Annotated in this window: 58 protein-coding genes and 1 riboswitch (1 of these 59 only partly in view); of the genes, 12 read left to right on the top strand and 46 right to left on the bottom strand. The window is 68.5% G+C overall.

The genetic code is table 11. The annotated features are described in order from the left end of the window. The 6 genes in view from AC5Y36_RS09315 to AC5Y36_RS09290 are tightly spaced (at most 43 nt apart) and all read right to left on the bottom strand, a layout consistent with a single transcriptional unit that may run on beyond the window. Positions 1-245: the 5' end (the start) of a GNAT family N-acetyltransferase gene (locus tag AC5Y36_RS09315; RefSeq protein WP_500040594.1), read on the bottom strand. 610 nt of this gene lie to the left of the window's left edge; only the first 245 of its 855 coding nucleotides appear in the window; the start codon lies at positions 243-245; the stop codon falls past the left edge of the window. A gap of 43 nt (positions 246-288) precedes the next feature. After that, entirely contained in the window at positions 289-1,452 is a 1,164-nt protein-coding gene (gene ispG / locus AC5Y36_RS09310; protein WP_500040593.1) for a flavodoxin-dependent (E)-4-hydroxy-3-methylbut-2-enyl-diphosphate synthase, read from the bottom strand. A 10-nt stretch (positions 1,453-1,462) separates the two neighbouring features. Further along, the gene (locus AC5Y36_RS09305) at positions 1,463-2,671 is read right to left on the bottom strand and encodes a M50 family metallopeptidase (protein ID WP_500040592.1); all 1,209 of its coding nucleotides are present in this window, start codon (positions 2,669-2,671) and stop codon (positions 1,463-1,465) included. Next, positions 2,671-3,828 carry a 1-deoxy-D-xylulose-5-phosphate reductoisomerase gene (dxr, locus tag AC5Y36_RS09300; protein ID WP_500040591.1) on the bottom strand — a complete coding sequence of 386 codons (1,158 nt, stop codon included), beginning with the start codon at positions 3,826-3,828 and terminating at the stop codon, positions 2,671-2,673. Before dxr ends, AC5Y36_RS09305 begins: the two co-directional genes overlap by 1 nt. A gap of 15 nt (positions 3,829-3,843) precedes the next feature. After that, positions 3,844-4,266, bottom strand: a complete 423-nt coding sequence (locus AC5Y36_RS09295; protein WP_500040590.1) for a VOC family protein — start codon at positions 4,264-4,266, stop codon at positions 3,844-3,846. Then, positions 4,202-5,062: an AraC family transcriptional regulator gene (locus tag AC5Y36_RS09290; protein ID WP_500040697.1), complete on the bottom strand. Its 861-nt coding sequence runs from the start codon at positions 5,060-5,062 to the stop codon at positions 4,202-4,204. The genes AC5Y36_RS09295 and AC5Y36_RS09290 overlap by 65 nt, the downstream gene beginning before the upstream one ends. 163 nt (positions 5,063-5,225) lie before the next feature. On the opposite strand from AC5Y36_RS09290, the gene AC5Y36_RS09285 reads away from it, so the two are divergent. After that, positions 5,226-5,480 (top strand): DUF2631 domain-containing protein, encoded by a 255-nt coding sequence (locus AC5Y36_RS09285; protein ID WP_500040589.1) that lies wholly within the window; start codon positions 5,226-5,228, stop codon positions 5,478-5,480. A gap of 98 nt (positions 5,481-5,578) precedes the next feature. On the opposite strand, the gene rlmN is transcribed toward AC5Y36_RS09285, so the two are convergent. After that, positions 5,579-6,685, bottom strand: a complete 1,107-nt coding sequence (rlmN, locus tag AC5Y36_RS09280) for a dual-specificity RNA methyltransferase RlmN (RefSeq protein WP_500040588.1) — start codon at positions 6,683-6,685, stop codon at positions 5,579-5,581. Positions 6,686-6,799: 114 nt separating this feature from the next. Here rlmN and AC5Y36_RS09275 point away from each other — a divergent pair, with 114 nt between their 5' ends. Next, a complete protein-coding gene (locus tag AC5Y36_RS09275; protein WP_500040587.1) occupies positions 6,800-8,212 on the top strand; it encodes an NAD(P)/FAD-dependent oxidoreductase in 1,413 nt (470 codons plus the stop codon). Between the two features lie 135 nt (positions 8,213-8,347). Here AC5Y36_RS09275 and AC5Y36_RS09270 read toward each other — a convergent pair whose 3' ends face one another. From AC5Y36_RS09270 to AC5Y36_RS09255, 4 genes are all read right to left on the bottom strand, one after another. Then, positions 8,348-9,241, bottom strand: coding sequence for a phosphatidate cytidylyltransferase (locus AC5Y36_RS09270; protein ID WP_500040586.1), 894 nt, complete (start codon positions 9,239-9,241; stop codon positions 8,348-8,350). Positions 9,242-9,263: 22 nt separating this feature from the next. Next, a complete protein-coding gene (frr, locus tag AC5Y36_RS09265; RefSeq protein WP_500040585.1) occupies positions 9,264-9,821 on the bottom strand; it encodes a ribosome recycling factor in 558 nt (185 codons plus the stop codon). Between the two features lie 15 nt (positions 9,822-9,836). Continuing rightward, on the bottom strand, positions 9,837-10,589 hold the full coding sequence (pyrH, locus tag AC5Y36_RS09260; RefSeq protein WP_500040584.1) for a UMP kinase: 753 nt from the start codon (positions 10,587-10,589) through the stop codon (positions 9,837-9,839). 131 nt (positions 10,590-10,720) lie between these two features. Beyond that, on the bottom strand, positions 10,721-11,407 hold the full coding sequence (locus AC5Y36_RS09255) for a class I SAM-dependent methyltransferase (RefSeq protein ID WP_500040583.1): 687 nt from the start codon (positions 11,405-11,407) through the stop codon (positions 10,721-10,723). A gap of 46 nt (positions 11,408-11,453) precedes the next feature. Here AC5Y36_RS09255 and AC5Y36_RS09250 point away from each other — a divergent pair, with 46 nt between their 5' ends. Continuing rightward, positions 11,454-11,903: a MarR family winged helix-turn-helix transcriptional regulator gene (locus AC5Y36_RS09250; RefSeq protein WP_500040582.1), complete on the top strand. Its 450-nt coding sequence runs from the start codon at positions 11,454-11,456 to the stop codon at positions 11,901-11,903. Here the strand turns inward: AC5Y36_RS09250 and AC5Y36_RS09245 are convergent. The 3 genes from AC5Y36_RS09245 to rpsB form a co-directional block, all read right to left on the bottom strand. Beyond that, the gene (locus AC5Y36_RS09245; RefSeq protein ID WP_500040581.1) at positions 11,882-13,303 is read right to left on the bottom strand and encodes an amidase; all 1,422 of its coding nucleotides are present in this window, start codon (positions 13,301-13,303) and stop codon (positions 11,882-11,884) included. The genes AC5Y36_RS09250 and AC5Y36_RS09245 overlap by 22 nt on opposite strands. Positions 13,304-13,413: 110 nt before the next feature. Then, a complete protein-coding gene (tsf, locus tag AC5Y36_RS09240) occupies positions 13,414-14,229 on the bottom strand; it encodes a translation elongation factor Ts (RefSeq protein WP_500040580.1) in 816 nt (271 codons plus the stop codon). 1 nt (position 14,230) lies between these two features. After that, positions 14,231-15,055: a 30S ribosomal protein S2 gene (rpsB, locus tag AC5Y36_RS09235; RefSeq protein WP_500040579.1), complete on the bottom strand. Its 825-nt coding sequence runs from the start codon at positions 15,053-15,055 to the stop codon at positions 14,231-14,233. 232 nt (positions 15,056-15,287) lie between these two features. Here rpsB and AC5Y36_RS09230 point away from each other — a divergent pair, with 232 nt between their 5' ends. After that, positions 15,288-15,773, top strand: a complete 486-nt coding sequence (locus AC5Y36_RS09230) for a M23 family metallopeptidase (protein ID WP_500040578.1) — start codon at positions 15,288-15,290, stop codon at positions 15,771-15,773. A gap of 80 nt (positions 15,774-15,853) precedes the next feature. On the opposite strand, the gene AC5Y36_RS09225 is transcribed toward AC5Y36_RS09230, so the two are convergent. Genes AC5Y36_RS09225 through AC5Y36_RS09215 form a run of 3 tightly spaced genes read right to left on the bottom strand, consistent with a single transcriptional unit; the run spans position 15,854 to position 18,796 of the window. Further along, the gene (locus AC5Y36_RS09225) at positions 15,854-16,756 is read right to left on the bottom strand and encodes a tyrosine recombinase XerC (protein WP_500040577.1); all 903 of its coding nucleotides are present in this window, start codon (positions 16,754-16,756) and stop codon (positions 15,854-15,856) included. A gap of 32 nt (positions 16,757-16,788) precedes the next feature. After that, positions 16,789-17,949, bottom strand: a complete 1,161-nt coding sequence (locus tag AC5Y36_RS09220; RefSeq protein ID WP_500040576.1) for an alpha-hydroxy-acid oxidizing protein — start codon at positions 17,947-17,949, stop codon at positions 16,789-16,791. Between the two features lie 4 nt (positions 17,950-17,953). Then, a complete protein-coding gene (locus tag AC5Y36_RS09215; protein ID WP_500040575.1) occupies positions 17,954-18,796 on the bottom strand; it encodes a siderophore-interacting protein in 843 nt (280 codons plus the stop codon). 71 nt (positions 18,797-18,867) lie between these two features. Here AC5Y36_RS09215 and AC5Y36_RS09210 point away from each other — a divergent pair, with 71 nt between their 5' ends. Next, positions 18,868-19,884 (top strand): DUF2804 domain-containing protein, encoded by a 1,017-nt coding sequence (locus AC5Y36_RS09210; protein ID WP_500040574.1) that lies wholly within the window; start codon positions 18,868-18,870, stop codon positions 19,882-19,884. 7 nt (positions 19,885-19,891) lie between these two features. Here the strand turns inward: AC5Y36_RS09210 and dprA are convergent, their stop codons facing one another. From dprA to AC5Y36_RS09195, 3 genes are read right to left on the bottom strand one after another with little or no spacing between them, the layout of a single operon-like run. After that, on the bottom strand, positions 19,892-21,031 hold the full coding sequence (gene dprA / locus AC5Y36_RS09205) for a DNA-processing protein DprA (RefSeq protein ID WP_500040573.1): 1,140 nt from the start codon (positions 21,029-21,031) through the stop codon (positions 19,892-19,894). Then, entirely contained in the window at positions 21,028-22,539 is a 1,512-nt protein-coding gene (locus AC5Y36_RS09200) for a YifB family Mg chelatase-like AAA ATPase (protein ID WP_500040572.1), read from the bottom strand. Before AC5Y36_RS09200 ends, dprA begins: the two co-directional genes overlap by 4 nt. Further along, a complete protein-coding gene (locus AC5Y36_RS09195) occupies positions 22,539-22,925 on the bottom strand; it encodes a YraN family protein (RefSeq protein ID WP_500040571.1) in 387 nt (128 codons plus the stop codon). The genes AC5Y36_RS09200 and AC5Y36_RS09195 overlap by 1 nt, the downstream gene beginning before the upstream one ends. A 214-nt stretch (positions 22,926-23,139) precedes the next feature. On the opposite strand from AC5Y36_RS09195, the gene AC5Y36_RS09190 reads away from it, so the two are divergent. Beyond that, complete coding sequence (locus AC5Y36_RS09190; protein WP_500040570.1) at positions 23,140-24,225, top strand: tellurite resistance/C4-dicarboxylate transporter family protein; 1,086 nt, start codon at positions 23,140-23,142, stop codon at positions 24,223-24,225. Positions 24,226-24,375: 150 nt separating this feature from the next. Here the strand turns inward: AC5Y36_RS09190 and AC5Y36_RS09185 are convergent, their stop codons facing one another. Then, a complete protein-coding gene (locus AC5Y36_RS09185) occupies positions 24,376-25,455 on the bottom strand; it encodes a DUF190 domain-containing protein (protein WP_500040569.1) in 1,080 nt (359 codons plus the stop codon). A 116-nt stretch (positions 25,456-25,571) separates the two neighbouring features. Further along, a riboswitch (Fluoride riboswitch) is annotated at positions 25,572-25,634 on the top strand. Between the two features lie 181 nt (positions 25,635-25,815). Between AC5Y36_RS09185 and AC5Y36_RS09180 the strand changes: the two genes are divergently transcribed. The 3 genes from AC5Y36_RS09180 to AC5Y36_RS09170 are packed head-to-tail and all read left to right on the top strand — an operon-like array spanning position 25,816 to position 28,292. Continuing rightward, the gene (locus tag AC5Y36_RS09180) at positions 25,816-26,115 is read left to right on the top strand and encodes a PE family protein (RefSeq protein ID WP_500040568.1); all 300 of its coding nucleotides are present in this window, start codon (positions 25,816-25,818) and stop codon (positions 26,113-26,115) included. A 13-nt stretch (positions 26,116-26,128) separates the two neighbouring features. Further along, positions 26,129-27,217 (top strand): PPE family protein, encoded by a 1,089-nt coding sequence (locus AC5Y36_RS09175; RefSeq protein WP_500040567.1) that lies wholly within the window; start codon positions 26,129-26,131, stop codon positions 27,215-27,217. A gap of 31 nt (positions 27,218-27,248) precedes the next feature. Then, a complete protein-coding gene (locus tag AC5Y36_RS09170) occupies positions 27,249-28,292 on the top strand; it encodes a PPE family protein (protein ID WP_500040566.1) in 1,044 nt (347 codons plus the stop codon). Between the two features lie 16 nt (positions 28,293-28,308). On the opposite strand, the gene AC5Y36_RS09165 is transcribed toward AC5Y36_RS09170, so the two are convergent. From AC5Y36_RS09165 to rplS, 5 genes are all read right to left on the bottom strand, one after another. Continuing rightward, positions 28,309-28,971: a GNAT family N-acetyltransferase gene (locus tag AC5Y36_RS09165; protein ID WP_500040565.1), complete on the bottom strand. Its 663-nt coding sequence runs from the start codon at positions 28,969-28,971 to the stop codon at positions 28,309-28,311. A gap of 68 nt (positions 28,972-29,039) precedes the next feature. Next, the gene (locus AC5Y36_RS09160) at positions 29,040-29,345 is read right to left on the bottom strand and encodes a DUF2469 domain-containing protein (RefSeq protein WP_012393608.1); all 306 of its coding nucleotides are present in this window, start codon (positions 29,343-29,345) and stop codon (positions 29,040-29,042) included. A 60-nt stretch (positions 29,346-29,405) separates the two neighbouring features. Continuing rightward, a complete protein-coding gene (locus AC5Y36_RS09155; RefSeq protein WP_500040564.1) occupies positions 29,406-30,074 on the bottom strand; it encodes a ribonuclease HII in 669 nt (222 codons plus the stop codon). Between the two features lie 2 nt (positions 30,075-30,076). Continuing rightward, positions 30,077-30,964, bottom strand: a complete 888-nt coding sequence (gene lepB, locus AC5Y36_RS09150) for a signal peptidase I (protein ID WP_500040563.1) — start codon at positions 30,962-30,964, stop codon at positions 30,077-30,079. Positions 30,965-31,025: 61 nt separating this feature from the next. After that, positions 31,026-31,367: a 50S ribosomal protein L19 gene (gene rplS, locus AC5Y36_RS09145; protein WP_500040562.1), complete on the bottom strand. Its 342-nt coding sequence runs from the start codon at positions 31,365-31,367 to the stop codon at positions 31,026-31,028. Between the two features lie 313 nt (positions 31,368-31,680). Between rplS and AC5Y36_RS09140 the strand changes: the two genes are divergently transcribed. Then, a complete protein-coding gene (locus AC5Y36_RS09140) occupies positions 31,681-32,595 on the top strand; it encodes a serine hydrolase (protein WP_500040561.1) in 915 nt (304 codons plus the stop codon). A 75-nt stretch (positions 32,596-32,670) separates the two neighbouring features. Here the strand turns inward: AC5Y36_RS09140 and trmD are convergent, their stop codons facing one another. The 5 genes from trmD to AC5Y36_RS09115 all read right to left on the bottom strand — a co-directional run bounded on the left by trmD (position 32,671) and on the right by AC5Y36_RS09115 (position 35,382). Then, positions 32,671-33,354, bottom strand: coding sequence for a tRNA (guanosine(37)-N1)-methyltransferase TrmD (gene trmD, locus AC5Y36_RS09135; protein ID WP_500040560.1), 684 nt, complete (start codon positions 33,352-33,354; stop codon positions 32,671-32,673). Next, positions 33,351-33,872 carry a ribosome maturation factor RimM gene (gene rimM / locus AC5Y36_RS09130; protein WP_500040559.1) on the bottom strand — a complete coding sequence of 174 codons (522 nt, stop codon included), beginning with the start codon at positions 33,870-33,872 and terminating at the stop codon, positions 33,351-33,353. Before rimM ends, trmD begins: the two co-directional genes overlap by 4 nt. A gap of 5 nt (positions 33,873-33,877) precedes the next feature. Then, a complete protein-coding gene (locus tag AC5Y36_RS09125; protein WP_500040558.1) occupies positions 33,878-34,120 on the bottom strand; it encodes an RNA-binding protein in 243 nt (80 codons plus the stop codon). 8 nt (positions 34,121-34,128) lie between these two features. Beyond that, a complete protein-coding gene (rpsP, locus tag AC5Y36_RS09120) occupies positions 34,129-34,620 on the bottom strand; it encodes a 30S ribosomal protein S16 (RefSeq protein ID WP_500040557.1) in 492 nt (163 codons plus the stop codon). A gap of 339 nt (positions 34,621-34,959) precedes the next feature. After that, positions 34,960-35,382 (bottom strand): nuclear transport factor 2 family protein, encoded by a 423-nt coding sequence (locus AC5Y36_RS09115; protein WP_500040556.1) that lies wholly within the window; start codon positions 35,380-35,382, stop codon positions 34,960-34,962. Positions 35,383-35,428: 46 nt separating this feature from the next. On the opposite strand from AC5Y36_RS09115, the gene AC5Y36_RS09110 reads away from it, so the two are divergent. Further along, positions 35,429-36,301, top strand: a complete 873-nt coding sequence (locus AC5Y36_RS09110) for a D-alanyl-D-alanine carboxypeptidase family protein (RefSeq protein ID WP_500040555.1) — start codon at positions 35,429-35,431, stop codon at positions 36,299-36,301. A gap of 10 nt (positions 36,302-36,311) precedes the next feature. Here AC5Y36_RS09110 and AC5Y36_RS09105 read toward each other — a convergent pair whose 3' ends face one another. The 15 genes from AC5Y36_RS09105 to sepIVA all read right to left on the bottom strand — a co-directional run bounded on the left by AC5Y36_RS09105 (position 36,312) and on the right by sepIVA (position 54,082). After that, complete coding sequence (locus AC5Y36_RS09105; RefSeq protein WP_500040554.1) at positions 36,312-37,829, bottom strand: serine/threonine-protein kinase; 1,518 nt, start codon at positions 37,827-37,829, stop codon at positions 36,312-36,314. A gap of 10 nt (positions 37,830-37,839) precedes the next feature. Further along, on the bottom strand, positions 37,840-38,937 hold the full coding sequence (locus AC5Y36_RS09100; protein WP_500040553.1) for an amidohydrolase family protein: 1,098 nt from the start codon (positions 38,935-38,937) through the stop codon (positions 37,840-37,842). After that, positions 38,938-40,485: a signal recognition particle protein gene (gene ffh / locus AC5Y36_RS09095; RefSeq protein WP_500040552.1), complete on the bottom strand. Its 1,548-nt coding sequence runs from the start codon at positions 40,483-40,485 to the stop codon at positions 38,938-38,940. A 188-nt stretch (positions 40,486-40,673) separates the two neighbouring features. Further along, positions 40,674-43,103, bottom strand: a complete 2,430-nt coding sequence (locus tag AC5Y36_RS09090; protein ID WP_500040551.1) for a [protein-PII] uridylyltransferase — start codon at positions 43,101-43,103, stop codon at positions 40,674-40,676. A gap of 18 nt (positions 43,104-43,121) precedes the next feature. Beyond that, positions 43,122-43,403: a P-II family nitrogen regulator gene (locus AC5Y36_RS09085; protein ID WP_500040696.1), complete on the bottom strand. Its 282-nt coding sequence runs from the start codon at positions 43,401-43,403 to the stop codon at positions 43,122-43,124. After that, the gene (locus tag AC5Y36_RS09080; protein ID WP_500040695.1) at positions 43,312-44,820 is read right to left on the bottom strand and encodes an ammonium transporter; all 1,509 of its coding nucleotides are present in this window, start codon (positions 44,818-44,820) and stop codon (positions 43,312-43,314) included. Before AC5Y36_RS09080 ends, AC5Y36_RS09085 begins: the two co-directional genes overlap by 92 nt. 180 nt (positions 44,821-45,000) lie before the next feature. Beyond that, positions 45,001-45,339, bottom strand: coding sequence for a P-II family nitrogen regulator (locus AC5Y36_RS09075; RefSeq protein WP_500040550.1), 339 nt, complete (start codon positions 45,337-45,339; stop codon positions 45,001-45,003). Positions 45,340-45,431: 92 nt separating this feature from the next. Further along, positions 45,432-46,724, bottom strand: a complete 1,293-nt coding sequence (gene ftsY / locus AC5Y36_RS09070; RefSeq protein WP_500040549.1) for a signal recognition particle-docking protein FtsY — start codon at positions 46,722-46,724, stop codon at positions 45,432-45,434. A 31-nt stretch (positions 46,725-46,755) separates the two neighbouring features. After that, positions 46,756-50,346, bottom strand: coding sequence for a chromosome segregation protein SMC (gene smc, locus AC5Y36_RS09065; RefSeq protein ID WP_500040548.1), 3,591 nt, complete (start codon positions 50,344-50,346; stop codon positions 46,756-46,758). 38 nt (positions 50,347-50,384) lie between these two features. Then, positions 50,385-50,666 (bottom strand): acylphosphatase, encoded by a 282-nt coding sequence (locus AC5Y36_RS09060; RefSeq protein WP_500040547.1) that lies wholly within the window; start codon positions 50,664-50,666, stop codon positions 50,385-50,387. After that, positions 50,653-51,069, bottom strand: coding sequence for an OsmC family protein (locus tag AC5Y36_RS09055; RefSeq protein WP_500040546.1), 417 nt, complete (start codon positions 51,067-51,069; stop codon positions 50,653-50,655). Before AC5Y36_RS09055 ends, AC5Y36_RS09060 begins: the two co-directional genes overlap by 14 nt. 105 nt (positions 51,070-51,174) lie before the next feature. Next, complete coding sequence (gene mutM, locus AC5Y36_RS09050; protein WP_500040545.1) at positions 51,175-52,029, bottom strand: bifunctional DNA-formamidopyrimidine glycosylase/DNA-(apurinic or apyrimidinic site) lyase; 855 nt, start codon at positions 52,027-52,029, stop codon at positions 51,175-51,177. Next, positions 52,029-52,724: a ribonuclease III gene (rnc, locus tag AC5Y36_RS09045; RefSeq protein ID WP_500040544.1), complete on the bottom strand. Its 696-nt coding sequence runs from the start codon at positions 52,722-52,724 to the stop codon at positions 52,029-52,031. Before rnc ends, mutM begins: the two co-directional genes overlap by 1 nt. Continuing rightward, complete coding sequence (locus AC5Y36_RS09040; RefSeq protein WP_500040543.1) at positions 52,721-53,296, bottom strand: YceD family protein; 576 nt, start codon at positions 53,294-53,296, stop codon at positions 52,721-52,723. Before AC5Y36_RS09040 ends, rnc begins: the two co-directional genes overlap by 4 nt. A 48-nt stretch (positions 53,297-53,344) precedes the next feature. Beyond that, complete coding sequence (gene sepIVA, locus AC5Y36_RS09035) at positions 53,345-54,082, bottom strand: cell division protein SepIVA (protein ID WP_500040542.1); 738 nt, start codon at positions 54,080-54,082, stop codon at positions 53,345-53,347. A gap of 333 nt (positions 54,083-54,415) precedes the next feature. On the opposite strand from sepIVA, the gene AC5Y36_RS09030 reads away from it, so the two are divergent. Then, a partial coding sequence (locus AC5Y36_RS09030) for a dodecin family protein (protein ID WP_500040541.1) occupies positions 54,416-54,636 on the top strand: 221 nt, incomplete at its 3' end.

Genomic DNA, 54,636 nt, shown 5'->3' with positions numbered 1-54,636 from the left:
TCCGCCGGCGTACCGCGCAGCGGGACGATGTTCGCGCCGGCGAAGCACAGCGACTCTTCGGCACCGCGCCGCGTCCACAATTCGCCGCCGATCGCGGCCGGGTCCACGCCGGTATCGGCGACCCGCGCTGCCACCATGCACGATCCCACCGGATCGTCGTTGAGCACCCGCCACACCGCGGCCGCATCGCGCACCACCGACACCCGTCGTTCGTCGACGAGACGGAAGATGGACGGTGCCGGCATGGTCGATCTTTCTGCGGATGACGGGTCGGGAGCCCGAATGTCCTCAGCTTACGGTGACTTCGGGCGGTCCGCTTGCAGATGGGTCGGCGCCGGTCGCTGCCATTTCCGCGGCCAGCCGCATGGCCTCCTCGATCAGCGTCTCGACGATCTGTGCCTCCGGCACCGTTTTGATCACCTCGCCGCGCACGAAGATCTGGCCCTTGCCGTTGCCCGACGCCACCCCGAGGTCGGCTTCGCGTGCCTCCCCCGGCCCGTTGACCACGCAGCCCATCACCGCGACCCGAAGCGGCACGTCGAGGCCGTCGAGACCGGCGCTGACCTCGTTGGCCAGCGTGTACACGTCGACCTGGGCGCGCCCGCACGACGGGCAGGACACGATCTCCAGCCCACGGGGTCGCAGGTTGAGCGACTCCAGGATCTGGTTGCCGACCTTGACCTCTTCGACCGGCGGCGCCGACAGCGATACCCGCAGGGTGTCGCCGATGCCCCGGGACAACAGCGCCCCGAACGCCACCGCCGACTTGATGGTGCCCTGGAATGCCGGTCCGGCCTCGGTGACACCGAGGTGCAACGGATAGTCGCACGCCGCGGCCAGTTGCTCGTAGGCGGCCACCATGATCACCGGGTCGTTGTGTTTGACACTGATCTTGATGTCGGAGAAACCGTGTTCCTCGAACAGCGACGCCTCCCACAGTGCCGACTCCACCAGCGCCTCCGGGGTGGCTTTGCCGTACTTGTCCATGAACCGCTTGTCCAGCGAGCCGGCGTTGACGCCGATGCGGATCGGGATGCCCGCGGCACCGGCGGCCTTGGCGACTTCGCCGACCCGGCCGTCGAATTCCTTGATGTTGCCCGGATTCACCCGCACCGCCGCGCAGCCGGCGTCGATGGCGGCGAAGATGTACTTGGGCTGGAAGTGGATGTCGGCGATCACCGGGATCTGGCTCTTCTTCGCGATCGCCGCCAGCGCGTCGGCGTCCTCCTGGCGCGGGCACGCCACCCGCACGATGTCGCAGCCCGCCGCGGTCAGCTCGGCGATCTGCTGCAGGGTCGCGTTGATGTCATGGGTCTTGGTGGTGCACATCGACTGCACCGAGATCGGATAGTCGCTGCCCACTCCGACGTCACGGACCATCAGCTGGCGGGTGGTGCGCCGCGGCGCCAGAGTGGGCACCGGGGCCGCCGGCATACCGAGGCCGACGCTCATCATCGATCTCCTATCGGAACAGTCTGATCGGGTTGACCACGTCCGCGGTCACCGTCAGCAACATGTAGCCGACGACCACCACCAGGACCACGTAGGTGGCCGGCATCAGCTTGAGGTAGTTCACCGGGGCGGCCGCGACCATCCCACGTGCCGTGCGGATCATGTTGCGGACCTTCTCGAACGCCGCGATGGCGATGTGCCCGCCGTCGAACGGCAGCAGCGGCAACAGGTTCAGCGCCCCCAGGATGAAGTTCAGCTGGGCCAGGAAGAACCAGAACGCCACCCACAGCCCGGCCTGCACGGTGTCCCCGCCGATGATCGACGCGCCGACCACGCTGATCGGGGTCTCGGGGTCGCGCTGCTGGTGCGGGTGACCGATCGAGTGCACCAATGCCCCCACCTTGGTCGGGATAGCGGCCAGCGACTTGCCGAGCAGCACCGACAGGTCCCCGGTGAAGGTGAACGTGGCGGGCACCGCGTCCAGCGCCGAATAGTGGGTCGGCGGGTAAGCCTTGGGAGCGACCCCGATCATGCCGATCTGCGACGGGTCGTCTTTGCCGGCGACCCACCGTTGCGTGGTGGTGACGTCGACCGGCACCGTCATCCTGGTGCCGTCGCGCTCGATGACGAACGGCACGGTGCCGTGCTGCTTACGCACCGCCGCCGACATCTCGTCCCAGGTGGCGACGTCAGTGTCACCGACCCGGACGACGACGTCGTCGGACCGGATCCCGGCGTTGCCCGCCGGACCGGCGCCGCTGCACTTCCCAATCTCGCCCTTGCTGATTTCCGGTGCGACACACGCGGTTTCACCGATCACAGCGGAGGTGGAGGGGTGCAGGTTGGGCAGCCCCCAGATCACCGCGATCGCGTAGACCAGCACCAGGCCCAGGATGAAGTTCATGCCCGGTCCGGCGGCGAGCACCGCGACCCGTTTCCAGACCTTCTGCTTGTACATGGCCCGGTCTTCTTCGTCGGGTTCGAGTTCCTCGACCGCGGTCATTCCGGCGATATCGCAGAAGCCGCCCGCCGGGATCGCCTTGACGCCGTACTCGGTCTCCCCGCGCCGGGTGGACCACAGCGTCGGTCCAAAGCCGACGAAGTAGCGGCGCACCTTCATACCGGTGGCCTGCGCCACCCACATGTGACCGCACTCGTGCAACGCGACCGAGACCAGGATGGCCAGCGCAAACAGCGCGATGCCGACACCAAACATCATCAGCTGGGTATGCCCTCCTGTGCGGTGATGCGGCGCGCCCGGTCCCGTGCCCAGCGCTGCGCGTCAAGTACGTCATCCACGGTAGCCGGTTGTGCGGCCCATTGGTCCGCGGCATGCAACACATCGGCGATCGTGCGCACAATGGTCGGGAAGCTGATCCGGCCGGCAAGAAAGGCGTCGGCGGCTTCTTCATTGGCGGCGTTGTACACCGCGGTCAGGCAACCGCCGGCCTGCCCGGCGTGGCGGGCCAGGGCGACAGCCGGGAATACTTCGTCGTCGAGTGGCTCAAACACCCAGGTCGAGGCGGTGGAGAAGTCACAGGCCGCGGCTGCGGCCGGCACCCGTGCCGGCCAGCCCAGTGCCAGCGCGATCGGCAGGCACATGTCCGGCGGGCTGGCTTGGGCGATCGTCGAGCCGTCGGTGAAGGTGACCATGGAATGCACGATCGACTGCGGGTGCACGACGACCTCGATGTGGTCGTAGGGGACCGAAAACAGCAGGTGGGTTTCGATCAGCTCAAGGCCCTTGTTGACCAGCGACGCCGAGTTCAAGGTGTTCATCGGCCCCATTGACCAGGTGGGATGCGCGCCGGCCTGTTCCGGGGTGACGTGCTCCAGGTCGCCGGCCGTCCAGCCGCGAAACGGCCCGCCGGAGGCGGTGAGCACGATCTTGGCGACCTCGTCGGGCGTACCGCTGCGCAGGCACTGCGCGATCGCGGAGTGCTCGGAATCCACCGGGACGATCTGGCCCGGTGCGGCTGCCTGCAGGACCAGGGGGCCCCCGGCGATCAGCGATTCCTTGTTGGCCAGCGCCAGCCGGGCGCCGGTCGCCAACGCGGCCAGGGTGGGCCGCAGGCCCAGCGCCCCGACCAGCGCGTTGAGCACCACATCGGCCTCGGTGTCCTGCACCAGCCGGGTGACGGCGTCGTCGCCGCGGTAGGGGACGTCGAGTGCATCGGCGACGTGGTGGTCGGCGACGGCGATGTTGGTCACACCCGACTCGGCGCGCTGGGCGGCGAGCAGCTCCGGGTTCCCGCCGCCAGCGGCCAACCCGGCCAGCTCGAAGCGGTCCGGGTTGGCGGCGATCACCCGCAACGCCTGAGTACCGATCGAGCCGGTGGAGCCCAGGATCAGCACTTTGCGGCGCTCGGTGGTCACCCGCCTATTGTGCCGCTAACCGGCGGGCGGTTTCGCGCCGGCGTAGTCGCCGAAGCTCCACAGGTTGCCTTCCGGGTCGCGGACGGTGAACTCGCGGGCCCCGTAGTCGGTGTCGGCCAGCGGTCGCACCACGTCGGCCCTGTGCTGCAGCACCCGCTGGTAGAGGCCATCGGGGTCGCTGGTGACGACGTAGCCGCCCGCTGTGCCGGGTTCGCGACACCATGGGTTGCCGGGCTTGTGGCTGCCGAGCATGACGCCGCCGGCGCCTTCGGGCCAGGCCAGTTCGGCGTGGGCGACGGTGTCGCCATCGCCGTAGCGGGCGGTGAGGACGAAGCCGAAGGTGTCGACGTAGTAGTCGATGAGTTTGGCCGCGTCATTGGCTTGCAGGGTCAACCAGACGGTCGGATTCGATGTGGTCGTTGGAGTTGAGGTGTTCATGGCACCACTCTGACCGTGCGGGATGGCCACCGTCTTGAATGTTTTGGAACTCTTCGCCCAGCCAGACCCCGGGCGGAACACCCGCGAACCGAACGAACTCGCGGGTCAGGTGGGCCTGATCGGCGTATCCGGCATCGGTGGCGATCCCGGCCAGGTCGACACGTCGCCCTGCACGCGCAGCGTCGACTATCCGGGCCGTGGCGTATTCGAACCGCATCAGCATGGCGATGGTCTTGGGTGTGCGGCCCACTTCGCGGCGAAACAGTGTGGCCAGATGCCGCGCGCTCAGCCCGACCCGCTCGGCCAGCGCCCCCACCGGCGCCCGGCCCCGGCTGCGCTCCAGCAGGTGCCAGGCATAGGCGACCTCGGATCGCACGCTGACCCGGTCCCGGCGTCGTCGGGCATCCACCAGGTAGTCCGCCACCAGCGCAAAGGTGTCCGACCACGGACGCGATTCGGCCGCGCGTTCGTGCAGCCGCGCCGACGCCCGACCCAGCACCGGGGCCGCATCGAAGTCGGTCACGCTGAGTTCACCGGCGGGCACCCCGAACAGCGCGCGGGACGCCAGCGGATGCACGCCCAGCTGGACGCCGGCCTGGCCGCGGACCTGGCGCACATAGCTGGCCTTCATGTGCAGCCCACCCAGGATGATCGGGGTGGGTCGGGCCGCAGGCAGAGCGTCGGCGGAGTCGGCGGCCGCGACGCCCTCGTCGAGACTGACGATGAAGGTCAACGTCGACGACGGCAGCCCCAGGTGGACGGTTTCGGGTACTTCCAGTCCACGGTAGCCCACCATCGACGTCACGCCGGGTGCGCTGCGCGGTGGCGCCACGGCGAAATCCCAGATCTGCGGCTGATCATCGGCCATCACCGCCAGGGTAATCCGGCAGCGCGCGACCGTCCGCGGTTGACGGTGTGCCAGAATGTCGGGAAGTTGCCGACGAGCAGGAGGATCCCAAGTGGTCAGTACCGAGGTGGAGCGCCACAGCGGGGTTGACACCGCCGACGTGCCGTCCGCGGAATGGGGCTGGAGCGCGATCAACTACCGCACCTGGTACATCGCCGGTCTTGGCGCGGCGGGATTCCTGTTGCTGATGCTGCGCGGCAACCACGTCGGCCACGTCGAGAACTGCTTCCTGATCGGGTTCGCCGTGCTGACGTTCGTGGTTGTGGTGCGCGACGCCTGGGGTCGTCGCCGCGGCTGGCTGCGCTAGCCGGCGTTCGCAGCCCTCATCGCCCTCACCGCGAAATTGCACCTACGCATATAGGTATTCGACCTTTTCGTACCTGGTTGCATTCTCGGCGATAGGCCCTAGTCTTCGGCCGCCAATTGCCCGCAGGCAGCGGCGATCTCGCGGCCGCGGGTGTCGCGGACCGTGCAGGACACACCCTGCGCACGCACCCGCCGCACGAACTCCCGCTCGACCGGTTTGGGGCTGGCGTCCCAGTCGCTGCCTGGTGTCGGGTTGAGCGGGATCAGGTTCACGTGCACCAGCGGGCCCAACGCGTTGTGCAATCGCTTGCCCAGCAGATCGGCCCGCCATGGTTGATCGTTGACCTCACGAATCAGCGCGTACTCCACCGACACCCGCCGGCCCGTCGCGTCGGCGTAGTAGCGAGCGGCGTCGAGTGCCTCGGCGACCTTCCAGCGATTGTTGACCGGCACCAGCGTGTCGCGTAGCTCATCGTCGGGGGCATGCAGCGACAACGCCAGCGTCACCCCCAGGCGTTCGTCGGCAAGTTTGCGGATCGCCGGGGCCAGCCCGACGGTCGACACCGTGACTGCTCGCGCGGAGATGCCGAACCCGTCCGGCGACGGCTCGGTGATCCGGCGCACCGCGGCCAGGACGCGGTTGTAGTTGGCCAGCGGCTCCCCCATCCCCATGAACACGATGTTGGAGAGCCGGACCCCAGACGATCCGGTGCCGCCGCGGTCTCGTAACGCTACGGCCGCTGCCCGCACCTGTTCGAGAATCTCGGCGGTTGACAGATTGCGGGTCAGCCCGCCCTGCCCGGTCGCGCAGAACGGACACGCCATCCCGCAGCCTGCCTGCGACGAGATGCACACCGTGTTGCGCCGCGGGTAGCGCATCAGCACCGACTCGAACGCGGTGCCGTCGACCGCACGCCACAGCATCTTGCGGGTCTGCCCGGCATCGCATTCGATCTCGCGGGTGGTGCTCAGCAGTGTCGGAAACAAGGCATCGGCGACCGACGTGCGCACCGCGGCCGGCAGGTCGGTCATCTGCTGGGGGTCGGCGATCAGCCGGCCGTAGTACTGGTGCGCAAGCTGTTTGGCGCGGAATGCCGGCAGACCCAGCTCGGCGACCGCGGCCGTGCGGCCGGCCGCATCCAGGTCGGCCAGATGCCGCGGCGGCATCGCGCGCCGGGGCGCTTCGAACACCAGCTGCTGTTTCATATCCCGTCCAGTATGCGGTCTGAGCGCTGCCCGCACCCCATCGGCACGGACACGAGTTTTAGGCTTTTGCCAATATTCTCTTATTTTCCTTAAATTTTGGGTATCGTCGGGCCGATGAGCGAATCACGTCGGCATGCGGTGGTGCTCGGGGCTGGTATGGCGGGGTTGCTCGCCGCGCGGGTGCTGTCGGAGTTCTACGCGACGGTGACGGTGATCGAGCGCGACCGGCTGCCGGGTAGCCCGCGGCAGCGGCGGGGGATTCCGCAGGGACGTCACCTGCATGTCCTGTCCAGTCGTGGCGCGCAGGTGCTGGGTGAACTGTTTCCGGGATTCCTCGATGAGCTGGTCGCCGGCGGCGCCGAGGCCCTCGACGACGGCGACCTGTCCCGCATCTACACGCGCTTCGGCCGATATGGGCTCAACCGGTCGGGGACGCTCAAGGATCCGGCGGCGCTGGCCGTTTACCTGGCGAGCCGGCCGTTCCTGGAGTTCCACGTCCGGCGGCGGGTGGCCGCGTTAGGCGGAGTGCGCCTGCTCGACGACCACGATGTGGTCACGGCGGTAGCCATCGCCGACCGCGTCACCGGCGTGCGGGTGGCCAGCCGCGCCACCAGCGGGCAAACCACGCTGGAGGCCGACCTGGTGGTCGACGCCATGGGTCGCGCGACCCGCACCCCGGCGCTGCTCGAGCAGCTCGGCTACCTCCGGCCCGCCGAGGACTGTGTCGCGGCGCACGGGACGTATTACTCGCAGTTCCTGCGGATTCCGGACGGTGGGATCGACGAGAAGCTGATGCTGGTGCGGCCCGGACATGGCGTGCCGATCGGCGGGTTGCTGGCCTATGAGAACCACACCTGGGTGCTGACGGTCGGGCAGCTGGCCATGGACCCCGATCCCCCCACCGACCTGGCCGGCATGCTCGCGCTGGCCGAGCAGTTCGCGCCGCCACGCGTTCTGGCGGGGCTGCGCACCGCCGAACCTCTTGGCGAGGTGGCCGTATCCCGGCTACCCGCCGGTGTCTGGCGACGCTATGACCAGCTGCCTTGGTTCCCGGCCGGCCTGCTGGTGATCGGCGACGCGCTGTGCACCTTCGACCCGATCTACGGCCAGGGCATGGCGATGGCGGCGCTGCAGGCGGTGGCGCTGCGCGACCATCTGCGCAACCGGACCACGCCAGGGCACTTCTTCCGCGCCGCCGCCGCCCACATCGGCCCGGTGTGGGCGATGAACAAAGACACCGACCGCATCCTGTCGCCGACGCGCACGCGGCCTTCGATATCGCGACGGCTGCAGCGGTGGGCCACGGATCAGGTGCTCAAGGCCGCCGAGTATGACGTCGTGCTGACCGAACGGTTCCTGCGGGTCACCCACCTGGTTGATCCGCCAGGTCGCAGGCAGGATCCCTCGCTGCTGGTCCGTGCACTGGTGGGAAACCTGCGGCGCCACTGGCCCCTCATGTGGAGACGTGAAAGTCCCGTGACACGCCGACGAAGGGGTGCTGTCACGTCGCCGTCGAAAATTCAGTGAACGATCCGTAATGAGCCGATCGATTGTGCGGTTTGGTAGGCGTTCGCCGAGAAGACGCGTACCAAACCGCACGGTCGGCAGCCATTTTCATCCTCCACCACCGGTGAGGCCCCGGATGTCTGTCCCCGGGGGTCCTCAGGGCAGTACGGTCAGCACGATCCACGTCGTGACCGCCGCGGGCAGCAGGCCGTCGAGGCGGTCCATCATGCCGCCGTGGCCCGGCAGCAAGCGGCCCATGTCCTTGATGCCGAGGTCACGCTTGATCTGTGATTCCACCAGGTCGCCCAGGAAGCCGGTGATCACCAGCAGCAACCCGAGCGGTAGCCCCACCCACCAGTCCTTGTTCGGCACCAGGTAGGTGACCGTCAACACCGCGCCGGGTATGCCCAGCAGCAACGACCCGACCAGCCCCTCCCATGACTTCTTCGGGCTGATCGCCGGAACGATCGGATGCTTGCCGAACAACACCCCCGCCGCGTACCCGCCCACATCGGAGCAGACCACCGGCACCAGCAGGCAGAACACCCGCCCGGCCGCATCGTGGTGGAACACCCCGGGCTCGCGGAAGACCAGTAGGATTCCAAAGGCCATGAACAGCGGAACCCATGCCGCCAGCAGGATCGTCGCCGATACATCGCGCAGGTAGTTGACCGGGGTGTGGTTCAAACCCTGGTCGACCAGGCGCCAGATCAGGCAGATCACCACGGTGCCGCCGAACGCGGCCAGCACACCGGTGGGACCGAATGGCCAGGCCAGCCACGCCATCGCCTGACCGCCGAAGAACAGCGGCAGGAAGGGCACGTCGTAGCCGCCTTCGCGGAGCCGGCGGACCACTTCGTGGGTGGCGATGGCGCTGGAAACCGCCAGAATCACCACCCACATCGTCGGCGCCCAAATCGCCGCGTAGACCAGCATCGCGGCCAGCACCAGGCCCACCGCGATCGCCACCGGCAGATTGCGCCCGGCACGCGACGTTCTGGCAGCGGAGCCGCTGGCGTCCCCGGATGTACCGGTTTGAGTGTCTGCCACGGGAATGGTTACTGGGCGGCCGCTAGACCTCCAGCAGCTCGCCTTCTTTGTGCTTGACCAGCTCATCGACCTGGCTGACGTACTGCTGGGTGGACTTGTCCAGATCCTTTTCGGCCCGGCCGACTTCGTCCTCGCCGGCGTCGCCGTCCTTGCGGATGCGGTGCAACTCCTCCATCGCCTTGCGGCGGATGTTGCGCACCGAAACCTTGGCGTCCTCCCCCTTTGCCTTGGCCTGCTTGACCAGCTCGCGGCGGCGTTCCTCGGTCAGCTGCGGCACCGCGACGCGGATCACCGTGCCGTCGTTTCCGGGATTGACCCCCAGATCGGAGTTGCGGATCGCGGTCTCGATCGCCTGCAGCTGGCTGGCCTCGTAGGGTTTGATCACCACCAGCCGCGCCTCGGGCACGTTGATACTGGCCAGCTGGGTGATCGGGGTCATCGACCCGTAGTAGTCGATGGCGATCCGGTTGAACATGCCCGGGTTGGCCCGGCCGGTACGGATGGTCGCCAGGTCGTCACGGGCCACCGATACGGCCTTCTCCATTTTCTCTTCGGCGTCGAAGAGAGCCTCGTCTATCATGTTGCGCCGCTCCTGTCAGGTGGTGACCAGCGTTCCGATCTTCTCACCTGCGACCGCCCGGGCGATATTGCCGTCGGTGAGCAGGTTGAACACCAGGATCGGCATGCCATTGTCCATGCACAGGCTGAACGCGGTGGCGTCGGCCACCCGCAGCCCCCGGTCGATGACTTCACGGTGGCTGATCGCGGTCAGCAGTTCGGCGTCCGGGTTCACCCGCGGATCCTCGGTGAACACCCCGTCGACGGCCTTGGCCATCAGCACCACCTCGGCGCCGATCTCCAGGGCCCGCTGGGCGGCTGTGGTGTCGGTGGAGAAGTACGGCAGGCCCATGCCGGCGCCGAAGATCACCACCCGCCCCTTTTCCAGGTGCCGTTGCGCCCGCAGCGGGATGTACGGCTCGGCGACCTGACCCATCGTGATCGCGGTCTGCACCCGGGTGTCGATACCTTCCTTTTCCAGGAAGTCTTGCAGCGCAAGGCTGTTCATCACCGTACCGAGCATGCCCATGTAGTCCGAGCGCATCCGCTCCATGCCGCGCTGCTGCAGTTGGGCGCCACGGAAGAAGTTGCCGCCGCCGATCACAACGGCCACCTGCACACCGTCGCGGACCACTTCGGCGATCTGGCGGGCCACCAGCGCCACCACATCGGGGTCCAGGCCGACCTGTCCGCCGCCGAACATTTCGCCGCCGAGTTTGAGCAACACCCGCGAATATGGGGGGCGGCCCCGGGTGGCCTGAGTGCCACCGGCGCTGTTGGGCTCGGTCATCAGGCTCCTCAGGCTCATGTCCACGCATGACAGCGCCATCGGAGGCCAATCACCCACGACGACAGGCTCTATCCTGCCGCATCACGCGGGTCGCGGCATGTTCGGGGTCGGCTCAGGCCGGCCGTCCCCGCTCAGCCCAGATGCGCCGACAACAGCCAGGCCGGTACGGACTTGCGTCCGTTGCCCTCGTCGCGCAGATCAGACACCGGGAACTCGGCGGAGGGGCCGTCGGGGAAGTTCGCGTGGATGCGCGCCGGGCGGATCTCATCGATCACCCAGTACTTGGCGACCACGTCACGCAACTCGTCCTCGGTGACCGGGTTGGGGCCGGGACTGTTTGGCATTCCGGCGCGGTCAAAGACCAGCACGAAATAGGACGCTCCGGGCGCCGCGGCACGCACGATCGACTGCTGATAGCCGTCCCGCAGCTCGACGGGCATCGAGTGAAAAAGTGTGCTGTCGATGATGGTGTTGAATCGGCCGTCATAGCCGGTGAACGACGAGATGTCGGCGACCGCGAAGGAGGCGTCGGTCAGCCCGCGCTTGGCGGCCTCGGCACGGGCCAGCTCGATGGCGGTCGGTGAAGCGTCCAGCCCGACACAGGTGTGGCCGCGTTCAGCGAGGTAGAGCGAGACCGCGGCCTCTCCGCAGCCGGCGTCCAGCACGTCACCGCGGACCTTGCCCTGCGCGATCAGCGCGGCGATCTCGGGCTGGGGCTCCCCGATGCTCCACGGCGGCCGCTGACCCACGCCGAACTGAGGGGTGTCACCGCGGTAGGCCGGTTCGAAATCGAAATCAAACTTCTGTGTTTCAGTCATGCCCTCCTGTGTATCAACCAGGTTGATATATGTCAAGATGGTTGATGTGGGCCTGACCGATAACGCGCCGCTCGGCTATTTGCTGCACCGGGTGGGGTCGGCGCTGCGACCGGAGGTGTCGGCCGCGCTGCGACCGCTGAGCCTGTCACTCACCGAATTCGTCTGCATGCGAATGCTTTCGCTGAATCCGGGGATGTCCAGCGCGGAATTGTCCCGCCAGGGCAACGTCACACCCCAGGCGATGAACACGGTGTTGCGCCAACTCGAAGACCGCGGTGCGGTAAGCCGACCGGCGACGGTGCCGTCCGGGCGGGCATTGCCGGCGACGCTGTCGCGTGAGGGTCAGGCGCTGCTCAAGCGCGCCGAGAACGCGGTGTCGATGGCCGACGCCGTGATCCTGGCCAAGCTGAGCAGCACCGAACAGCGCGAGTTCAAACGCATGCTGGAGTTACTCGGCTCCGATCATCCGGGCCCTCACTGCGACCTACCGGACTGAATCCGGGCCCACGGCCGGGCTTCTTCGAGTTCGTAGGCCAACTCCAGCAGCCGGGCCTCCGCGCCGGGTTCAGCGGCAAACATCATCCCCTGCGGCAGACCGGAAGCGCTCTGGGCCAGCGGCAGCGAGATCGCCGGATCCCCGGTGGCGTTCTGCAGCGGCGTGAAGGCGACCCAATCCATCAACCGGTCGATGATCTGCTGGTAGTCCGCGGTCGGATCCAGGTGACCGACCCGAGGTGTCTCGTGGGCCAGCGTCGGGGTCAGCAGCGCGTCGTAACCGCGGAAGAACCGTGCGCTGCGTCGCCGGGAAGCCGTCAGCCGGGCGATGGCCAACGGCAGCCGGTGCAGGTGCCGGGTGGCGTACTGGTCCAAACCCAACGTCAGGTTGTCCAGCTTGCTGCGGTCAAAGGACGGGCCGAACGTCCGCCGACCGCCGCGCACCAGTGCCGTCGCCAAAAACGCCCAGTAGAGCAGGAAGTCGTCGGCGAAGTAGGACGGAATCGGCGGGGAATCGACGTGCTCGACCCGGTGGCCGAGCTCCTCGAGCAGCGCTGCGGTCTTGAGCGTCAGCTCACGGACCTCGGGGCTGGCCTCTCGGCCGATCGAACGGGTGACGACGGCGATCTTGAGGCGTCGTTTGCCGGGTCCGGTGACATCGCCGACCGCGGGGAGCTTGGGGTGACGCCAGGTGTGCTCGGCTTCCCGGTAGAAGGCGGCGGTGTCGCGCACCGACCGGGTCACCACACCGTTGAACACGATCCGCACCGGCATCTGACGGAAGTCCTTGTCCAGCGGCAGCCGGCCCCGGGATGGTTTGAGGCCGACCAGTCCATTGACCGCCGCCGGAATACGGATGGATCCACCGCCATCGTTGGCGTGCGCGATCGGCACGACGCCGGCGGCCACGAATGCCGCCGACCCCGACGATGACGCGCCGGCGGTGTGATCGGTGTTCCACGGGTTGCGCACCGCCCCCAGCCGCGGGTGCTCGGCGGCAGCGCTGAACCCGAACTCGCTCAACCGGGTTTTGCCCAGCGCGTTGAGCCCAGTGGACAGGTAGAGCCGCGCGAAGTCGCCGTCGGCAGCGGCCGGGTGCGGATCCCAGGCGTCGGTGCCCTGCATCGTCGGCATGCCCGCGACATCGACGTTGTCCTTGACGAATGTCGGCACCCCGTCGAAGAATCCGCCGAACGGGCGGGCGGCCGCGGCCCGTTCCCGGGCCCGGTCGAACGCCGCATACGCCAGCCCGTTGAGGGCGGGGTTGACCTTCTCCAGTCGGGCGATGGCCGCCTCGGTGACCTCGGGACGCGAGACCGAGCCGGACCGGATGGCTTCGGTCAGCGCGACCGCATCGAGGTCGCCGAGCGCGTCCTCGCCGAAGGCGTGCACATGTTGCATCCCCCGACGCTAGCAGGGGTCTGCGGTGTCGCCGAGCGTGCAACCAGCGCGAAAAAGTGTGCCGAGCGTGACACCAGGTTCACGCTCGGCACACCAGGGTTTCGCGAGATCTAGTTCTGGCCGACCTCGAAGCGGGTGAAGCGGGTGACGGTCACACCGGCCTCGTCGAGCAGAGCCTTGACGGTCTTCTTCGAGTCGGACACCGACGACTGCTCCAGCAGCACGACATCCTTGAAGAAGCCGTTGACCCGGCCTTCGACGATCTTGGGCAGCGCCGCCTCCGGCTTGCCCTCTTCCTTGGCGGTCTCCTCGGCGATGCGGCGCTCGTTGGCCACCACGTCCTCGGGAACCTCGTCGCGGGTCAGGTAGCGGGCCTTGAGCGCGGCAATCTGCAACGCCACCGCATGCGCGGCATCAGTCCCGGAACCCGTGTACTCGACGAGAACACCCACGGCCGGCGGCAGGTCCGACGCCCGCTTGTGCAGGTAGGTCTCGACGGTGCCGCCGAAGTAGGCGACCCGACGCAGCACCAGCTTCTCGCCGATCTTGGCCGACAGCGCCTCGACGGCCTCGGCCACCGTGCGGTCGCCGACCTTGACCGCGTTGAGTGCCTCGAGGTCGTCGGTCTTGGCAGCCGCGGCGGCGGTGACCACCTCGTCGGCGAGTGCCTGGAACTCGGCGTTCTTGGCGACGAAGTCGGTCTCGGAGTTCAGCTCGATCAGCGCGCCGTCCTTGGCCGCAACCAGGCCCTCGGCGGTGGCGCGTTCAGCACGCTTGCCGACGTCCTTGGCGCCCTTGATCCGCAGCACCTCGACCGCTTTGTCGAAGTCGCCGTCGCTCTCAGCCAGGGCATTCTTGCAGTCCATCATGCCCGAACCGGTGAGCTCCCGAAGCCGCTTGACGTCGGCAGCGGTGAAGTTGGCCATCTCAGCCTTCCGTGATGGTGGTGGTGTCGGTGGTGGTCTCAGCAGCGGTCTCGGTGGCACCGGCCAGCAGTTCCTGCTCCCATTCGGCCAGCGGCTCGGCCGCATCAACCTCGGGCTTGCCCTCGCCGTTGCCCTGCCCGGCGCGGGCCTGCAGGCCCTCGGCGACGGCGGAGGCCATCACCTTGGTCAGCAGCGCCGCCGAGCGGATCGCGTCGTCGTTGCCCGGGATCGGGTAGTCGACCAGGTCCGGGTCGCAGTTGGTGTCCAGGATCGCGATGACCGGGATACCGAGCTTGCGGGCTTCGCCGACGGCGATGTGCTCCTTGTTGGTGTCGACGACCCAGATCGCCGAGGGCACCTTGTTCATGTCGCGGATACCGCCGAGGCTGCGCTCGAGCTTGTTCTTCTCCCGGGTCAGGCCCAGGATTTCCTTCTTGGTGCGCCCTTCGAATCCACCGGTCTGCTCCATGGCCTCGAGCTCCTTGAGCCGCTGCAGACGCTTGTGCACGGTGGAGAAGTTGGTGAGCATGCCGCCGAGCCAGCGCTGGTTCACATACGGCATGCCGACCCGGGTGGCCTCGGCGGCGATGGACTCCTGCGCCTGCTTCTTGGTGCCGACGAACAGCACGGACCCACCGTGGGCGACGGTCTCCTTGACGAACTCGTACGCCTTGTCGATGAAGGTCAGCGTCTGCTGCAGGTCGATGATGTAGATGCCGTTGCGGTCGGTGAAGATGAACCGCTTCATCTTGGGGTTCCACCGGCGGGTCTGATGCCCGAAGTGGGTGCCGCTGTCAAGCAGCTGCTTCATGGTTACAACAGCCATGATCGGCTATTTCCTTTTTCTTGTCGGTTGACGCCCGGCATCAGGTGAGGCCAGGCCCTGGTGTCTGCGGAGATGCCGAACCCGTGAGGGACCGTCGGCATCCGGTTGTGGTGCAGACACGCGAAGTCAGCCCGTTTACACGGACTGCGCAGGTGAGTTTACACGGTCCGAGCAGGTGCTTTGTCCACAGCACTGACTGGCCCGATCCGCGCGGGCGCGCTGCACTGGGCGGATGCGGTGGACGGTACTGCTTGTGGTGGCACTCGTGTGGGCGCCGCCGGCCCGTTCGGACCCGTTTCGGCTGGACTGGCCACTGCGGCCGCGACCGGCGGTGCTGCGGGTTTTCGATGCCCCGACGCCGGACTGGCAACGCGGGCACCGCGGCGTGGATCTGGCCGGTGCGGCCGGCGATCCGGTGTATGCCGCCGGGGCGGGGACGGTGGTGTACGCCGGACTGTTGGCGGGCCGGCCGGTGGTATCGGTGGCCCACCCGGGTGGCCTGCACACCAGCTACGAGCCGGTGTCGGCGGCGGTGCGGACCGGGCAACAGGTGGCGGCCGGGGCGCTGATCGGTTCGCTGGAGGCCGGACATCCTGGCTGTGCGCCGACCTGCCTGCACTGGGGTGCGATGTGGGGCCCGGCGGCGCGCGCCGACTACGTCGACCCGCTGGGGTTGCTGGCGGCCACGCCGATCCGGCTCAAGCCGGTGGGCGGTTAGCGCCTAGTGGCGCGAGAAGACACAAAAGTGCTCATTTCGGGCCGGAAATGAGCACTTTTGCGTCTTCTCGCGCCACTTCATCAGGCCCGGGGATGGGCCTGGTCGTGCACCGCACGCAGCCGGGCGACGGTGACGTGGGTATAGAGCTGCGTGGTCGCCAGCGTGGAGTGCCCGAGCAGTTCCTGCACGATGCGCAGGTCCGCGCCGCCTTCGAGCAGGTGCGTCGCCGCGCTGTGCCGCAGCCCGTGCGGCCCGATGTCGGGAGCGCCGTCGACGGCGGCGACGGTCTGGTGCACGACGGTGCGGGCCTGGCGGGGATCCAGCCGGCCGCCGCGGGCGCCCAACAGCAGTGCCGGGCCGGACGCCGCGGTGGCCAGCTGCGGACGTCCGCCGGCCAGCCATGCCTGCAGCGCTTGCGCTGCCGGCTCGCCGAACGGCACCGTGCGCTGCTTGTCGCCCTTGCCCAGTACCCGCAGCACCCGACGCTCGGTGTCGATGTCGTCGACGTCCAGGCCACAGAGCTCGCTGACCCGGATGCCGGTGGCATACAGCATCTCGACGATCAGCCTGTCCCGAATCGCTACTGGATCACCTTGTTCCGCACCGGATTTCGCGGCAGCCATGGCGTCCAGGGCTTGATCCTGGCGCAGCACCGCCGGCAACGTGCGACGGGCTTTCGGGAGCTGCAGGCGCACCGCCGGATCCGAGGACAACAGCCCGCGTCGGGTCGCCCAGGCGGTGAACATCTTGACCGCCGAGACGCGTCGGGACACCGTGGTGCGGGCCGCGCCGGCCCCGGACTGGGCAGCCAGCCAGGAGCGCAGCAGCGGCAGGTTCACCGCCGCGAGGCCGCCGCCCGGCGCCCGGTCTTCCACGAACGCGAACAGCGACCGCAGATCACCCAGGTAGGCGCGACGGGTATGCACAGAGCGGCCCCGCTGCAGGGCCAGGTACTCGTCGTACTCGTCGAGGATCGCGTCCACCCCACCACCGTCGCAGACGCGGACCGACGAGGTCAGCCGACGCGCCGCAGCGCCTGCGGGGTCAGGTCCCTCAGCGCGGGATAGCCGTCGACGGCCATGATCAGGTCGGCTTCGGCCAGCAGCGAGCGCAGCACATGGACAATCCCCGCTGAGCCGCCCAGCGCGAGCCCGTAGGCGTAGGGCCGGCCGATCCCGACGGCGGTGGCGCCCAGGGCGAGCGCCTTGACGATGTCCGCGCCGCTGCGGATCCCGGAGTCGAACAGCACCGGCAACCCGTCGGCGGCCTCCACCACGTCGGGCAGGCAATCCAGTGCCGCCAGCCCGCCGTTGGCCTGCCGTCCGCCGTGGGTCGAGCAGTAGATGCCGTCGACCCCGCCGTCCTTGGCGCGGCGCGCGTCGTCGGGATGGCAGATGCCTTTCACAATCAGCGGGAGACTGGTCAGCGACCGCAGCCACGGCAGGTCGTCCCAGGTCAGTGGGTGACCGAAGGTTTGCACCCAGGCCAGCACCGCGGCCTGCGGGTTCTCCTCGGGTGGCTGCGCCAACCCGGCACGAAACACAGGGTCGCTGGTGTAGTTGGACAGGCAGTGCCCGCGCAGTTGCGGGAAGTTCGAGGTGGACAGGTCACGCGGACGCCAACCCGGCACCCAGGTGTCCAGGGTGACGACGATCGCTTTGTAGCCGGCCGCTTCGGCACGCTGCACCAGACTGGCCGCAAGCTCCCGGTCCTTTGGCGTGTACAGCTGGAAAATCCCTGGGGTATCGCCGAATTCGGCTGCGACATCTTCCAGAGGATCAGCGGTCAGCGTGGAGACCACCATCGGGACCCCGGTGGCCGCAGCAGCCCGGGCGGTCGCAAGGTCGCCGTGACCGTCGCCTGCGCAGATGCCGATCACGCCGATGGGCGCCATGAATACCGGCGAGGGCAGCGTCATACCGAACATCTCGACCGACAGGTCGCGTTCGGCCGCACCGACGAACATCCGCGGGATCAGCCCCCAGCGCTCGAACGCGGTCACATTCGCCCGCTGGGTGTGTTCGTCGCCGGCACCGCCGGCCACATACGACCAGACCGATGGCGGCATCGCCGCGTGTGCCCGGGATTCCAACTCCGCGTACGCCATCGGCAGCGACGGGATGACCCCACCCAGACCCTGCAGATAGATCTCGAACTGGTAGTCCCCGTAGGCCATGGCGTCACCCTCCGTTGGTTGCGGCTTCTGCTTCGGCGAGTTGTCTCTTCCACTGCCGGAAGGTTTCCTCGGTGCGTCCGCGGCGCCAGTACCCGGAGATGGACGCCCATTTGGCGTCGACGCCACGAACCTTGCGGATGTAGGGCCGCAGGTTGTGCATCACCGTCTGCGCCTCGCCGTGGATGAAAACCTGCACCTGCCCGGGTAGCCACGGTGCGGCGGTGACGGCTCGGATCAGCGGGGCGTGGTCCCCGGCGTGGTCGTCGGCGACCAGATCGGCCCGCCCGCCCCGGTGGATCCAGTTCAGCTGCACACCCGGTGGCCGCGTCAACTCGATCTCGTGCCCGGGCCGGGCGATCTCGATGAACACCTGACCGATCGCGTTGACCGGCAAGGCTTCCAGTGCCACCGAGATCGCCGGGAGCGCACTCTCGTCGCCGGCCAGCAGATGCCAGTCGGCACTGGGGTCGGGTGCGTAGGCGCCGGACGGACCCATCACGTAGACGGGTTGTCCGGGCTGCGCACCGGCCGCCCACCGACCGGCCGTCCCGACGTCACCGTGCGTCACCACGTCGATGCTGACCTCCCCGGCCACCGAATCGCAGCGGCGCACCGTCAGGGTGCGAACGACGGGCTGATGCTCGGCGAAACTGTCCTGGGTCAGCGGCTGCGGCAGCGTACCGGCGTCGACATCGGGGGCGACGAACACGATCTTGACGTAGGAGTCGGTGAACCCGCTGGGGACGAAGGTGTCGAACCCGGCACCCCCGAGTACCACCCGCACCATGTGCGGGGCGAGTTGCTCGGTACGGACCACTGCGAAGGTATGTACGGGTCGACCTGCCACGAGCCGACTATACGAGTAGGTGCATAAGCTCGGGCGGTGGCGACAGTCGTCGGGACATCGTGGAGCCGGTGATGGCGCGCGAATTGACCGGCCCGGTGTCGCTGACCGGTCCGGACGGGCGCCTGAATCCCGACGCGGTCGGGTGGGCGCGGCGGCCACTCGTGGACACCAGCGGCCTCGGCCGTTCGCCCGGACGGGCGTGGGGACGCACCAAGCGCTGGGAGTACTGGAATGTCACCACCCCGACGCACATCCTCGCGCTCACCGTGGCCTCGATCGACTACGCGGCCATCCACGAGGTGTGGGTCTTCGATCGCTGCACCGCGCGGTCACACCGCGGCGCGTCGGTGGTGCTGCCCGCGTGGAAGGTGCAGCTGCCCCCGCGGATGGACGCCGCGCCGTGTCGCGTCAGGACCAGACGCCTTCAGATCGACATCGATCCGACCGAGCCCGCTACCGCGGCGAGCTCGGTGCATCTGCGAGCACGCATTCCCGGGGTGTCGTTCGACATCACCGCAACCCGCCCGCCGGGGCACGAATGCCTGGCCATGGTGGTGCCGTGGGACGCGACACGCTTCCAATACACCGTCAAGGATGTCGCGTTGCCGGCGTCGGGCACGCTCACGATCGACGGCACCAGCCATGTGCTTGCCGAAGGACAATCCTGGGCGGTGCGCGATCACGGCCGCGGCCGTTGGCCGTATCGCACGCGGTGGAACTGGGGTGCGGGCTCGGGTGTGTCGAACGGTCACACCGTCGGCGTGCAGGTCGGCGGCCGGTGGACCGACGGGACCGGGCAGACCGAGAACGGGCTGATCGTGGACGGGCGGCTGCACAAGATTCACGAAACGCTGAGCTGGGACTACATCCCGGGCAACTGGATGCGTCCGTGGCGGGTCCGCGGGGGCGGACTCGACGCATTGTTCACGCCGTTCTACGACAAGGCCGCGAACGTCAACCTCGGGGTGCTGTCCTCGCGTGCCGACCAGTGCTTCGGCCACTGGTCGGGGACGTTGGCCACCGTTGAACAGACCGTCGTGTTCGACGACATCCTCGGGTGGGCCGAGGATGTGCGGCACCGGTGGTGAGAGCCACTCAGGTCGCGCGACCACGCAGGATGCGCCAGCCACCGTCGCGACGCTCGACCAGTCCAGCCAACTCCAGCATCGCCAGCGGTCCCAGCACCTGTTCGGGTATCAGTCCGGCGGCCACCGCGATCTGTTCGACGGTGCTGGCCCGCCGCGCGGGTAGCGCCTCGTAGACACACCGCTCGGTGTCGCTGATCCCGTCCAGCGGTGAACTGGGCCGCGGCAGTTCGGGAGCCAATTCGCCTACCCGGCCGACCAATTCCACCACCTCGTCGGCCCGGGTGATCAGTTCCGCCCCGCCGCGCAGCAGCGCGTGGCAACCGGCGGACGCCCCGCTGGTCACCGGGCCCGGCACCGCACCCACCACCCGGCCCAGCATCCGCGCCCACGCCGCGGTGTTGGCGGCACCGCTGCGCACCCCGGCTTCCACCACGACCGTGGCACCGGACAGCGCGGCGACCAACCGGTTACGGGTCAAGAACCGGTGCCGGTACGGCCGCAACCCGGGCGGGTATTCGCTGACCAGCAGCCCGTGCTGACCGATACGGTGCAACAGCGACGAATGTCCTGCCGGATAGGCAATGTCGAGACCGTTGGCCAGGACCGCGATGGTCAGGCCGTCGCAGGCCAGCGTCGCGCGATGCGCCGCGCCGTCGATGCCGAAGGCACCACCTGACACGACGGCGACGTCGCGCTCGGTCAGGCCGGCAGCCAGGTCGGCGGACATCTGTTCGCCGTAGCCGGTGGCGGCCCGGGTGCCCACGATCGCGGCGGCGCGCTGTGCCACCTGGTCGAGCCGCAACGGCCCCCGCGCCCACAACACCAGCGGCGGTCGGCATTGCGGCTTGTTCCGGACGTCGGGGCCGGTGAACGCGGTGAACGCCAGCGCAGGCCACTCGTCATCATCCGGGGTCAGCAGGCGACCACCGCAGCGGGCCAGCCATGCGAGATCTTCTGCCGCCCGGTCGATCCCACGTCTGGCCTCGGTGCGCTGGGCGAGTTCGGCATCGACCTGGCCGCTTCGAATCCGCTCAGCGGCCCGCACCGCACCCACCCGGGCGACCAGCGCGGCCAGTTCGGGGCAGGGCGGCTCGGCGACCCGGGACAGATACGCCCACGCCTGCAATGCGGTCTGGTGGTCGTTCATCGGGACGCCCCGGACTGACGGAAACTCAGCGCGACCGCAACGTCGTCACGCCCGGGTGAAGCCCGGCCGGCCAGGTCGGAAATTGTCCATGCGACTCGCAGGCAGCGATCGACGCCTCTGATGGACAGCAGTCCGCGGTCCAATGCGGTTCGCAACGGTTCCATCGCCGTGGTGCTCAGCCGGAAGTCGCGTCGCAGTAGTGGGCCGCTGACCTCGGCGTTGGTCCGACAGCCATAGGGTGCCCACCGTTCAGCCGCGCCGACGCGAGCTCGAGCCACCCGGTCGCGCACCTGCGCGGTGGTCTCGGCGGCGGTGGGGGCGAGCGCGTCGGTACGCACCGGTTGCATGTCGACCCGCAGGTCGACCCGGTCCAGCAGCGGACCCGATAGCCGCCCCAGGTAGCGTCGTTTCTCCATCGGCTTGCACATGCAATCCGCGGGTTTGGCCGGTGCACAGGGGCACGGGTTGGCGGCCAACACCAGCTGGAACCGGGCCGGATAACGGGCCACGCCGTCGCGTCGGGCCAGCCGGATCTCGCCATCCTCCAACGGTGTTCGTAGTGCTTCCAAAACGCTGACCCCGATCTCGGCGCACTCGTCAAGGAACAGCACCCCGCGGTGGGCCCGACTCACCGCGCCCGGCCGGGCCATGCCGGACCCGCCGCCGACGAGCGCGGCCACCGTGGAACTGTGGTGCGGGGCGATAAACGGTGGCCGGGTGATCAGCGGCGTGGTGTCCGACAGCATGCCCGCCACCGAATGGATCGCGGTGACTTCCAGCGACTCGTCGTCGGACAGCGTTGGAAGTAAACCTGGAAGACGTTGGGCCAGCATGGTTTTCCCCACTCCGGGCGGACCGGTCAACATCAGGTGATGCGCTCCGGCCGCCGCCACCTCGACAGCGAATCGGGCGTGTGTCTGTCCGACCACATCCACCAGATCGGCCGTCGGTTCTGCCACCGTAGGTGCGGCGTCGACCCGGCCCTCCAGTTGCGCCACCCCTTCTAGCCAGGCCTGAAGTTGCCGCAGACTGCGCACCCCACAGACTTCGATGCCGTCGACCAGGCTGGCTTCGGCGAGGTTGGCTGTCGGGACCACGACGGTCGGCCACCCCTCCTCTTTGGCAGCCAATACCGCCGGCAACACCCCGCGCACCGGCCGGACTCGTCCGTCGAGCGCCAGCTCCCCCAGTAACACCGTCTTGGCCAGCCGGTGCCAGGCCCCGTTGCGACTCGCCGAAAGGACCGCCGCCGCCAGCGCGATGTCGTAGACCGACCCCATCTTGGGCAGGGTCGCCGGCGACAAGGCCAACGTCAGCCGCGACATCGGCCAGCTGTTGCCGCAGTTGGTGATCGCAGCGCGCACGCGATCGCGAGACTCCTGCAACGCGGCGTCGGGCAAACCCACCAGGTGCACGCCCGGCAGGCCGGAGGTGATGTCGGCCTCGATTTCCACGATCGCGCCGTCCAGCCCGCGCACGGCAACCGAGAACGCCCGCCCCAACGCCATCAGCCAATCCCTTCCAGGTGGCTGATCTGCGGGCAGCCCGCGGCATCCGGCACGGCGGACCATCGAATCCGCACCCGAACCACGTCGATCCGGATTGCTGTCCAATGCCGGTCCTGGCCGGCAAGCCACAGCAAGGCCAGCAGGCGCAGCCGGCGCACCTTCCGCGGTGTCACCGCCTCCTCCAGACCACCGAAGCCGTCACCGGTGCGGGTCTTGACTTCCACGAACACCAGCGTGTCGGTGACAGGCTCGACGGCGATCACATCCAGCTCACCGCGCGGGCAGCGCCAGTTGCGTGCCAGAATCTGCAGCCCGCGCCCGGTGAGGTGCTCAACGGCCAGCTGCTCCCCCAATGCGCCCAGTTCGGTGCGTGTCCACGTTGCCATGCCGTCAGGGTGCTGGAAAGCAACGACGGAGTCGGCGCGGACGAACCCGAAAACGGCACGGTGAAGCCGATTTATCCCCAGTCGGGATTTCATCCACAGCACGCAGGCACTCCGATTCGGCACGCTGCGGTCTACTGTCCTGCATCCTTAACCGGCCGAGGGCTATACCCTACGGTCCAGGCTATCCGGCCTGGACACACCTGGAAGAGGATCGATGACGGCTGCTGAGAGCGCACGGTTCGCGCAACGCTCGGACGCGATCCGCGATGCGGTGCGCACCCTGAACCCGGGTTATTTCGCTCTGGTGATGGGGACCGGCATCGTATCGATCGCGATGTATATCCAGCACGTGTACGTGCTGTCCACTGTGCTGATGGTGATCGCCTGCATCGCCTACCTGGTGCTGGTCGGCCTCAACGGGGTGCGGCTGATCGCTTTCCGCGCCGATATCGCCGGCGACTTGGCAGACGCCCGCCGCGGGTTCGGCCTCTTCACCTTCGTTGCCGCCACTGAAGTGGTCGGGGCCCGGCTCGCCGTCGACGGGCACTACGGCCTGGCCGTCACCCTGCTCGCCATCGGCGGCGCAGCATGGCTGGGGCTGGGCTACGTGGTGCCCTGGACCGCCGTACTGCACCGCGCGCGACGACCGGACTCGCCACCGCTGGAAAGTGCGAACGGCACCTGGTTCATCTGGGTCGTCGCCAGCCAATCGGTTGCGGTGCTGGCGGCCACGCTGGAGCCGGTGTTGGAGGGCGATCGCCGCGAGCTTGCCGTACTGGCGGTGTTCTCCTGGTCCGTAGGCGTGTTTCTGTATGCGGCGGCCGGCGGGTTCGTCGCCGCTCGACTGCTGCTCTACCCGCTGAGCCCCGAGGACCTCACCCCGCCGTACTGGGTGGCGATGGGGGCCACCGCGATCACCGTCGTCGCCGGTGCCCGCATCGTCGAGATGGCCGACGCACCGATGGTCGACGTCACCCGCGGTCTGATCGCGGGCACGTCGGTGGTGTTCTGGGCGTTCGGCACCTGGCTCATCCCGCCGCTGATCGCCGCCGGCATCTGGAAACACGCGATCCGGCATGTCCCACTGCGCTATGAGGCGACCCTGTGGAGTGTGGTGTTCCCGCTGGGGATGTACGGGGTGGGCGGACAGTACCTGGGGCACGCCGACCATCTGCCCATCGTCGAGCACATCGGCCGGAGCGAGTCGTGGATCGCGCTGACGGTGTGGGCCATCACCTTCGTTGCGATGCTGCGCCACCTGGCCCTCACCTTGCGGGCCGGCGCGCCCACTCAGCCCTGACCCGCTGTCGCCGCTTGACCACGGATTGACCGCAGCACAATCCACAGCAGCGGCACCGCGGCCACGCTGAACGCGACGACCGCCCCCAGCGGCACCCCGATAAGCGCCCCGATGGCGGTACTGCCGGCGAGAGTGCGCGGCGGCCGGGCATCAGTAGCGGTAGTGGGCCATGCGCGGTCCCCCGTCGCGCAGGTCGCCGTCGACTGACACCAGCGCCGGCACCATCTCGCTGGTCACCAGACCCTGATCAGCGGTGAGTTCATCGACCACGTCGAAGCAGCCGGCGATGTTTTCCGGGGTGTCGACGACGATGGTGACAACGGGGACGCCGCGCGACAGCTGGAACAGTTTGTCGCCGTGCGGCGCGTGGCCGCCGTGAAACCCCCATATCCCGCGTAACACGGTTGCGCCGTGGGAGGTTTCCCGCTGCCGCAGTCGCTGTACCAGGGCCCGATGGATCGGCAGGCCGTCGTGGCGCGCTGATTCGTCGGTGTAGACCATCAGCTTCTGCCACAGCGGAAGGCCGTGCTCGTCGGTTCCGGGCAGAGCGTGTGGACGTTCGAATCGTTCACCGTCGCGCTTGCAGACCCGGACTCGTTCCAAAGTGATCAGCGGCTGGCGCAACAGCCGCTCGAGTTCAGGCAGTAACCCGGCGATCCGGGCGCCGCTGCCGACGGCGATGATCATCAACGGTACATCGGTGTTGCTGTGGAAGAAGCGAGCGCGGCGACGCTGCCCGTGGGAAGTCCCGTCGACACCCAGAAACACCGATACCCCGGCGAGCCGGCGCTGGTGCATCAGGTCGCACAGCGCGAGATAGGCTGGTGCACCACCGATCTGCTCCTTTCGGCCGACGTAGATCGCGAGCTTGATCGCCTCGTTCAGTTCGTCGGCAAACTCGATGCGACCGATCTCGCCGCGCACCAGGCGGGCACGCTCCAAGGTCGTCAGCGCACGTTTGTCGATGGCGTAGAACGGCTCGAGCAAGGCTTCGATTGCCGACCTGGTGTCCACCGCGATGACCGCCACGGGCGGGTCCTCGGACAGGCTCAACGACTGGTCGCTGCGCAGGTGATGGCGGGGGCCGAAGCCGCCGATCCCACGCAAGACGATGCTCGACGCGATGCGCCGCGACCCGTAGAGGTCGAGCATCACGTCGGCCAGGAAGCGGCCGCCGGTGCGCTGACGCTCGTCGAAATAGACGCTGAGTTTCAAACAGTCGTCGTTCATCGATGTCCACCACCGGCCACCCCACCACCATAGGACCGTCACCGCTGCACGCGGAAGCGATCGACCTCGACGTCGAACATCAGCAAACTGTTGAACTCGCGGCGTCATCGTGTAACATCCTGGTAGGCGATGAAGCTCGCCTTTAACCGCCGCACCCGGCTAATAGCTTCTACCTGTGAGCGACTCGCGGTAGAAGGCGGTGCGAAATGGTCGGCAACAAACAGCAGTCGAACCCAGTCCTGCGCACCGACCCTCCAGATCCAGCTCGCGGACCACCTCGTTGGCAGCCCCGGCCGGCAGATGCCGGCGTAAAGCGACGTATTCACGTTCCATACCAACACCTTTCGAGGAGGTAGCACGATGTCCTTTGTCACCGCCCAGCCGGAAGCGCTGACCGCTGCAGCCGACAGCTTGGCTACGATCGGCTCAACCATCAGCACCCAGAACGCCGCGGCCGCCGCTCCCACCACCGGAATCATTCCGGCCGCGGCCGACTCGGTTTCGGCGCTGACCGCGGCACAGTTCGCGACTCACGCACAGCTCTACCAGCAGGTCGCCGCTCACGCCGAGGCGATTCACCAGCTGTTCGTGACAGCGCTGGGCGCCAGCGGCGCCAGCTACGCGACCACTGAAGCCGCCAACGCGGTGGCCGCGGGCTAAGCGACGTCGGTCGGTGGATTACGCAACGTTGCCGCCGGAGATCAACTCGGCGCGAATATATTCGGGCCCGGGCTCGGGTCCGATGCTGGCCGCCGCGACAGCATGGGCCGCCTTGGCGGCCGAACTGACCGCTGCCGCATGCGGATACGGATCCGTGCTGTCGGAGTTGACCGGGGACGGTTGGCTGGGGCCCGCGGCGTTGTCGATGGCCAACGCCGCCGCGCCCTATGTGACCTGGCTGCACAGTACCGCCGCGTCCGCTGAGCAGACCGCTGCCCAGGCCAAGGCCGCTGCCGCCGCCTACGAGGTGGCGTTGGTGATGACGGTGCCGCCACCCGTGGTCACCGCCAACCGCAGCCTGCTGCTGGCGTTGATCGCGACCAACTTCTTCGGTCAGAACGCTCCAGCGATCGCTGCGACCGAAATGCACTACAGCGAGATGTGGATCCAGGACGCCGGCGCTATGGACGGGTACGCGGCAGCCGCGGCGTCGGCCAGCCGGCTGAACCCGTTCACCGAACCGCCGCAGACCACCAACCCGAACGGGTTGGCCGCTCAATCCGGCGTCGTGGCCCACGCCGCCGCCAAGGCGGCGGGCACTCAACCGGGTGCTGCGCCGCAGCCGTTGGCCGCGCCCACCGTATCGCCGACGTGGGTGGACTACTTGGAACGCGTCCCCAACGAAGTCAACACCGTCCTCTCATTCGGCAACGCCGCGACGTCCGGGCGCGGGATCTTCATCCTCAACTCGCGGCTGGCATTTCAGGCCGCACAGGAGGCGTCGGTTCCCGCCGGCGAACTCGGTCAACGCCTGGTGTCGAGCGTTGCTGCGGCGCCGAGCGTGTCGGCAAGTATGGGCCGAGCCGCCCCGGTCGGGTTGTTGTCGGCCCCACCGGGGTGGGCCGCCCCCGAGATCGTGCCCGCGCAACCGGCATCGCCAACCGCATCCGCGGCGATCACCCCGGCCGCCGGCGCGGACACACCGCCGGTGCCCGGGAGTGTCTTCAGCCAATCGGTGTTGGGGACACTGTCGCGCGACGGATACGACGCCCCCCGCGCCAAAAGCAAACCCGTGATCGTCCGCTCCCCCGCCGCCGGCTGATCATGGCCGCCAACCGAAAAGGATGAAGCGCATGGACTTTGCAGTTCTCCCCCCGGAAATCACCTCATCCAGGCTCTACACCGGCCCCGGAACCGGGCCGATGCTGGCCGCAGCGACCGCCTGGGATCAGCTGGCGACCGAGCTGCACTCCTCGGCCGCCGCCTACGGTGCGGTCATCGCCGCGCTCGCCACCGACGGATGGCAAGGTCCGTCGTCGCGGTCGATGACCAACGCGATCACGCCCTATCTGACGTGGATGCACAACACCGCCGCACACGCCGAGGAGACCGCCGCGCAGGCCAAGACCGCCGCCGCTGCCTACCAGACCGCGTTCGCGGCGGTGGTGCCCCCTCCGCTGATCTCGGCGAATCGGGCACAGGTTGCCGCGCTGATCGCCGGCAACTTCTTCGGCCAGAACAGCCCGGCGATCGCACTCACCGAAGCCGAATACGAGCGGATGTGGGCGCAGGACGTCACCGCCATGTACGGCTACGCCGGCGCGTCGGCCAGCGCATCGACGATGATGCCGTTCCAGGACCCGCCACAAACGATCTCCGGTGGAGCCGCGGGTATTGCCGCACCGCTGACCGCGGCCGCCCCCGCGGCAGCCGATCCGGCGTCGCTGATGACCTACCTGCTGCAGATCCCGTCGATCACCAGCGCGGCGGCATCCACCACGAGTTCCTCGTTCTCCGGGGCATCGATGCAGACCACGAACCATGCGCTGGCCGTCAACGCCATCCGCGACGACGCCCAGGGCATCGGCCCGTTCCTGGCCGCCGCCCCGGCCGGCCCGTCGAGCATCCCTGCTCCGGCCGCGTCGGCAGCGGTCGGGCGGGCCAGTCTGGTCGGCACGTTGTCGGTGCCGCAATCATGGGCGGCCACGGCCACCCCGGCGGCAAGCGCCGCGCCCGCGCCCGCCGCCACTGTCGTTCCGGCGGCACTGGAAACCGTGCCCGGACAAGGAGTCGTCGGTGAGGCCCTGCTGGGGACGCTGGCCGGACGTGGCGTCAGCAACGCCGCGGCAAGGTTGCGCCGTCCCAGCGTGATACCGCGTTCGCCGGCGGCCGGGTGAGGCTAGACGTGTACTCCTAGGCCTTCGCCGCGGGTGCGCGAATGACCAGCGGGGTCCCCGGAAAGTAGACCGCCATCTCCGAGCGGGCCTTACCGAGCGCGGCGGTGCCGTAGCCCTTCCCCCGGTGTTCGGGATGAATCCAGATCCGCACCTTCACCTCGTGGTGGGCCAGTTCGCCGAACACCATGCCCACCTTCTCGCTGCCATCGACGGCGACGAACCAGGCGGCGTCCTCGTCGTTCACCCGTTCCATCGCCGCGCGGATCTCGTCGTCGAGGTCGCCGGCGGGCTCCCCGGAGCCGTCACCGCGGGCACCCACCTCGGCGGTGCGCACCTCGAAGATGTCGCGGTCGGATGCGCCGGCGAACACCCGCAGACTCAGCGTGTCACCCAGGCTGGCCGGGCGCTCCGCGCTGGTGAACGTCAGCTGGTTGTTCAGGTCCTCCAACTCGGCGGCAATCCGGGCCCGCGAGTCCTCGGTGAGTTGGTCGAACGACATGCCCATCACGGCCTCGCAACCCACCCGCGAGATGCCGAGCAGGTCTGCGATGGTCTCGATCGCAGCCGACCGGTCGTCGGCGTCCACGATCGCGTCGAGCACCTCGTGGCGGCGTTCCAATGCTTTGAGCAGGGCGATGGTGATTTCGCGGCGAACGACGGCACGGTCCTGATCGGTCATGGCGTAAGCCTAAATCAGCACCCGCCACCAGCCCACCGGTAGTGCGGAATGAGTTGCCGGTGCAGCGGTTACTCGGGCAGCCGCAGTTCGGGCTTCTCGACCTCTTCGATGTTGACGTCTTTGAAGGTGACCACCCGCACCTGCTTGACGAAGCGGGCGGGCCGGTACATATCCCACACCCAGGCATCGGCCAACCGCAGCTCGAAGTACACCTCACCGTCGGCGTTGCGGGGCACCATCTCCACGCTGTTGGCCAGGTAGAACCGCCGCTCGGTTTCCACGACGTAGCTGAACTGGCCCACGATGTCCTTGTATTCGCGGTACAGCGAGAGCTCCATCTCGGTTTCGTACTTCTCGAGATCTTCGGCACTCATCTGTTCAGCGGTCCTTCTTCTCGACACGAAGCGAGTGGCTCCATTGTGCTCGATCTTTCCTTACCCATGTCCAGTGCGCTGCCCCACCCTGCGAACGTTGACGAAGGAGAAGCGGTGTTGGCGACAGGGCCCCAGCGCGGACAGCGCCGCGGTGTGCGCCGCGGTGCTGTAGCCCTTGTGTTCGGCGAAACCGTAGCCGGGGTGGTCCGCGTCCAACGCCACCATGAACCGGTCCCGGGTGACCTTGGCCAGAACGCTGGCCGCCGCGATGCACGCCGCCGACGCGTCGCCGCCGAGCACCGGCAGCGACGGAACCGACAGACCCGGCACCCGGAACCCGTCGGACAGCACGTAGCCGGGGCGCACCGGCAGCCCGGCCACCGCCCGGCGCATCCCCTCGATATTGGCGGCGTGCACGCCGCGCCGGTCCACCTCGACGGAGTCGATGAACACCACGTGATAGGCCTCCGCATACCGGCAGATCAGCGGAAACAGTTCCTCGCGTGCCGCCGGTGTGAGCTTCTTGGAATCGTCGAGGGAGGCCAGGCTGCCCAGCTTCCCCGGGCCGAGCACACAGGCCGCGACCACCAACGGTCCCGCGCAGGCGCCGCGCCCCACCTCGTCGACTCCGGCCACCGGCCCCAGCCCGCTGCGGTACAGGGCGGATTCCAGGGTGCGCAACCCGGAGGATTTGCGGATCACCGGCCGCGGCGGCCAGGTCGCACCCATGGTCAGGAACCCTGCTGCGGGTTCACCGAGTCGACACCACCCCAGCGCGACGGCGGCCAGGCGATGAACCGGGCCTTGCCGATGACGTTGGCCACCGGCACGGTGCCCGTCACCGGGTCCCCGGTGCACAGCACCCGGTGCTGAATTCCGTCCGGCGTGTTGGCGCAGTGTGCGCGGGAGTCCGCCGAGTGGGTCCGGTTGTCGCCCATCACCCACAGCCGGTCCTTGGGCACCTTGACCGGGCCGAAGTCGCTACCCAGGCACGGGTACACCGCGGGGTCGGCCATCATGGTGGCCGAATCCAGGTACGGCTCGTAGAGCCGCTTGCCGTCGACGGTCAATCCGGTTTCGGCGCGGCATTGCACGGTCTGCCCACCGACCGCGATGACACGTTTGACCAAGTCGTTCTCGTCAGGCGGCACGAAGCCGATGACCGAGAGCGCGTTTTGGACCGTGCGCAGCACCGCATTGTGGGACCGGATCGACTGGTAGGTGACATTCCACGACGGCGGGCCCTTGAACACGATGACGTCGCCGGGCTGCGGCGCAGAGAACCGGTAGCTGACCTTGTCCACCATGATCCGGTCACCCACGCAACCCGGGCACCCGTGCAGGGTGGGTTCCATCGACTCCGACGGGATCAGGTAGGGCCGCGCGACGAACGTCAGCATCAGGTAATACAGCACTACCGCGGTGGTCAGCAGGATCGCGCCCTCGCGCAGCGCTGAGCCCTTCTTTTGGTCGGGCTCGCTGTCTTCGTCGGCCTCGTCGTCGCTCGCTACGACGTCGGCCGTCTCCGCTGCGGATTGGTCCGTCGTATCGCCACCGTCGGTTGCCGTCGGGCTCTCGTCGGAGGGCTGCTCGGACGAGGAGTCGGTGGTGTCGGTCACGCGTTCAGGGTAGTCAGCAGGACCCGAGCCGTTCGCGGCCGCACACCGGCGCGCCGCGAGGTCAGCGCTTCTCCTTGATCTTGGCCTTCTTGCCGCGCAGCTCACGCAGGTAGTACAGCTTGGCGCGGCGCACGTCACCGCGAACGGCGACGTCGATGTGGTCGATGTTTGGCGAATGCACCGGGAAGGTCCGCTCGACACCCACGCCGTAGCTCTCCTTGCGCACGGTGAAGGTCTCGCGGATGCCACCGCCCTGCCGGCGGATCACCACACCCTTGAAGACCTGGATGCGCTCCTTGGTGCCCTCGATGACCTTGACGTGCACGTTCACCGTGTCACCGGGACCGAAGGCCGGGATGTCGTCGCGCAGCGACGCATTGTCGACGAAGTCCAGCGTGTTCATATCCGGAGACACTTCCTTGCAAGTCGCGACTGCGGGCAGCGTCCCACGAGCGGGCGTGGGGCCGTCACCGAGCCGATGGATTCGGGCATCTTGCCGGACCGGGCCACTCCTGGCATCGGCCGACAACTGCTCAATTGTGCCAGATGGCACGCAGGTGATGAAATCGCAGTACACCTCCGCCTCGTTCGGCCGCGGGACCGGCGCGCATGTGGCGGATGTGACGGGGCCACTGTGCCGCCTCCGGTACTCTGATGCCCGGCGGGCGAGGTTGCAGCGAGCCCGGAAGTTGGCGTTACGCGTCTCAAGGAGGCTCATGCGCGCGCGGCCGTCGAGGGTGGTGCTGGCGACAGCGTCGGTGGCAACACTGCTGGCTGTCGGCTGTGTGGCCAAGGTTCACGGGGAACCGCCCGCCGGCGAGTCCGAGAACTGGATCACGGTGGTCACCCCGGTAGCCAACTCGTTCGACGGCGCGGGAAGTCCCGCCGAGCAGCTGGCCAGCAGCTTCGACGGACTTCCGCTGCGGATCCAGCAGGCCACCACCGATGCCGCCGCCCAGGGCGCCAAGATATCGGTTGCCGTGCTCGACCGGGCTACCGGTGAGCTGGTCACCAACGGCTCCGAGAGCCATTCCATCGCCACCGCGTCGGTGGCCAAGCTGTTCATCGCCGACGACCTGCTGATGAAGGACTCCGGCGCGCTGTCGGCGAGCGACCGTGCCGCACTGGACGTCATGCTGCGGTCCTCCGACGACAACGCCGCCGAGACATTCTGGAACCGCAACGGCGGTGACGCGATCATCAGTCGGGTTGCCAACCGGTACGGCCTGGCGGGAACCAGACCAGGCAGTGACGGACGCTGGTGGAACACCATGAGCACCGGCCCGGACCTGGTGCACTACTACGACATGCTGCTCAGCGGCGCCGGCGGGCTGCCCCCGGAGCGGGCCAACATGATCATCGCCGATCTGGCCCATTCCACCCCGATCGCGATCGACGGCTACCCGCAGCGGTTCGGTATCCCCGACGGCCTGTACGCGGAACCCGTCGCCGTCAAGCAGGGCTGGATGTGCTGTATCGGCAGCGACTGGTCGCACCTGTCCACCGGCGTGGTCGGAGCCGACCGGCGCTACGTCGTGGTGATCGAATCACTGCAGACCGCCAACGAGGCCACCGCGCGGCAGACCGTGACCCAGGCGGTCAAGACGATGTTCCCCGACGGCCACGTCTGATTTTTGCCGCCGAGTGTGAATCCTGGGCGCATATTGCGTCTTGATCTCGCCGTGTGTTCACACTCGGCGCTGGTGCTACAGCAGGTCGGGGCGGCGTTCCCGGGTGCGCTGCAACGAGGCCTGCCGTCGCCAGTCCTCGATGCGCGCGTGATCGCCGGACAGCAGCACCTCGGGAACATCGAGGCCACGCCAACTCGGCGGCCGGGTGTAGCTCGGCCCCTCGAGCAGACCGTCGGTGCCCGGCGAATGCGAATCATCATGGTGTGACGCAGGATTGCCCAACACCTGCGGCAGCAGCCGCACCACCGCCTCGACCATCACCAGTGTTGCCGACTCTCCCCCGGCCAACACATAGTCGCCAAGGGATACTTCCGCCACCCGCATGCGCCGCGCGGCGTCGTCGATGACCCGCTGGTCGATCCCCTCGTAACGCCCGCAGGCGAACACCAGATGCGTTTCGGCAGTCCATTGTTGAGCCTCGGCCTGGGTGAACAGCTTCCCGGCCGGGGTGGGCACCACCAGCAGCGTGTCGTCGGTGCAGATGTCGTCGAGCGCCGCACCCCAGATCGGTGCCTTCATCACCATTCCGGGCCCGCCGCCGTAGGGAGCATCGTCCACCGAGCGGTGCACGTCGTGCGTCCACTCACGCAGATCGTGCACGGCCAGCTCGACCCTGCCTGACTCGATCGCCTTGCCCGGCAAGGATTGTCGCAGCGGGTCGAGGTAGTCCGGAAAGATCGTGATGATGTCGATTTTCACGAGCCCAGATCCAACAGGCCCTCGGGAGGATCGATTTCGATCAGCTGCTCCTCCAACGACACCGACGTCACGATCGCGCTGACGAACGGCACCAGCAGCTCGGCGGCGTCGTCGCGGCGCACGGCGAGTAGTTCACCGGCGGCGGTGTGCAGGACCTCGGACACGACACCGATCCGCTCACCGGACCCCGTCTGCACCCGCAGACCTTCCAGCTGGTGGTCGTAGAACTCGTCGGGGTCCTCGATCGGCGGCAGGTCGCCGGAGTCGACGATGAACAGGCTGCCGCGCAGCGCATCCGCGGCCGTTCGGTCGGCCACCCCGGCCAGCCGCACCAGCAGCCGGTTGCCGTGGTTGCGGGCGGTTTCGACGACGTAGCCGCGCTCGGGGACGCCGGATCGTCGGGCGCGCAGGGTGACGCCCGGCGCAAACCGCGCTTCCGGGTCGTCGGTGCGGACATCGACGACGACCTCACCGGTGACGCCGTGCGCCTTGACCACGCGCCCGACCGTCAGCTCCATGTGGACTATCGGTCGGTGTCCACCACGTCGACGCGGATACCGCGGCCACCGATCCCGGTGACCAGCGTGCGCAACGCGGTCGCTGTGCGTCCGCCGCGGCCGATCACCTTTCCCAGGTCATCGGGGTGAACGTGCACTTCCACGGTCCGGCCGCGCCGGTTGGTCACCAAATCGACCCGGACATCGTCGGGATTGTCGACGATCCCACGGACCAGGTGCTCGACGGCGTCAACAACGACGGTGCTCATCGCTGCCGTCAGCTCTCGTCCGCAGCCTGCTCGCCGCCCTCGGCCGGAGCCTCAGCCGCGGCCTCGTCAGCCTTGGGCTCCTCGGCCTTGGCCTCGTCAGCCTTCTTGGCGGGGGCCTTCTTCTTCTTGGGCGTGGCGGCCTCGGTGGTGGGCCCACCCTCAGCCTCAGCCAGCGCGGCGTTGAACAGCTCCAGCTTGCTGGGCTTGGCCGGCTTGACCTTCAGGGTGCCCTCGGCGCCGGGCAGGCCCTTGAACTTCTGCCAGTCACCGGTGATCTTCAGCAGCTTGAGGACCGGCTCGGTCGGCTGCGCGCCTACCGACAACCAGTACTGGGCCCGCTCGGAGTTGACCTCGATCAGGCTCGGCTCTTCCTTGGGGTGGTAGCGGCCGATGACCTCGATCGCACGCCCGTCGCGGCGCGTGCGCGCGTCGGCGATGGTGATGCGGTACTGGGGGTTGCGGATCTTGCCAAGCCGAGTCAGCTTGATCTTGACTGCCATGAATTCACTCCTGTGCTGGCACGCTGCAATTCAGCGACCTGGGCGGGATGCCCGGTCCGGTTTTGCCTCGCGTGTGCGATCGCCCATTGTGCCAGAGCACAGCCGATCGGCGGAAATCACCGGTCGCACCTTGCGCGAACAGCTATCCAGGGGGGGCGTCGCCCCGTGGTGGAGGATGAAAAGTTGACCGAGTGTGCGGATTGGTACCCAACACGCCGCTCACTGCGTACCAAACCGCACGCTCGCCGGATGTTGGGCCCATTTTCGGGCGAGACGCAACGGTGCCGTATTCGCCGCGAATGAGGGCACTTGTACTGGGGGACTGCTGGCGCGGAGACGTCACACGATGCGGTCGAAGCATTTGGTCTCGACGCGCCGCGTCATCCGCCAACCGGCGGCGGTGCGGACGAACTCGTCGTCGTACCACAAGCCGCAGAACAGCACCTGCTGCTGCTGCTCGCCGCCGAGCACCATCGGGTTGAAGCACAGCGTCCGCGACGATGCGGTGTCCCCGTCGATGCGCACGTCGAAGTTGCCCAGCTGGTGGGCGTAGGCGGGGAAGTTCGGCAGCACCTGGCTCAGCCAAGCCTTGACCTGCGGATACTGGCCGTCGATGCCGCCCATGGCGCGATAGTCAATGTAGGCGTCGTCGGTGAACACCTGGTCGAGGTCATCAAAGCGGCGGCGGTCGATGGCGGTGGAGTAATCGACCAGCAGTTGCTGGATCTCCAGGCGGTCGGAGATCTCGGCCAGACTCAACATTCCTTGATTGAACACGACTCGATCCGCGCAGTTAGGCTGGGCCGCTATGCGCAAGTTCATCGCGTGTCTGACGGTTGCCGCGGCGGCCGCGTTCAGTCTGTCCTCCCCCGCCGCGGTCGCCGACGTCTCCCAGCCAGCAGGATCACTGCCGATCCCGGACGGTCCGGCGCCGAATTGGCTGGTCGCCGACCTCGACACCGGGCAGGTGCTCGCCGACAGCAACGGCTATGCCGCGACCCCGCCGGCCAGCACCATCAAAGTGTTGTTGGCGCTGGTCGCGCTCGACGAACTGAGCCTGGATTCCACCGTGGTCGCCACCCCCGCTGACACCGGGGTCGAGTGCAGCTGCGTGGGCGTCAAAGCCGGCCGCAGCTACACCGCACGCCAGCTGCTCGACGCCACGCTGCTGGTTTCCGGCAATGACGCCGCCACCACGTTGGCGGAGATGCTCGGCGGTGTCGACACCGCGGTGGCCAAGATGAACGCCAAAGCGGCCGCGGTCGGCGCGACCAACACCCACGCGGCCAGCCCATCCGGCCTGGACGGGCCCGCAGGTTCGGGGTGGACCACCCCGCACGACCTGGCGGTCATCTTCCGCGCGGCGCTGGCCAACCCGGTGTTCGCCGAGATCACTGCCACCCCGTCGGCGACGTTCCCCACCGATGCCGGGGACAAGGTGATCGTCAACGCTGACGAACTGCTGCAGCGTTACCCGGGAGCGATCGGCGGCAAAACCGGTTTCACCAACGCCGCCCGCAAGACGTTCGTCGGCGGCGCCGCCCGTGACGGCCGTCGCCTGGTGGTCGCGATGATGTACGGCCTCATCCGTGAGGGTGGCCCGTCGTACTGGGATCAGGCCGGGACACTGCTGGACTGGGGCTTCGCGCAGGGCTCGCAGGCCGGCGTCGGCAGCTTGTAGCGGCGTTCGCTCACCGATCCGGCAGCGGGACGGTCACGTCCGGCGGCACCGGACCGGTTCGTCCGGCGACCGCCGGAATCGAGAACTTGCCGCCCTGCTGACCACACTCGTCGGATTCGACGATCACCGTCATCTCGCCGCGCAGCGGGCCGCTGGCCTGCGGGCGCAGCACCAGCACCTGGGTGGTGCTCTGTTCGAGGGTCGATCCGTCTTTCCCGATGCAGGCGAACCGCACGGTCTGCGGCCGGGATTGCCAAGCTCCGGAATGGAAGTCGAGTACCAGCGACTTGATGGCCGGACCCGCACTGAGCTGCTGATGGTCCTCGTCGTCCAGCTGAACACCGCCGGCCAGGCACGCCGACGCCGTGCATCGCGAACGCAGGGCCCACCAGGTGGATACGTTGGGCGGCTGCGGGGCCGGGTTGTCGTTGTAGGTCTGCAGGGCACGGTTGACGTCGATCTGGAAGGTCCCGTCGAGCAGTTGATCCGGCACGGCGGCAGCGACGCTGGTCGTGGTGGGCGGGACCGCGACCGGGACCGGCGCAGCGGTGGTGGGGTCGGCGACCTGCGTGCTCGACGAGGTGCTGCGGCCGATCCAGACGCCGCCGCCCAGACCCGCTGCAACCAGCACCGCGGCCAACGCGACCGGCCACTTTCGCAGCAGGGCGGATCTTCCGGGCGAAGAGGCTGATCGGGGCTGTCCATCGTCGGGGTAGTCGGGATAGTCGACGACCGGGATGGTGGGCCCGTAGCCCCCGGCGCAGGCCTGGGCCCGCTCGCTGAGTGCGGCGGCGAATGCGCTGCACCGGCCGAACCGCTGATCGGGATTCTCGGCCAAGGCGGTGACCAGCACGTCATCGAGCGCGGCGAGTTCGGGGCGGCGGTCGCCCAGCCGCGGTATCGCACCCAGCCGCGCACCCGGCGCAATCCCGGAGAGCAGGAAATACGCGGTGGCGGCCAGCCCGTACTGATCGGTGCGCTCGTCGACGGCCAGGCCCTTGATCTGTTCGGGCGCGGCGTAGTCATCCACTCCATTGCGGACGATCCCGAAGTCTCCCAACAGGACTCGCTGCTTTCCCCCGTCGGGTTCAGGGAGCAGGATGTTGGTGGGTCTGACCCCACGATGCAGGATGCCGCGCCGGTGGGCGTAGTCGAGCGCCCCCGCGACGGCCGCGATGATGCCGACCGCCTGCCCCACGGGCATACCGGCTGCGTGACGCTGGGCCACCACCGTTGCCGCAGTCTCGCCGTCGACGTAATCCATCGCCGTCCACAGCCTGCCCTCGAACTCACCGCGCTGGTGGGCTTCCACGATGTGCGGGTGGTGCAGGGTCGTCGCGAGTTCTGCCTCGCCGGTGAATCTCTCACGAAACTCCGGGTCGGCACTGAGCGCCACCGAAAGCACTTTCAGGACGTCGTGGCGCACCAGACCGGCGCGCTGAACCAGGTACACCTCGCCGGTGGCGCCGAAGCCCAGCATCCGATCGATCGTGTAGCCAGCGAATTCAGCGCCGCTGGAAAGCCACATGCGTTGAATCCTAAGGGCTGCCCGTCGCGGCCGCCTGTCGTCCAAACACACGTCCACGCAGGATCACCAGGTCGGGCCTGCGCAGCGCGTCGGGGCCGGTCCGTGGATCCGCCGCAAAGCACAACACATCGGCGGGCGCCCCGGGCTCCAGTCCGGGCCGCCCCAGCCAGCGGCGCGCATCCCAACAGGCCGCGCCCAGCGCATCGGTAGCGCTCATGCCGATCCCGCCCAGCGCGGCCACTTCGTCGGCGATCCGGCCGTGAGCGACCATGCCGCCGGCGTCGGTGCCGGCATAGATCGGTATCCCGGCCGCCCGCGCCGCGCCCAACCGCGCGCGCGAACTGTCGTAGAGGGCACGCATGTGTGCGGCATAGATCGGGTATCTGGCCGCCGAGTCGGCGATGCCCGGGAAGTTGTCGATGTTGATCAGCGTCGGCACCAGCGCGGTGCCGTGAGAAAGCATCAGCGCGATGATGTCGTCGGTGATGCCGGTGCCGTGTTCGATGCAGTCGATGCCGGCGTTGATCAGCCCCGGCAGCGCATCCTCTCCGAACACGTGCGCGGTGACCCGGGCGCCGTGCCGGTGCGCGGCTTCGATCGCGGCCCGGAGTACGTCGTCGGACCACAGCGGTGCCAGATCGCCGATACTTCGGTCGATCCAGTCGCCGACCAGTTTGACCCAGCCGTCGCCGCGGCGCGCCTGCTCGGCCACCACGGTGGGCAACTGCTCCTCGTCGTCGACGTCGATCGGCAAGCCGGGAATGTAACGCTTGGTCCGCGCCAAATGCCGGCCGGCCCGGATGATTTGCGGCAGGTCCTCGCGCTCATCGAAGCCGCGGGTGTCGATGGGTGAGCCCGCGTCACGCACCAGCAAGACACCAGCGCGCCGTTCAGTTTCTGCCTGGGCGACGGCTTCCTCCGCGGTGACGGGCCCGCCAGGGCCGATGCCGATGTGGCAGTGCGCGTCAACCAGACCGGGCAGGATCCAGCCGCCGTCGAACACGGTCTCGGCGCCGGGCACGGCGTCGGTGCGCAGCCGCCCGTCGACGATCCAGTACTCAGCCGGGGCCTCGTCGGGCAGCGTGCGGCCCCGGAGGTGAAGCGCCACCTACGGCTGGCCCGGGAACTTCAGCTTGGACAGATCGAAGTCGGCCAGCCCCGGCGGCAGCTCGTCCAACCCGGCAGGCATCTGTGACAGGTCCGGGAACCCGGCCGGCATGCCGCGCATCTTCGGCGGTGTCGGCCCCCGCCTCTTGCCGCCCTTCTTGCCTTTGCCGCCCTTGGCTTTTGCCGCTTTACGGGTGGCGCTTTTGCGGCCGAACGGCATGCCCATACCGCCCATCATCGACGACATCATCTTGCGGGCTTCGAAGAACCGGTCGACCAGCTGGTTGACCTCGGCGACCGTGACCCCGGATCCGTTGGCGATGCGCAGCCGCCGGGAGGCGTTGATGATCTTCGGGTCGGCCCGCTCCTGCGGCGTCATGCCGCGGATGATGGCCTGCAGGCGGTCGAGATGGCTGTCGTCGACGGCGGCGAGCGCCTCCTTCATCTGGCCGGCACCGGGCAGCATCCCCAACAGGTTGCCGATCGGGCCCATCTTGCGGATCGCCAGCATCTGCTCGAGGAAGTCCTCCAGCGTCAGCTCACCGGAGCCGATCTTGGCGGCGGCGACCTCGGCCTGCTCGGCATCGAATACCTGCTCGGCCTGCTCGATCAGGCTCAGCACATCGCCCATGCCCAGGATGCGGCTGGCCATCCGGTCGGGGTGGAAGACATCGAGGTCTTCCAGCTTCTCGCCGGTAGAGGCGAACAGGATGGGGACACCGGTGACTTCGCGAACCGACAGCGCCGCACCACCGCGGGCGTCGCCGTCCAGCTTGGTCAGCACCACCCCGGTGAAGCCGACACCTTCGCGGAACGCGTCGGCGGTGGCCACCGCGTCCTGACCGACCATCGCGTCCAGGACGAACAGCACCTCGTCGGGGTCCACCGCCGAGCGGATGGCGGCGGCCTGCGCCATCATCTCCTCGTCGATGCCCAGCCGGCCGGCGGTGTCGACGATGACCACGTCGAAATGTTTGGCCTTGGCTTCGGCCAGACCGCCCGCCGCGACCGCTACCGGGTCGCCGGCTCCGGCGTCGGAGGAACCATCGGAGTTCGCGCCCGGGTGCGGCGCGAACACCTCGACACCGGCCCGTTCCCCCACGATTTGCAGCTGAGTGACCGCGCCGGGCCGCTGCAGGTCGCACGCCACGAGCAGCGGGGTGTGTCCCTGGCCGCGCAGCCAGACCGCCAGCTTGCCGGCCAGCGTGGTCTTACCGGCACCTTGCAGGCCGGCCAGCATGATCACGGTCGGCGGGGTCTTGGCGAATGCGAGCTGGCGGGTCTGACCGCCGAGGATGCCGATCAGCTCCTCGTTGACGATCTTGACGACCTGCTGAGCCGGGTTGAGGGCACCGGACACCTCTGCGCCCTTGGCGCGGTCTTTGATCCGGCCGATGAACTCGCGCACCACCGGCAGCGAGACGTCGGCTTCCAGCAGCGCCAGCCGGATTTCGCGCGCGGTGGCGTCGATGTCGGCGTCGGTCAGCCGACCCTTGCTGCGCAGCCCCTGAAGGGCGCCGGTCAACCGGTCGGACAGTGATTCAAACACTCAGCCAGCCTAGTGGAGCGGTGATCGCAAGCGCGGCGGAGCCGGGCGCAGCGGGTCACCGCCAAAAACCGGTGATCGCAAGCGCGGCGGAGCCGGGCGCAGCGGGTCACCGCCAAAAACCGGTGATCGCAAGCGCGGCGGAGCCGGGCGCAGCGGGTCACCGCCAAGGCTAGGGCCCCCTTCGCTGACTATTCGCGACCGTGATCCGCGACGCCGGGAGGCTCTAACGCGTCGAGCAGGCGTTTCTCGATCGTCGTCCGGCCGGACTCGGAGATCGGCAGCACCACACAAAACACGTCGTCGACCGTCGAGCCCAGCGTGGTGACTTTCGCCCAGACGATGTCCGCTCCAGCGCGTTCCAGCACACCGGTCAGCCGCGCGAGCAGGCCGGCACGATCGGTGGCACGGATCTCGATGATCGTTTGGCCGGGTCCGCCGTCGAACCACCGTATTCGCGGCGGGGCGGTCGTGCCGTGACCAGGCACTCCGGTGGGAATCTGACCGATCGGCGCGCGGTATCCCTCGCCGTTGTGGCGACGTTCCACCTCGGCGACGACGTCGATGTCGTGTGCGAGCGCCCGACGGAACTGCTGGCAGACGAGCTCGGCGGCCGGCGGCGCCCCGAAATGCGGGGACACCACAAACTCGTTGATCACCATCCCCTGACGGGCGTTGATCGTCGCCGCGTGCACGCGCAGCGAATTCAGGGCCAGCACGCCGGCAGCCTTCGACAGCAGGCCGCGCTGATCGGGGGCGACCATGACGGCGCGGTAGGTGCGCCCGCCGGCGTCGGGACGCAATGCGACACGCACCTCACGCCCTGCTGCCAGCGAGAGATGGTCGTCGTCAATCGGGTCGGCGTGCAACAATGGCTCACCGGCCATGCTCAGCCGGCAGCGCCGAACCAGCTCAGCGACCAACGAGGCCTTCCAGTCGCTCCACACCGCGGGGCCGGTGGCCCGTGCGTCGGCCTCGGTCAACGCATGCAGCACCTCCAGCAGCACCACATCCCCGTCCAGCGCCGCGGCAACACCGGCGATGACATCCGGGTCGTTCAAATCGCGTCGGGATGCGACCTTCGACAGCAGCAGGTGATGTCGGACCAGCGTGGACAGCATCGCCACATCGGAGGGCCACATGCCCAGCCGGGTGCCGATCTCGGTGGCCAGCTCGGCCCCGATCACGCTGTGGTCGCCGCCGCGCCCTTTGCCGATATCGTGCAGCAACGCCGCGAGGACCAGCAGGTCGGGACGGGCGACCCGAGTGGTGAACGCGCTGGCCTGGACGACTGCCTCGACGAGGTGACGATCCACCGTCCAGATGTGTACGGCGTCACGGGGCGGTAGATCGCGGATCGCGTCCCATTCCGGGAACAGCCGGCCCCACAGCCCGCTGCGGTCAAGGGCTTCAATGGTTGCCACCGTCGAAGGGCCGGCCGCCAGCAGCACCCAGAGGTCGTTGCGGGCATCACGGGGCCAGGGCGCACATGGCCGGGGCGCTTCGTCAGCGAGCCGGCTCAGCGTGGCCGCCGCGATGGGTACCCCGGTGATCGCCGACGCGGCCGCCACCCGCACCACCAGACCCGGATCGCGGTCGGGTCGGACGTCGCGTGCCAGCACAACCTCGCCGGCGTATTCCACCACCCCCTCGTCGAGCGGCCGCCGCAACCGCGGCCGCACAGCGGCGATGCCACGCCGCGGCAGCGCGTTCGCGGCGATCCGCAACCCGGCGTCGACCCAGTAGCTGATGGTGCGGGCCGAATCGGAAAGGAGGCGCGCCACGTCGAATCGATCCCCGATACGCAGTGCGGCGCCGATCTCGTCGGCGTACTGCGCCAGCAACAGGTCATAGCCACGACCGGACACACGCTGCAGTTCGGTACGGATATCAAGCAGCGTGCGGTAGGCCACGCTCACCGAGCCACTCGGATCGCCCACTGTCGCGCGGTCGGTGAGATGGGCGACGGCCAGCGCGTTGAGCAGCTGAACGTCGCGCAGGCCGCCGCGACCGCATTTCACATCGGGTTCGACGCAATGCGCGATCTCGCCGCTTCGCTGCCATCGGGAATGCGTGGCCTCGACGAGTGCGCCGTAGCGGGACAAGATTCCGTACCGCCACTGGTGCCGCATGCCGCCGACAAGTTGGGTCGATAACCGCTCATCACCGGCGATGTGCCGCGCATCCAGCATGCCGAGGTCGGTAAGCATATCCACGGTGGCGAGCTCAAGGGCTTGGGTGACGGTACGCACACTGTGGTCGATCCGAATGTTGGCGTCCCACAGCGGATACCACAACCGCTCCGCAACGTGTTCCACCGATTCGGCGGGCTTGTCGTCATGGAGGAGCAGCAGGTCCAGGTCGGAGTAGGGAAGCAACTCACGACGGCCCAACGAACCGGTGGCGACGATGGCAAAGCCGCTGTCGGCGACGATGCCGATCTCTTCTGCCTTGGCGACGAGCCACGACTCATGCAGCTTCCACCACGCTTCGCGCAGCGCCGCTGCATCCAGATGATCCTTTGTAGTGGAACGCAACTCGGCACGCGCTAGGGTCAGATCAGCCGCGGTGCACGCACCTGGTTCTGGCTGTGCGGTCGAGTCCGGGTCGTCTTGCATCATCGCTGCTCACACCCGATGTCATAGGGCGTCAGCCCCACGCTCTCCGGTGCGCACCCGCATCACCGTTTCGACCGGGCTGACCCACACTTTGCCGTCGCCGATCTTGCCGGTGTGCGCCGCTCGGACGATCACGTCGAGAATCTTGTCGACCGCGAAGTCGTCGACCAGCACCTCCACCCGCACCTTGGGCACGAAATCAACCGAATACTCAGCCCCCCGATAGATTTCGGTGTGCCCCTTCTGTCGTCCATACCCCTGAACTTGACTGACCGTCATGCCCAGCTGTCCCGCTTGCTCCAGACCGGTCTTGATGTCCTCCAGCGTGAACGGCTTGACGATCGCGGTGATCAGCTTCATTTCCTCTTCTCTCTTCGATCGAGCGGGCGGGCGCCGGACCGCCGGCAACCACGAACTCGTAGGCGCCTTCGGCGTGCTGGGCTTCGTCGATGCCCGAGGCTTCGGCCTCGGCTCCCAACCGCAGTCCGACGGTGTATTTGACGATCAGTGCCACGACAGCGGTGCCGACAGCCGAATAGGCCGCGACACTCAGCGCCCCGATGACCTGGCGCCCCAGCTGATGCATGCCGCCGCCGTAGAACAAGCCGGGCGACACCCCGGATACCCCGGCGATCGCCGCGGTCGCGGGCGCCGCCACGAAACCCACCAGGATGGTGCCGACCAGCCCCCCGATCAGGTGCACCCCGACGACATCAAGCGAATCGTCAAAGCCGAACCGGTATTTCAGCCCGACGGCGAAGGCACACGCGACGCCGGCGACTACGCCGATCACCAGCGCCCCGACGACGTTGACCGAGGCGCACGACGGGGTGATCGCAACCAGTCCGGCCACGATTCCTGATGCCGCGCCCAGGGACGTGGCGTGTCCGTCCCTGATCCGCTCGGCCAGCAGCCAGCCCAGCATCGCGGCGGCTGTCGCGACCGTGGTGGTGATGAAGGTTGATCCGGCAACGCCGTTGGCGCTGACCGCCGAGCCGGCATTGAACCCGTACCAGCCGAACCACAGCAGGGCAGCACCGAGCATCACCAACGGCAGATTGTGCGGTCGCATCGCGGTGGGCCACCCGGTGCGTTTGCCGGCGATGACCGCCAGCACCAACGCGGCGGTGCCGGCGTTGATGTGTACCGCGGTGCCACCCGCGAAGTCGACGGCATGCAGCTTGTTGGCGATCCAGCCGCCGTGCGCGGACGCAGCCTTGTCGAATGCGAAGACCCAGTGTGCGACCGGGAAATAGACGACGCTGACCCACAGTGCCGCGAAAAGCAGCCAGCTGCCGAACTTCAGCCGGTCGGCCACCGCTCCGGAGATCAACGCGACCGTGATGATCGCGAACATCAGCTGAAACCCGACGAAAACGGTGTGCGGCACGGTGCCGACCAACGGAATCTCAACCGGCGGGGCGCTGCTGCCCGGATCGCCGGCAACCCCGTTGACCCCGATCAGGCCGCGCAGCCCCCAGTAGTCGCCGGGCCGGCCGGCCAGGTTCCCGACGTCATCACCGAAGGCCAGCGAGTAGCCGTAGAGCGCCCACAAGACGGTCACCACGCCCATCGCGCTGACGCTCATCATGATCATGTTCAGCACACCTCTGGCGCGCACCATCCCGCCGTAGAAGAAGGCCAGCCCGGGCGTCATCAACAGCACCAGCGCGGCGCTGGTCAGCATCCAGGCGGTATCCCCGGTGTCGGGCACCCCCATCGTCGGAAACCGATCCACGTTCGCAGACCTCCTCGCCGACGCAGCCGCCCGATGCAGGGACCAAGCTGGTCAAACAATGCGCAGTGGTTGTTTCCGCTCCAACGCCGCATCGTTGCAGCTATGTGACAACCTGCTCACAGCGCCCGCCTGAAGCCGGGGCGACGGCGGGGGCGCCGGATCTCAGACGGCGTCTGGTCCGCGTTCACCGGTGCGAACCCGCACCACTGTCTCGACGGGGCTGACCCACACCTTGCCGTCGCCGATCTTGCCGGTCCGCGCGGCCTGCACGATGGCGTCGACGACCTCGTCGGCGGCGGTGTCCTCGACCACGACCTCCACCCGGATCTTGGCCACGAAATCCACCATCTCGTCGGGGGCGCCGTACTCCTCGGTGAGTCCCTGCTGGCGGCCGAAGCCGCGAACGTCGCTGACCGTCATACCGAGGATGCCGAGCTGGGCCAGCTCGGCTTTGACGCCGGCCAGAGCGAACGGCTTGATGATCGCGGTCACCAGCTTCATCGTGTCGATCCTTCCCGTCGGGCGTGTGGGTTGCGGTCGAATATTCGGGCTGACTCGCGCCACAACCTACACAGTCGGCACCGTCAGCGGGCTCACCCGAGCAGCGCGTCCACAAACGCGGCCGGCTCGAACGGGGCCAGGTCGTCGGGTCCCTCGCCCAGGCCGACCAGCTTCACCGGAACGCCCAGCTCCTGCTGGACCCGGAACACGATCCCGCCCTTGGCGGTTCCGTCCAGCTTCGTCAACACCACCCCGGTGATGTCGACGACCTCGGCGAACACCTTCGCCTGCGCCAAACCGTTCTGACCGACGGTGGCGTCCAGCACCAGCAGCACCTCGTCGACGGCGGCGCGCCGGCTCACCACCCGCTTGACCTTGCCCAGTTCGTCCATCAGGCCGGTCTTGGTGTGCAGGCGCCCGGCGGTGTCGACGAGCACCACGTCGGCCCCGGTGGTGATGCCCTCGCCGACGGCGTCGAAGGCCACCGAGGCAGGGTCGGCACCCTCGGCGCCGCGCACCACGTCGGCGCCGACCCGCGCCGCCCAGGTCTGCAGCTGGTCGGCGGCCGCGGCCCGGAAGGTGTCGGCCGCGCCGAGTACGACACGTCGACCGTCGGCCACCAGCACCCGCGCCAGCTTGCCGACGGTGGTGGTCTTGCCGGTGCCGTTGACCCCGACCACCAGCAGCACCGACGGGTGATCGTCGTGCGGCAGCGCGCGTACCGAACGGTCCAGACCGGGTTGCAGTTCGGTGATCAGTACCTCGCGCAGCACCAGCCGGGCGTCGGCCTCGGTACGAACGTCCTGGCTGGCCAGCCGGCTGCGCAGCTGTGACACCACCGACGCGGTGACCACCGTGCCCAAGTCGGCGATCAGCAGGGTGTCCTCGACTTCCTCCCAGGACGCTTCGTCGAGGTCTCCGCCACCGAGCAGGCCGAGCATGCTGCGCCCCAGCGCGTTCTGGGATTTGGCGAGCCTGCCGCGCAGGCGTTCCAGCCGGCCCTCGACGGGTGCGATGGTCTCGACCTCGAGAGCGGGCGGCGCGGCCACCTCGGGCGCTGGCGGCGGAGCCACCGCGGCATCGGCCTCGGGCAGTTCGACGTCGGTGATGGTGCGTTTGGGAGCGTCGCGCGGGATGGTGGCGTCGTCGCCGACGGCGGGCAGCCCAGCGGTGTCGATGCGCTGGGCCGGCTGCACCGGCGGGGCGCTTTGGCTGAAGGTGATGCCCGACGACGCGGTATAGCCCCCCGAACGATCGAGGCTTTCCTGGCTTGGTCCAGAAAGGCGGATCCGACGCCGACGGAACCTGAGCAGGCCCAGAACCAGCGCGGTGACGACGACCAGTGCGGCGACAACCGCTAAAGCAATCCAGAGACCCTCAGACACCACGCCATTGTTTCAGGGACACGAACAACGGTTAGCCGGGGCTGGCGACCAGCTCCTGGCCGCGGATCCGCTGCGAGATCACCGCGGTGATGCCGTCGCCCTGCATGGTCACGCCGTAAAGCGCGTCGGCGACTTCCATCGTCGGTTTCTGGTGGGTGATGACGATCAGCTGGGAACGTGCGCGCAGCATCTCGAACAGCGCCAACAGGCGGCGCAGGTTGGTGTCGTCCAGAGCCGCCTCGACCTCGTCCATGATGTAGAACGGCGACGGGCGGGCCCGGAAGATCGCCACCAGCATCGCCACCGCGGTCAGCGACTTCTCTCCGCCCGACAGCAGCGACAGCCGCTTGATCTTCTTGCCCGGGGGCCGGGCTTCCACCTCGATACCGGTGGTCAGCATGTCGGCGGGGTTGGTCAGCAGCAGCCGGCCCTCGCCGCCCGGGAACAGGGCGGCGAACACCTCGGTGAACTCGCGCTCGACGTCGGCGTAGGCCTCGGCGAAGACCTGCAGGATGCGGGCGTCGACCTCGGCGACCACGTCGAGCAGGTCTTTGCGAGCGGCCTTGACGTCCTCGAGCTGGGTGGACAGGAAGTTGTAGCGTTCCTCCAGCGCGGCGAACTCCTCCAACGCCAGCGGGTTGACCCGGCCCAGCTCGGCCAGCTCGCGTTCGGCGCGTTTGGCACGCCGTTCCTGGGTGGGCCGGTCGAACGGCATCGGGGCAGGCGCGGTCACTTGCTCCCCGCGTTCGCGGGCCTGCTCGTATTCGGCCAGCTCCAGCTCGGTGGGCGGCAGCGCGGTGTCGGGGCCGTATTCGGCGATCAGGTCGGCCGGCGCCATTCCGAACTGCTCGAGCACCATCTGTTCGAGCTGCTCGATCCGCAGTGCGGCTTGCGCTTTGGCCACCTCGTCGCGGTGCAGCGCCTCGGTCAGCGTGCCGATGCGGGTGTTGAGGGCGGTCACCTCGTCGCGGACTGCGGCCATCGCGACCGTGCGTTGCTGGCGTTCGGCGGCCAGCGCGTCGCGGGCCTGCGAGGCGGCGGTCACTACCTGCGCGAGTCGCTGCGCGAGCAGCCGTCCGGAATCGGCGACCGCGGCGGCGACGGCGGCGGCGTGTTCGCGGGCGGCCCGCGCGCGTTGCGCACGCAGCCGGGCCTCGCGTTCGGCGGCGGCGGCCCGACGCAGCGAATCGGCGCGGCCGCGTACGGCGTTGGCGCGTTCTTCGGCGGTGCGGACGGCCAGTCGGGCCTCCACCTCCACGCTGCGGGCGGCCTCGGCGGCGGCCGTGATCTGTTCGCGGTTGACCGGCCCGTCCTCGATCACCTGTGGATTGGCCTCGGCGTTGTGCAGCCGGGTCTCCAGGTCGGTGAGCTCGGTGACGGTTTGGGCGCGACCGGTCTCGAGTTCTTCACGCTGCCGCAGTTGCCGGCGCCATTCCGCGTCGGCGGCGCGCGCCTCCTGGCCCAGTCGGCCCAGCTGCTCATACATCGCCGAGATGGCGGCGTCGGATTCGTTGAGGGCTGCCAGCGCATGCTCGGCGGCATCGTGGCGGGCGGACTGCTCGGCCAGCGCCCCGGACAGTGCGGCGGCCAGCTGGGACGCCTGCGCGTCGGCGTCCACCAGTTCGACGCGCGCTTTTTCGATCTCGCTGGTGATCTCCAGGGTCGACGGCTTGCGATCCGAGCCGCCGCTCACCCATCCGGAGCCGACCAGATCGCCGTCGACGGTGACCGCCCGCAACGTCGGCCGGGCAGCCACCAACTCCAGCGCGGCCGACAGCTGCGGCACCACCGCGACGTGCGCCAGCATGGCGGTCAACGCGCCGCGCAGCCGCTCGGGAACGTCGACGAGCTCCAGCGCCCAAACCGCGCCGTCGGGCAGCGCATCAGTGGGTAGCTGCGCGGAGCCCGGCCAGTCCCCCAGCACGATCGCCACCCGGCCGCCGTCCCCATCCTTGAGCGCACGCACCGCGGCGGCGGCCGAGCCGAAGCTATCCGCGGCCAGGGCATCGGCCGCGGCGCCCAGGACCGCGGCCAGCGCCGCCTCGTAACCCGAGCGGACTTTGACCATCTTGGCGACTGATCCGAAAAGCCCTGCACCACTGTGGTTATCAGCGAGCCAGGCCGCGCCGTCTTTGCGTTCCAGACTCATCGACAGCGCGTCGATGCGGGCCCGCAGCGACGCCATCTGGCGCTCGGCGCCGCGCTCCGCGGATTGCAGTTCGGCGACCCGCTCGTCGGCCAGCCGCACCGCGGCCACGGTCCGCTCGTGCTGCTCGTCGAGGCCGGCCTCGCCCTGATCCAGCTCGCCGACGCGGCCCTGCACGGTTTCGAACTCGACCTGGGCGACCTGGGCGCGGGTCGCGGCCTCCTCGATGCGTGCCGACAGCCGGGCCACGGCCTCGTCGGTGGATTCGACCCGGGCTCGCATGGTTTCCACCTGGCCGGCCAGCCGGGCCAGCCCTTCGCGGCGGTCCGCCTCGGCGCGGACGGCCGCCAGGTGGGCTTTTTCGGCCTCGGCGGCGATGCGCTGCCGTTCGGCGAGCTCGGCGCGGGCACCCTCCAGTCGCTGCTGGGCGGCTTCCAGTTCGGCCAGCAGCTGCTGCTCGCGGGCGGCGACCTCGTCGGCCTCGGCTTCCAGCGCTTCCGGGTCGGCGCCGCCGGTGCTGGGCGGCTCCTCGTCGAGGTGCTGGGCACGTTCGGCGGCGATGCGCACCGTGGCACTGACCCGCTCGGCCAGCGCGGAGAGCCGAAACCAGGTCTGCTGGGCGGCCTCGGCACGCTCGGAGAGGCTGTTCACCGCGCTCTCGTGCGCAGCCAGTTCCCCGGCGGCCACCGCCAACCGGGCGGCCGCCTCGTCGTGTTCGCGGCGCAGCGTCGCCTCGGCATCGTTGGTGCCGGTGAATTCGGCCTGGCGGGTGACCAGGTCGTCGGCGGCCAGCCGCAGCCGGGCGTCACGCAGGTCGGCCTGGATGGTCTGGGCGCGGCGAGCCACCTCGGCCTGGCGCCCCAACGGCTTGAGCTGGCGGCGCAGCTCGGTCGTCAGGTCGGACAGCCGGGCCAGGTTCGCCGACATCGCGTCGAGCTTGCGGACCGCCTTTTCCTTGCGCTTGCGGTGCTTGAGCACACCGGCGGCTTCCTCGATGAACGCCCGACGGTCTTCGGGACGCGATTCGAGGATCTCGGCGAGCTTGCCCTGTCCGACGATGACGTGCATCTCACGACCGATGCCGGAGTCGGACAGCAGCTCTTGCACGTCCATCAAACGGCAACTGTTGCCGTTGATTTCGTATTCGCTGCCGCCGTCGCGGAACATTCGCCGGGTGATGGCCACTTCGGCGTAATCGATCGGCAGCGCATTGTCGGAGTTGTCGATGGTGACGGTGACCTCGGCGCGGCCCAACGGTGCGCGCGAGCTGGTGCCGGCGAAGATGACGTCTTCCATCTTGCCGCCGCGCAGCGTCTTGGCGCCCTGCTCGCCCATCACCCAGGCCAGCGCATCGACGACATTCGACTTTCCGGAGCCGTTGGGCCCGACCACGGCGGTGATGCCGGGCTCGAAGCGCAGAGTCGTCGGCGACGCGAAGGACTTGAAGCCCTTCAGCGTCAGACTCTTGAGGTGCACGACGTGTGAGACTACCGGTTGGCGACCTGACCGCCCGGCTACCTCTCCACGAAGCCGGCGATCGCGTCCCCGGCCTCGTTCCAGTCCGCGACGACGGTGTCGACCCGGCCCGGAGTGGTCCCGCCCTGCAACAGATCGAGGAGCCGTTGACAGTTCTCCCGCGGCCCCTGCGCCACGACCTGCACCCGTCCGTCGGGGCGATTGGCGGCGTACCCGGTCAGCCCCAACTCCAGCGCCCGGGACCGAGTCCACCAGCGAAAGCCCACGCCCTGGACGTGGCCGTGCACCCAGGCGGTCAGACGGACGTCAGGCGCGGTCATGCTCGGCGATGGCGAAGGTGACCTCGGTGCCGGACTTGAGGGTGCGGCCCACGGTGCACACCTGGTCGACGGCCCGCTGCACGACCACCAGCAGCCGTTGCTTGTCGGCGTCGCTGAGCTCGGACAGGTCCAACTCCAGGGTTTCGGTCAGCAGCGGGTAGCGCTCCTGCTCGCGGTCGGCCTGCCCGGATACCCGCACGGTCGCGGCGTAGTCGTCGCCGAGACGGCGGGCCAGCGGGGCGTCGCTGGCCATCCCGCTGCAGGCGGCGAGTGCGATCTTGAGCAGTTCGCCGGGGGTGAACACGCCGTCGACATGCTCAGAGCCGATGAGGACCTGCGCGCCGCGCGAGCTGTGCCCGGTGTAGCGGCGGACTCCGGTGCGTTCCACCCACAGTTCGGTCATGACGACATTTCTACCTGCTGGGCGCCAGTCCCCCGCGCGAGCAGACACAGAATCGCACTCATTGCCGCGGAATCGTGCGATTCCGTGTCTGCTCGCCCGGCATTTTCACCCCCGCGGGCGGGGCTGACATCTCGGACAGAAGAACGACGAGCGGTTCATGAACTTCTCCCGGCGCATCACCGATCCGCAGCGTCGGCACGGCTCACCTTCGCGGCCGTAGGCATCCAACGACCGGTCGAAGTAGCCGGACTGGCCGTTGACGTTGACGTACAGCGTGTCGAACGACGTGCCGCCGGCAGCCAGCGCGTCGCGCATCACCTCGGCGGCGGCGTCCAGCACCGCATGCAACTGGCGCCGAGTCAGCTTGGCCGCGATCCTCGCGCCGTGCAGCTCGGCACGCCAGAGTGCCTCGTCGGCGTAGATGTTGCCGATCCCGGACACCACGCTTTGATCCAGCAGTTGGCGTTTGATCTCGGAATGCTTGCGCCGCAACGTCTCGACAACCGCGGCGGCGTCGAATAGCGGGTCCAGCGGGTCGCGGGCCAGGTGCGCGACCGGCTCGGGGACCACGCTGCCGTCCACGGTGACCAGGTCGGCCAGCAGCCAGCCGCCGAAGGTGCGCTGGTCGACGAAGCTGAGCGCGGTGCCGTCGTCGAGCAGCGCGCCGATGCGCAAATGCGGTGACCGCGGTGCCGCGCCGTTGGTGCTGAGCAGCATCTGCCCGCTCATGCCCAGGTGTACGACCAGCGCCTGATCGTCGTCGAGAACCAGCCACAGGTACTTGCCGCGCCGGTCGGTGCCGTGGATGTGGGCACCGAGCAAGCGCGCCGTCAGGTCGGCCGGACCGGCCTCGTGTCGGCGCACCGCGCGGGGGTGATGAACGCGGACGGCGGTGATGGTGCGGCCAGCCAGAACCTGCAGGCCGCGACGCACCACCTCGACTTCGGGCAGTTCGGGCATCAGGCGTCGTCGGGCACGTTCAGCGCATTCCACGCCGCGGAGGCCGCCTTCTGCTCGGCTTCCTTCTTGGTGCCGCCCACCCCGCTGCCGTATTCGGCGTCATTCACCACGGCCACCGCGGTGAATTCCGGGTCGTGGCTGGGGCCGCTGGAAGTCACCACATACGACGGTCGGCCCAGACCCAGGGTTGCCGTCAGCTCCTGGAGGCTGGTTTTCCAGTCCAACCCAGCCCCCAGGGTGGGCGCGGCATCCAACAGATCAGCGAACAGCCGCAGGATCACGCCGCGGGCGACTTCCATTCCGTGGTTCAGGTACACCGCGCCCAGCAGCGATTCCATCCCGTCGGCCAGAATGCTGGATTTGTCGGAGCCGCCGGTCATCACCTCACTGCGGCCCAACAGTAGGTAGGCGCCCAAACCGTCGGGGGTCAGGCCGCGGGCCACATCGGCCAACGCGTTGGTGTTCACCACGCTGGACTTCATTTTGGCCAGCTCGCTTTCCGGCAGGTCCGGATGACGGTGATACAGCGCGTCGGTGACGGCCAATCCCAGGACGGCGTCGCCGAGGAACTCCAGACGTTCGTTGGTCGGCAGCCCGCCGTTCTCGTAGGCGTAGCCGCGGTGGGTCAACGCCAGGGTCAGCACTTCGTCGGGCAGGTCCACACCGAGCACATCGAGCAGCGGCTGCCGGTTCACCTCGGCGGCTCCTCGGTCGGGAGCAGCCCGGCCAGCTTGGCCCAGCGCGGGTCGATCTGGTCGTGCTGGTGGCCGGGCTCGGCGGTGGCCAGCGGGACACCACACTGCGGACACAACCCCGGGCAGTCCGGTGTGCACAACGGCGAGAGCGGCAACTCCAGCCCGACGGCGTCGATCAGCGGCTGCTCGAGATTCACGGTGTCCTCGACGACCCGGGACATCTCGTCCTCTTCGGTGGTCTCGTCGGTGGCGCTGTCCGGGTAGGCGAACAGCTCGGTCAGCTGGACTTCGACGCTGCCGGTGACGGGTGCCAGACAGCGCACGCATTCGCCGACCGTCGGGGCGGCCACCGTTCCGGTCACCAGCACACCCTCGGACACCGATTCCACCCGCAGATCCAACTCCAAGACGGCTTCCGGCTCGATCGCCACCAGGTCCAAGCCGATGCGCGACGGGCTGGTCACCTGGTTCTGCAGCGAGAACATCGAGCCGGGGCGCCGGCCCAGCCGGGAGATGTTGATGACGAGCGGCGAGTCGGAGGGTCGGTGTGTCACGCCCGCTCGCCTCGCCATACCGGCAATCTTACGGCGAGCGCGGTGTTGAACTGCGGCGTAGTCGTCCTACCGGGTGGCGTAGTCGTGGGTGCCGGCAGCCGTCCGCAGCTGGTGGCGTCCGCGGTTGATCGAACGCAGCGTGCCGTTGAGGAAGTCCTCGAATTCGGCAAGCTTGGCGTCGACGTAGATGTCGCACTCGCCGCGCATCCGGTCGGACTCGGCGTGCGCCGAGTCGATCAGGCGGGTTGCCTCCGCGGTGGCGGACGCCACCACCTCGGTCTGGGAGACCAGCCGCTGCTGCTCCTTGATGCCTTCCTGCACGGCCTTCTCGTACGCGAGATTGCCGTTTTCCACCAGCCGGTCGCATTCGGCCTGGGCCCGTCCGGTGCTGGTTTCGTACTCCCGCTTGGCGGTGGCGCTGACACGGGCGGCTTCGTCGCGGGCTTCACCGACCATCCGGTCGCTGTGCTGGCGGGCTTCGGCCACCATCCGGTCCGCCTGCGCCTTGGCGTCGGCCAGCAGCCGGTCCGCCTCGCCGCGGGCGTGGTTGATCATCGATTCCGCCTCGTTGGTGGCGTTGGCCACCATGGAGTCGGCGTGCTCCTTGGCGTCGCGCAGCATCGAGTCGCGAGCATCCAGCACGTCCTGGGCGTCGTCCAGCTCGCCCGGAATCGCGTCCTTGATGTCGTCGATCAGTTCCAGCACGTCGCCACGCGGCACCACGCAGCCTGCCGTCATCGGCACGCCGCGGGCCTCTTCGACGATCCCGCCCAATTCGTCCAGCGCTTCAAACACTCGGTACACGGCAACACCCTCCACGCGACGTAGTTGTTACTAGTGTGCCTGGTGTTACGCGTGTGACAGCGCAGCGTCGATGGGTGTGTCGGCGCGCCAGGCGCTTGTCGGTCCAGCATATCGCCTGGTCACGGTGCGACTGCTGGGGTCGTTGTGCTCGTCGGGCCCGACCGCGGTGGTCGTGAAGAGTGCATCTCGGGCTGTGCGGCGCCCGGAATCACGACCCCGGGCGCACGATCAGCGGGCCGGATACGCAGGTGCGCAAGCCGCCGTGGCGACACGACCAGGCAAGCGAGCGCGTTTTCTCGACGCGGCGCGGTTCCCTGATTTAGGTTGAACCGCATGAGCGTCTACAAGGTCATCGACCTGATCGGCACCAGCCCGTCGTCGTGGGAGAACGCCGCCGCGGAGGCGGTTCGCCGGGCACAGGAGAGCCTCAACGACATCCGCGTCGCCGAGGTCGTCGAGCAGGACATGGCCCTGGACGACAAGGGCGGCATCACCTATCGCATCAAGTTGCGAATCTCGTTCAAGATGCGGCCGGCCAAACCGCGCGACGACGA

The organism is Mycobacterium sp. NGS50 (assembly GCF_059812545.1).
The sequence above is the reverse complement of the archived record's forward strand: the minus strand, read 5'-3'. Positions and strand labels throughout refer to the sequence as shown.

What these genes read in the sequence shown, in the direction of transcription:
- ispG (WP_500040593.1), bottom strand. Translation starts at nt 1,452, where the DNA reads ATGAGCGTCGGCCTCGGTATGCCGGCGGCCCCGGTGCCCACTCTGGCG.
- AC5Y36_RS09305 (WP_500040592.1), bottom strand. Translation starts at nt 2,671, where the DNA reads ATGATGTTTGGTGTCGGCATCGCGCTGTTTGCGCTGGCCATCCTGGTC.
- AC5Y36_RS09295 (WP_500040590.1), bottom strand. Translation starts at nt 4,266, where the DNA reads ATGAACACCTCAACTCCAACGACCACATCGAATCCGACCGTCTGGTTG.
- AC5Y36_RS09290 (WP_500040697.1), bottom strand. Translation starts at nt 5,062, where the DNA reads ATGGTGGGCTACCGTGGACTGGAAGTACCCGAAACCGTCCACCTGGGG.
- rlmN (WP_500040588.1), bottom strand. Translation starts at nt 6,685, where the DNA reads ATGAAACAGCAGCTGGTGTTCGAAGCGCCCCGGCGCGCGATGCCGCCG.
- AC5Y36_RS09275 (WP_500040587.1), top strand. Translation starts at nt 6,800, where the DNA reads ATGAGCGAATCACGTCGGCATGCGGTGGTGCTCGGGGCTGGTATGGCG.
- frr (WP_500040585.1), bottom strand. Translation starts at nt 9,821, where the DNA reads ATGATAGACGAGGCTCTCTTCGACGCCGAAGAGAAAATGGAGAAGGCC.
- pyrH (WP_500040584.1), bottom strand. Translation starts at nt 10,589, where the DNA reads ATGACCGAGCCCAACAGCGCCGGTGGCACTCAGGCCACCCGGGGCCGC.
- AC5Y36_RS09255 (WP_500040583.1), bottom strand. Translation starts at nt 11,407, where the DNA reads ATGACTGAAACACAGAAGTTTGATTTCGATTTCGAACCGGCCTACCGC.
- AC5Y36_RS09245 (WP_500040581.1), bottom strand. Translation starts at nt 13,303, where the DNA reads ATGCAACATGTGCACGCCTTCGGCGAGGACGCGCTCGGCGACCTCGAT.
- tsf (WP_500040580.1), bottom strand. Translation starts at nt 14,229, where the DNA reads ATGGCCAACTTCACCGCTGCCGACGTCAAGCGGCTTCGGGAGCTCACC.
- rpsB (WP_500040579.1), bottom strand. Translation starts at nt 15,055, where the DNA reads ATGGCTGTTGTAACCATGAAGCAGCTGCTTGACAGCGGCACCCACTTC.
- AC5Y36_RS09230 (WP_500040578.1), top strand. Translation starts at nt 15,288, where the DNA reads ATGCGGTGGACGGTACTGCTTGTGGTGGCACTCGTGTGGGCGCCGCCG.
- AC5Y36_RS09220 (WP_500040576.1), bottom strand. Translation starts at nt 17,949, where the DNA reads ATGGCCTACGGGGACTACCAGTTCGAGATCTATCTGCAGGGTCTGGGT.
- AC5Y36_RS09210 (WP_500040574.1), top strand. Translation starts at nt 18,868, where the DNA reads ATGGCGCGCGAATTGACCGGCCCGGTGTCGCTGACCGGTCCGGACGGG.
- dprA (WP_500040573.1), bottom strand. Translation starts at nt 21,031, where the DNA reads ATGAACGACCACCAGACCGCATTGCAGGCGTGGGCGTATCTGTCCCGG.
- AC5Y36_RS09200 (WP_500040572.1), bottom strand. Translation starts at nt 22,539, where the DNA reads ATGGCGTTGGGGCGGGCGTTCTCGGTTGCCGTGCGCGGGCTGGACGGC.
- AC5Y36_RS09195 (WP_500040571.1), bottom strand. Translation starts at nt 22,925, where the DNA reads ATGGCAACGTGGACACGCACCGAACTGGGCGCATTGGGGGAGCAGCTG.
- AC5Y36_RS09190 (WP_500040570.1), top strand. Translation starts at nt 23,140, where the DNA reads ATGACGGCTGCTGAGAGCGCACGGTTCGCGCAACGCTCGGACGCGATC.
- AC5Y36_RS09185 (WP_500040569.1), bottom strand. Translation starts at nt 25,455, where the DNA reads ATGAACGACGACTGTTTGAAACTCAGCGTCTATTTCGACGAGCGTCAG.
- AC5Y36_RS09180 (WP_500040568.1), top strand. Translation starts at nt 25,816, where the DNA reads ATGTCCTTTGTCACCGCCCAGCCGGAAGCGCTGACCGCTGCAGCCGAC.
- AC5Y36_RS09170 (WP_500040566.1), top strand. Translation starts at nt 27,249, where the DNA reads ATGGACTTTGCAGTTCTCCCCCCGGAAATCACCTCATCCAGGCTCTAC.
- AC5Y36_RS09165 (WP_500040565.1), bottom strand. Translation starts at nt 28,971, where the DNA reads ATGACCGATCAGGACCGTGCCGTCGTTCGCCGCGAAATCACCATCGCC.
- AC5Y36_RS09160 (WP_012393608.1), bottom strand. Translation starts at nt 29,345, where the DNA reads ATGAGTGCCGAAGATCTCGAGAAGTACGAAACCGAGATGGAGCTCTCG.
- AC5Y36_RS09155 (WP_500040564.1), bottom strand. Translation starts at nt 30,074, where the DNA reads ATGGGTGCGACCTGGCCGCCGCGGCCGGTGATCCGCAAATCCTCCGGG.
- rplS (WP_500040562.1), bottom strand. Translation starts at nt 31,367, where the DNA reads ATGAACACGCTGGACTTCGTCGACAATGCGTCGCTGCGCGACGACATC.
- AC5Y36_RS09140 (WP_500040561.1), top strand. Translation starts at nt 31,681, where the DNA reads ATGCGCGCGCGGCCGTCGAGGGTGGTGCTGGCGACAGCGTCGGTGGCA.
- rimM (WP_500040559.1), bottom strand. Translation starts at nt 33,872, where the DNA reads ATGGAGCTGACGGTCGGGCGCGTGGTCAAGGCGCACGGCGTCACCGGT.
- AC5Y36_RS09125 (WP_500040558.1), bottom strand. Translation starts at nt 34,120, where the DNA reads ATGAGCACCGTCGTTGTTGACGCCGTCGAGCACCTGGTCCGTGGGATC.
- rpsP (WP_500040557.1), bottom strand. Translation starts at nt 34,620, where the DNA reads ATGGCAGTCAAGATCAAGCTGACTCGGCTTGGCAAGATCCGCAACCCC.
- AC5Y36_RS09115 (WP_500040556.1), bottom strand. Translation starts at nt 35,382, where the DNA reads ATGTTGAGTCTGGCCGAGATCTCCGACCGCCTGGAGATCCAGCAACTG.
- AC5Y36_RS09110 (WP_500040555.1), top strand. Translation starts at nt 35,429, where the DNA reads ATGCGCAAGTTCATCGCGTGTCTGACGGTTGCCGCGGCGGCCGCGTTC.
- AC5Y36_RS09105 (WP_500040554.1), bottom strand. Translation starts at nt 37,829, where the DNA reads ATGTGGCTTTCCAGCGGCGCTGAATTCGCTGGCTACACGATCGATCGG.
- AC5Y36_RS09090 (WP_500040551.1), bottom strand. Translation starts at nt 43,103, where the DNA reads ATGATGCAAGACGACCCGGACTCGACCGCACAGCCAGAACCAGGTGCG.
- AC5Y36_RS09080 (WP_500040695.1), bottom strand. Translation starts at nt 44,820, where the DNA reads ATGGGGGTGCCCGACACCGGGGATACCGCCTGGATGCTGACCAGCGCC.
- AC5Y36_RS09075 (WP_500040550.1), bottom strand. Translation starts at nt 45,339, where the DNA reads ATGAAGCTGGTGACCGCGATCATCAAGCCGTTCGCTCTGGCCGGCGTC.
- AC5Y36_RS09060 (WP_500040547.1), bottom strand. Translation starts at nt 50,666, where the DNA reads ATGACCGCGCCTGACGTCCGTCTGACCGCCTGGGTGCACGGCCACGTC.
- AC5Y36_RS09055 (WP_500040546.1), bottom strand. Translation starts at nt 51,069, where the DNA reads ATGACCGAACTGTGGGTGGAACGCACCGGAGTCCGCCGCTACACCGGG.
- mutM (WP_500040545.1), bottom strand. Translation starts at nt 52,029, where the DNA reads ATGCCCGAACTGCCCGAAGTCGAGGTGGTGCGTCGCGGCCTGCAGGTT.
- AC5Y36_RS09040 (WP_500040543.1), bottom strand. Translation starts at nt 53,296, where the DNA reads ATGGCGAGGCGAGCGGGCGTGACACACCGACCCTCCGACTCGCCGCTC.